53 protein-coding genes, 5 tRNA genes and 1 other annotated feature (1 of these 59 cut by a window edge) are annotated in these 56,332 nt (G+C 57.3%); of the genes, 48 read left to right on the top strand and 10 right to left on the bottom strand.

The window, feature by feature from the left end; all coding sequences use genetic code 11:
- Positions 1 to 290, bottom strand: partial view of a 6-carboxytetrahydropterin synthase QueD gene (queD, locus tag F3I21_RS15860; RefSeq protein ID WP_176428100.1) — the 5' portion only. 73 nt of this gene lie to the left of the window's left edge; only the first 290 of its 363 coding nucleotides appear in the window; it begins with the start codon at positions 288 to 290; the stop codon falls past the left edge of the window.
- A gap of 293 nt (positions 291 to 583) precedes the next feature.
- On the opposite strand from queD, the gene cysJ reads away from it, so the two are divergent.
- The 3 genes from cysJ to F3I21_RS15845 are packed head-to-tail and all read left to right on the top strand — an operon-like array spanning position 584 to position 4,841.
- A complete protein-coding gene (gene cysJ, locus F3I21_RS15855; RefSeq protein WP_150059298.1) occupies positions 584 to 2,386 on the top strand; it encodes an NADPH-dependent assimilatory sulfite reductase flavoprotein subunit in 1,803 nt (600 codons plus the stop codon).
- Positions 2,386 to 4,110 (top strand): assimilatory sulfite reductase (NADPH) hemoprotein subunit, encoded by a 1,725-nt coding sequence (gene cysI / locus F3I21_RS15850; RefSeq protein ID WP_021507358.1) that lies wholly within the window; start codon positions 2,386 to 2,388, stop codon positions 4,108 to 4,110. Before cysJ ends, cysI begins: the two co-directional genes overlap by 1 nt.
- Positions 4,107 to 4,841 carry a phosphoadenylyl-sulfate reductase gene (locus tag F3I21_RS15845; protein WP_058759741.1) on the top strand — a complete coding sequence of 245 codons (735 nt, stop codon included), beginning with the start codon at positions 4,107 to 4,109 and terminating at the stop codon, positions 4,839 to 4,841. The genes cysI and F3I21_RS15845 overlap by 4 nt, the downstream gene beginning before the upstream one ends.
- Positions 4,842 to 4,898: 57 nt before the next feature.
- Here the strand turns inward: F3I21_RS15845 and F3I21_RS15840 are convergent, their stop codons facing one another.
- Positions 4,899 to 5,918: an aminopeptidase gene (locus F3I21_RS15840; protein ID WP_058775990.1), complete on the bottom strand. Its 1,020-nt coding sequence runs from the start codon at positions 5,916 to 5,918 to the stop codon at positions 4,899 to 4,901.
- A gap of 248 nt (positions 5,919 to 6,166) precedes the next feature.
- Here F3I21_RS15840 and cysG point away from each other — a divergent pair, with 248 nt between their 5' ends.
- The 17 genes from cysG to rpoS all read left to right on the top strand — a co-directional run bounded on the left by cysG (position 6,167) and on the right by rpoS (position 24,008).
- A complete protein-coding gene (gene cysG, locus F3I21_RS15835; protein ID WP_150059297.1) occupies positions 6,167 to 7,582 on the top strand; it encodes a siroheme synthase CysG in 1,416 nt (471 codons plus the stop codon).
- Positions 7,583 to 7,591: 9 nt separating this feature from the next.
- Positions 7,592 to 8,500: a sulfate adenylyltransferase subunit CysD gene (gene cysD / locus F3I21_RS15830; protein WP_150059296.1), complete on the top strand. Its 909-nt coding sequence runs from the start codon at positions 7,592 to 7,594 to the stop codon at positions 8,498 to 8,500.
- Positions 8,501 to 8,510: 10 nt separating this feature from the next.
- Positions 8,511 to 9,938 carry a sulfate adenylyltransferase subunit CysN gene (cysN, locus tag F3I21_RS15825; RefSeq protein ID WP_058759743.1) on the top strand — a complete coding sequence of 476 codons (1,428 nt, stop codon included), beginning with the start codon at positions 8,511 to 8,513 and terminating at the stop codon, positions 9,936 to 9,938.
- A complete protein-coding gene (cysC, locus tag F3I21_RS15820; protein ID WP_021507352.1) occupies positions 9,938 to 10,543 on the top strand; it encodes an adenylyl-sulfate kinase in 606 nt (201 codons plus the stop codon). Before cysN ends, cysC begins: the two co-directional genes overlap by 1 nt.
- Positions 10,544 to 10,597: 54 nt before the next feature.
- Positions 10,598 to 10,918 carry a DUF3561 family protein gene (locus tag F3I21_RS15815; RefSeq protein ID WP_021507351.1) on the top strand — a complete coding sequence of 107 codons (321 nt, stop codon included), beginning with the start codon at positions 10,598 to 10,600 and terminating at the stop codon, positions 10,916 to 10,918.
- A gap of 170 nt (positions 10,919 to 11,088) precedes the next feature.
- Complete coding sequence (ftsB, locus tag F3I21_RS15810; RefSeq protein ID WP_021507350.1) at positions 11,089 to 11,406, top strand: cell division protein FtsB; 318 nt, start codon at positions 11,089 to 11,091, stop codon at positions 11,404 to 11,406.
- Positions 11,407 to 11,409: 3 nt separating this feature from the next.
- Positions 11,410 to 12,126, top strand: coding sequence for a 2-C-methyl-D-erythritol 4-phosphate cytidylyltransferase (gene ispD / locus F3I21_RS15805; protein WP_150059295.1), 717 nt, complete (start codon positions 11,410 to 11,412; stop codon positions 12,124 to 12,126).
- The gene (gene ispF, locus F3I21_RS15800) at positions 12,126 to 12,608 is read left to right on the top strand and encodes a 2-C-methyl-D-erythritol 2,4-cyclodiphosphate synthase (RefSeq protein WP_031279680.1); all 483 of its coding nucleotides are present in this window, start codon (positions 12,126 to 12,128) and stop codon (positions 12,606 to 12,608) included. Before ispD ends, ispF begins: the two co-directional genes overlap by 1 nt.
- Complete coding sequence (truD, locus tag F3I21_RS15795; RefSeq protein WP_150059294.1) at positions 12,605 to 13,648, top strand: tRNA pseudouridine(13) synthase TruD; 1,044 nt, start codon at positions 12,605 to 12,607, stop codon at positions 13,646 to 13,648. The genes ispF and truD overlap by 4 nt, the downstream gene beginning before the upstream one ends.
- A 15-nt stretch (positions 13,649 to 13,663) precedes the next feature.
- Positions 13,664 to 14,707 (top strand): LacI family DNA-binding transcriptional regulator, encoded by a 1,044-nt coding sequence (locus F3I21_RS15790; protein ID WP_150059293.1) that lies wholly within the window; start codon positions 13,664 to 13,666, stop codon positions 14,705 to 14,707.
- A 158-nt stretch (positions 14,708 to 14,865) separates the two neighbouring features.
- Positions 14,866 to 15,936 (top strand): SIS domain-containing protein, encoded by a 1,071-nt coding sequence (locus F3I21_RS15785; protein WP_150059292.1) that lies wholly within the window; start codon positions 14,866 to 14,868, stop codon positions 15,934 to 15,936.
- 30 nt (positions 15,937 to 15,966) lie between these two features.
- A complete protein-coding gene (locus F3I21_RS15780; RefSeq protein WP_150059291.1) occupies positions 15,967 to 17,334 on the top strand; it encodes a PTS transporter subunit EIIC in 1,368 nt (455 codons plus the stop codon).
- Between the two features lie 79 nt (positions 17,335 to 17,413).
- Positions 17,414 to 18,805 carry an OprD family outer membrane porin gene (locus F3I21_RS15775; protein ID WP_150059290.1) on the top strand — a complete coding sequence of 464 codons (1,392 nt, stop codon included), beginning with the start codon at positions 17,414 to 17,416 and terminating at the stop codon, positions 18,803 to 18,805.
- Positions 18,806 to 18,816: 11 nt separating this feature from the next.
- Entirely contained in the window at positions 18,817 to 20,661 is a 1,845-nt protein-coding gene (locus F3I21_RS15770) for a glycoside hydrolase family 9 protein (protein WP_150059289.1), read from the top strand.
- A 385-nt stretch (positions 20,662 to 21,046) separates the two neighbouring features.
- Positions 21,047 to 21,673: a protein-L-isoaspartate(D-aspartate) O-methyltransferase gene (locus F3I21_RS15765; protein ID WP_021507341.1), complete on the top strand. Its 627-nt coding sequence runs from the start codon at positions 21,047 to 21,049 to the stop codon at positions 21,671 to 21,673.
- Positions 21,674 to 21,839: 166 nt separating this feature from the next.
- Complete coding sequence (gene nlpD, locus F3I21_RS15760; RefSeq protein ID WP_058776000.1) at positions 21,840 to 22,964, top strand: murein hydrolase activator NlpD; 1,125 nt, start codon at positions 21,840 to 21,842, stop codon at positions 22,962 to 22,964.
- 51 nt (positions 22,965 to 23,015) lie between these two features.
- The gene (gene rpoS, locus F3I21_RS15755; protein WP_021507339.1) at positions 23,016 to 24,008 is read left to right on the top strand and encodes an RNA polymerase sigma factor RpoS; all 993 of its coding nucleotides are present in this window, start codon (positions 23,016 to 23,018) and stop codon (positions 24,006 to 24,008) included.
- Positions 24,009 to 24,101: 93 nt separating this feature from the next.
- On the opposite strand, the gene mutS is transcribed toward rpoS, so the two are convergent.
- Positions 24,102 to 26,645, bottom strand: coding sequence for a DNA mismatch repair protein MutS (gene mutS, locus F3I21_RS15750; RefSeq protein WP_150059288.1), 2,544 nt, complete (start codon positions 26,643 to 26,645; stop codon positions 24,102 to 24,104).
- A gap of 471 nt (positions 26,646 to 27,116) precedes the next feature.
- Here mutS and mltB point away from each other — a divergent pair, with 471 nt between their 5' ends.
- The 17 genes from mltB (at position 27,117) to luxS (ending at position 39,834) form a co-directional block, all read left to right on the top strand.
- Complete coding sequence (gene mltB / locus F3I21_RS15745) at positions 27,117 to 28,199, top strand: lytic murein transglycosylase B (protein ID WP_127834480.1); 1,083 nt, start codon at positions 27,117 to 27,119, stop codon at positions 28,197 to 28,199.
- Between the two features lie 86 nt (positions 28,200 to 28,285).
- Complete coding sequence (locus F3I21_RS15740) at positions 28,286 to 28,621, top strand: zinc ribbon domain-containing protein YjdM (RefSeq protein WP_088516493.1); 336 nt, start codon at positions 28,286 to 28,288, stop codon at positions 28,619 to 28,621.
- Between the two features lie 213 nt (positions 28,622 to 28,834).
- The gene (gene tam, locus F3I21_RS15735; RefSeq protein WP_150059287.1) at positions 28,835 to 29,611 is read left to right on the top strand and encodes a trans-aconitate 2-methyltransferase; all 777 of its coding nucleotides are present in this window, start codon (positions 28,835 to 28,837) and stop codon (positions 29,609 to 29,611) included.
- A gap of 102 nt (positions 29,612 to 29,713) precedes the next feature.
- Positions 29,714 to 30,208: a nicotinamide-nucleotide amidase gene (gene pncC / locus F3I21_RS15730; RefSeq protein WP_150059286.1), complete on the top strand. Its 495-nt coding sequence runs from the start codon at positions 29,714 to 29,716 to the stop codon at positions 30,206 to 30,208.
- Positions 30,209 to 30,301: 93 nt separating this feature from the next.
- On the top strand, positions 30,302 to 31,372 hold the full coding sequence (recA, locus tag F3I21_RS15725) for a recombinase RecA (protein ID WP_021507334.1): 1,071 nt from the start codon (positions 30,302 to 30,304) through the stop codon (positions 31,370 to 31,372).
- A gap of 107 nt (positions 31,373 to 31,479) precedes the next feature.
- Entirely contained in the window at positions 31,480 to 31,995 is a 516-nt protein-coding gene (locus tag F3I21_RS15720) for a regulatory protein RecX (protein WP_223815705.1), read from the top strand.
- A 135-nt stretch (positions 31,996 to 32,130) separates the two neighbouring features.
- Positions 32,131 to 34,758: an alanine--tRNA ligase gene (gene alaS / locus F3I21_RS15715; RefSeq protein WP_021507332.1), complete on the top strand. Its 2,628-nt coding sequence runs from the start codon at positions 32,131 to 32,133 to the stop codon at positions 34,756 to 34,758.
- 249 nt (positions 34,759 to 35,007) lie between these two features.
- Positions 35,008 to 35,193 (top strand): carbon storage regulator CsrA, encoded by a 186-nt coding sequence (gene csrA / locus F3I21_RS15710; protein WP_058759760.1) that lies wholly within the window; start codon positions 35,008 to 35,010, stop codon positions 35,191 to 35,193.
- A gap of 308 nt (positions 35,194 to 35,501) precedes the next feature.
- Positions 35,502 to 35,594 (top strand) — tRNA-Ser (locus F3I21_RS15705).
- 9 nt (positions 35,595 to 35,603) lie between these two features.
- A tRNA-Arg gene (locus F3I21_RS15700) sits at positions 35,604 to 35,680 on the top strand.
- A 99-nt stretch (positions 35,681 to 35,779) separates the two neighbouring features.
- Positions 35,780 to 35,856, top strand: a tRNA-Arg gene (locus F3I21_RS15695).
- A 58-nt stretch (positions 35,857 to 35,914) separates the two neighbouring features.
- Positions 35,915 to 35,991, top strand: a tRNA-Arg gene (locus tag F3I21_RS15690).
- 57 nt (positions 35,992 to 36,048) lie between these two features.
- Positions 36,049 to 36,125, top strand: a tRNA-Arg gene (locus tag F3I21_RS15685).
- A 415-nt stretch (positions 36,126 to 36,540) separates the two neighbouring features.
- Positions 36,541 to 37,107 carry a fructose-1-phosphate/6-phosphogluconate phosphatase gene (gene yqaB, locus F3I21_RS15680; RefSeq protein WP_058759621.1) on the top strand — a complete coding sequence of 189 codons (567 nt, stop codon included), beginning with the start codon at positions 36,541 to 36,543 and terminating at the stop codon, positions 37,105 to 37,107.
- A complete protein-coding gene (locus F3I21_RS15675; protein ID WP_021507330.1) occupies positions 37,104 to 37,532 on the top strand; it encodes a YqaA family protein in 429 nt (142 codons plus the stop codon). The genes yqaB and F3I21_RS15675 overlap by 4 nt, the downstream gene beginning before the upstream one ends.
- A 31-nt stretch (positions 37,533 to 37,563) precedes the next feature.
- A complete protein-coding gene (gene gshA / locus F3I21_RS15670) occupies positions 37,564 to 39,168 on the top strand; it encodes a glutamate--cysteine ligase (RefSeq protein ID WP_150059285.1) in 1,605 nt (534 codons plus the stop codon).
- Between the two features lie 150 nt (positions 39,169 to 39,318).
- Positions 39,319 to 39,834 (top strand): S-ribosylhomocysteine lyase, encoded by a 516-nt coding sequence (gene luxS / locus F3I21_RS15665; RefSeq protein ID WP_010617126.1) that lies wholly within the window; start codon positions 39,319 to 39,321, stop codon positions 39,832 to 39,834.
- Positions 39,835 to 39,891: 57 nt separating this feature from the next.
- Here the strand turns inward: luxS and F3I21_RS15660 are convergent, their stop codons facing one another.
- Both F3I21_RS15660 and F3I21_RS15655 read right to left on the bottom strand, forming a co-directional pair.
- Positions 39,892 to 41,178 carry an HlyC/CorC family transporter gene (locus F3I21_RS15660; protein ID WP_021507328.1) on the bottom strand — a complete coding sequence of 429 codons (1,287 nt, stop codon included), beginning with the start codon at positions 41,176 to 41,178 and terminating at the stop codon, positions 39,892 to 39,894.
- Positions 41,179 to 41,191: 13 nt separating this feature from the next.
- Complete coding sequence (locus tag F3I21_RS15655; RefSeq protein ID WP_010617128.1) at positions 41,192 to 41,986, bottom strand: inner membrane protein YpjD; 795 nt, start codon at positions 41,984 to 41,986, stop codon at positions 41,192 to 41,194.
- Between the two features lie 166 nt (positions 41,987 to 42,152).
- On the opposite strand from F3I21_RS15655, the gene ffh reads away from it, so the two are divergent.
- From ffh to rplS, 5 genes are all read left to right on the top strand, one after another.
- Complete coding sequence (ffh, locus tag F3I21_RS15650) at positions 42,153 to 43,514, top strand: signal recognition particle protein (protein ID WP_021507327.1); 1,362 nt, start codon at positions 42,153 to 42,155, stop codon at positions 43,512 to 43,514.
- Between the two features lie 142 nt (positions 43,515 to 43,656).
- Positions 43,657 to 43,905, top strand: a complete 249-nt coding sequence (gene rpsP / locus F3I21_RS15645; RefSeq protein ID WP_007893313.1) for a 30S ribosomal protein S16 — start codon at positions 43,657 to 43,659, stop codon at positions 43,903 to 43,905.
- An 18-nt stretch (positions 43,906 to 43,923) separates the two neighbouring features.
- The gene (rimM, locus tag F3I21_RS15640) at positions 43,924 to 44,472 is read left to right on the top strand and encodes a ribosome maturation factor RimM (protein ID WP_021507326.1); all 549 of its coding nucleotides are present in this window, start codon (positions 43,924 to 43,926) and stop codon (positions 44,470 to 44,472) included.
- A gap of 35 nt (positions 44,473 to 44,507) precedes the next feature.
- Entirely contained in the window at positions 44,508 to 45,272 is a 765-nt protein-coding gene (gene trmD / locus F3I21_RS15635) for a tRNA (guanosine(37)-N1)-methyltransferase TrmD (protein ID WP_021507325.1), read from the top strand.
- Positions 45,273 to 45,314: 42 nt separating this feature from the next.
- Positions 45,315 to 45,665, top strand: a complete 351-nt coding sequence (gene rplS, locus F3I21_RS15630) for a 50S ribosomal protein L19 (RefSeq protein WP_021507324.1) — start codon at positions 45,315 to 45,317, stop codon at positions 45,663 to 45,665.
- A 57-nt stretch (positions 45,666 to 45,722) separates the two neighbouring features.
- Here rplS and F3I21_RS15625 read toward each other — a convergent pair whose 3' ends face one another.
- Entirely contained in the window at positions 45,723 to 46,244 is a 522-nt protein-coding gene (locus F3I21_RS15625) for a GNAT family N-acetyltransferase (protein WP_127834475.1), read from the bottom strand.
- A gap of 303 nt (positions 46,245 to 46,547) precedes the next feature.
- On the opposite strand from F3I21_RS15625, the gene F3I21_RS15620 reads away from it, so the two are divergent.
- Positions 46,548 to 47,627 carry a 3-deoxy-7-phosphoheptulonate synthase gene (locus tag F3I21_RS15620; RefSeq protein ID WP_021507322.1) on the top strand — a complete coding sequence of 360 codons (1,080 nt, stop codon included), beginning with the start codon at positions 46,548 to 46,550 and terminating at the stop codon, positions 47,625 to 47,627.
- Between the two features lie 6 nt (positions 47,628 to 47,633).
- Complete coding sequence (gene tyrA, locus F3I21_RS15615) at positions 47,634 to 48,755, top strand: bifunctional chorismate mutase/prephenate dehydrogenase (protein WP_021507321.1); 1,122 nt, start codon at positions 47,634 to 47,636, stop codon at positions 48,753 to 48,755.
- A gap of 33 nt (positions 48,756 to 48,788) precedes the next feature.
- Here tyrA and pheA read toward each other — a convergent pair whose 3' ends face one another.
- The 3 genes from pheA to raiA all read right to left on the bottom strand — a co-directional run bounded on the left by pheA (position 48,789) and on the right by raiA (position 50,523).
- Complete coding sequence (pheA, locus tag F3I21_RS15610; RefSeq protein WP_058759617.1) at positions 48,789 to 49,952, bottom strand: bifunctional chorismate mutase/prephenate dehydratase; 1,164 nt, start codon at positions 49,950 to 49,952, stop codon at positions 48,789 to 48,791.
- A gap of 22 nt (positions 49,953 to 49,974) precedes the next feature.
- Positions 49,975 to 50,099, bottom strand: a sequence feature (Phe leader region).
- Entirely contained in the window at positions 50,051 to 50,098 is a 48-nt protein-coding gene (gene pheL / locus F3I21_RS23420) for a pheA operon leader peptide PheL (protein ID WP_121497579.1), read from the bottom strand. Its footprint overlaps the feature before it by 48 nt.
- Before the next feature lie 97 nt (positions 50,100 to 50,196).
- Positions 50,197 to 50,523: a ribosome-associated translation inhibitor RaiA gene (gene raiA, locus F3I21_RS15605; RefSeq protein ID WP_021507319.1), complete on the bottom strand. Its 327-nt coding sequence runs from the start codon at positions 50,521 to 50,523 to the stop codon at positions 50,197 to 50,199.
- 64 nt (positions 50,524 to 50,587) lie between these two features.
- Between raiA and F3I21_RS15600 the strand changes: the two genes are divergently transcribed.
- Positions 50,588 to 50,779, top strand: a complete 192-nt coding sequence (locus F3I21_RS15600; protein ID WP_021507318.1) for a hypothetical protein — start codon at positions 50,588 to 50,590, stop codon at positions 50,777 to 50,779.
- Positions 50,780 to 50,790: 11 nt separating this feature from the next.
- Here F3I21_RS15600 and bamD read toward each other — a convergent pair whose 3' ends face one another.
- Positions 50,791 to 51,531 carry an outer membrane protein assembly factor BamD gene (bamD, locus tag F3I21_RS15595; RefSeq protein ID WP_058759616.1) on the bottom strand — a complete coding sequence of 247 codons (741 nt, stop codon included), beginning with the start codon at positions 51,529 to 51,531 and terminating at the stop codon, positions 50,791 to 50,793.
- Between the two features lie 129 nt (positions 51,532 to 51,660).
- Between bamD and rluD the strand changes: the two genes are divergently transcribed.
- From rluD to clpB, 3 genes are all read left to right on the top strand, one after another.
- Entirely contained in the window at positions 51,661 to 52,641 is a 981-nt protein-coding gene (gene rluD, locus F3I21_RS15590) for a 23S rRNA pseudouridine(1911/1915/1917) synthase RluD (protein ID WP_150059284.1), read from the top strand.
- Positions 52,638 to 53,366, top strand: a complete 729-nt coding sequence (gene yfiH, locus F3I21_RS15585) for a purine nucleoside phosphorylase YfiH (protein WP_150059283.1) — start codon at positions 52,638 to 52,640, stop codon at positions 53,364 to 53,366. The genes rluD and yfiH overlap by 4 nt, the downstream gene beginning before the upstream one ends.
- A 125-nt stretch (positions 53,367 to 53,491) precedes the next feature.
- Positions 53,492 to 56,065 (top strand): ATP-dependent chaperone ClpB, encoded by a 2,574-nt coding sequence (clpB, locus tag F3I21_RS15580; protein WP_150059282.1) that lies wholly within the window; start codon positions 53,492 to 53,494, stop codon positions 56,063 to 56,065.
- Positions 56,066 to 56,332 lie beyond the last annotated feature (267 nt).

The raw sequence follows: 56,332 nt of genomic DNA, 5'->3' as shown, positions 1-56,332 counted from the left end.
TTCATCTCATCCCAGATCCATTTCGCCAGCACTTCGCTGGTCGGGTTCTCCAGACCGGGAATATCGTTGAGATAATGGTGATCGAGGCGATCGTAGATCGGCCTGAACGCCGCCTTCAGTTCGGCAAAATCCATTACCCAACCGGTATGCGCATCCACTTCACCGGTAATTTCCAGTCGCACCAGAAATGAATGGCCGTGCAGACGACCGCATTTATGCCCTTCCGGCACGTGAGGTAAGCGGTGGGCCGCTTCAAACTGGAACTCTTTAAACAGCGTGGTAGACATAATGGCTCTCAGACGTAAAAACCGCTGAAGTCTACCTGAAAAGCAGATTTTTCGCACCCGCCAGCGCTGAAAAGGGCATTTCTGCTGATCTGCCGTTTACGCCGTAAATTAACTGATTGAATTACGACAACTTTATTTACCACTTTTACTGGTTAGTCTGACCCAAAAAACCACTTAGTCATTTTGGTTATTTATTATGTCGAAGCCTTATTTAATCGTTAATATACAGGCCGGTAACCTACCCACTCTTCCGCCGCTTCCCGGTACGGATTTCTGACACTGGAATTTTTAACGCGATGACGACTCAGGCACCCCCAGCGATGCTTCCGCTATCCCCGGAGCAAATTGCGCGCTTACAGGCCGCGACCACCGATTTCAATCCAACGCAGCTGGCATGGCTCTCTGGCTACTTCTGGGGCATGGTTAATCAGGCACCGGGCACCGTTGCCGCGCCTGCGCCAGTCGCCGCTGAGGTGCCGGGCATTACGCTGATCTCCGCCTCCCAAACCGGCAATGCGCGCCGGCTGGCCGAGCAGCTGCGTGACGATTTGCTGGCGGCGAAACTGAGCGTCAACCTGGTGAATGCCGGCGACTATAAATTCAAACAGATCGGTCAGGAAAAACTGCTGGTCATCGTGACCTCAACGCAGGGCGAGGGCGAACCGCCGGAAGAGGCGGTAGCGCTGCATAAATTCCTGCTGTCGAAGAAAGCGCCGAAGCTGAGCGATACCGCCTTTGCCGTGTTTGGTCTTGGCGATACCTCCTATGAATTTTTCAGTCAGGCCGGTAAAGACTTCGACCAGCGTCTGGCCGAACTGGGCGGCGAACGCCTGCTGGATCGCGTGGATGCCGATGTTGAATACAGCGAGCTGGCCAGCGCCTGGCGTCTGCAGCTCACCGATATTCTCAAAGCGCGCGTGCCGGCGGAACCGGCAGCGCAGCTGGCAGCCAGCGCGGCTGGCAGCGTCAATCTGGTGGACAGCAGTCCTTACACCAAAGAAGCGCCGCTCACCGCCAGCTTTGCTCTGAACCAGAAAATTACCGGTCGCAACTCAGATAAAGACGTGCGCCATATCGAAATCGATCTGGGTGATTCCGGTCTGCGTTACCAGCCAGGCGATGCGCTCGGCGTATGGTATGAAAACGATGCGGAACTGGTGCAGGAGCTGCTGCAGCTAGTATGGCTGAAAGGCGATGAGCAGGTCGAGGTGCGCGGAGAAACTCTGCCGCTGGCCGAGGCGCTGCAGAAACATTTTGAGCTGACGGTCAACACGCCGCAGATTGTCGAGCAGTATGCAGCCCTGTCGCGCAACGAGGCGCTGCTGGCGCTGGCGGGCGACAAGCCGAAGCTGCAAAGCTTCGCGCAGAGTTTCCCGATTGTCGACATGGTGCGCCAGGCACCCACCGAACTGAACGCCGGTCAGCTGACTGGCCTGCTGCGTCCGCTGACGCCGCGGCTTTACTCCATCGCCTCGTCGCAGGCGGAGAACGAAACCGAAGTGCATATCACCGTCGGCGCGGTGCGTTATGAAATTGACGGCCGTCAGCGCGGCGGCGGCGCGTCCACCTGGCTGGCCGATCGGCTGGAAGAAGATGGCGAAATCCGCGTGTTCATTGAGCATAACGATAATTTCCGCCTGCCGGCCAATCCGGATGCGCCGGTGATCATGATCGGCCCGGGCACCGGCATTGCCCCGTTCCGCGCCTTCATGCAGCAGCGTGAAAACGACGGTGCCAGCGGTAAAAACTGGCTGTTCTTTGGTAATCCGCACTTCACCGAAGATTTCCTCTATCAGGTAGAGTGGCAGAAATACGTTAAAGACGGTCTGCTGACCCATATCGATCTGGCGTGGTCACGCGATCAGGCCGAAAAGATTTACGTACAGGATAAAATCCGCGCCAGAGGGGCGGAAGTGTGGCGCTGGATTGAAGAGGGCGCGCACCTGTACGTCTGCGGCGACGCCAATCGCATGGCGAAAGACGTTGAACAGGCATTACTGGATGTGGTGGTCGAACACGGCGGCATGGATCGTGAAACCGCTGACGAATTTTTAAGTGAGCTGCGCATTGAGCGCCGTTATCAGCGAGACGTTTACTAATGAGCGAAAAACATCCTGGACCGCTGGTGGTTGAAGGCAAACTTTCCGACGCCGAGCGTCTGAAAAAGCAGAGCAACTACCTGCGCGGCACCATTTTAGAAGATCTCGACAATGGCCTGACCGGCGGCTTTACCGGCGATAACTTCCTGCTGATCCGTTTTCACGGCATGTACCAGCAGGATGACCGCGACATCCGCGCCGAGCGCGCTGCGCAGAAGCTGGAGCCACGTCATGCGATGATGCTGCGCTGCCGTCTGCCGGGCGGCATCATCACGCCAACGCAGTGGCTGGCGATTGATAAATTTGCCACCGACAAAACGCTGTACGGCAGCATCCGCCTGACTAACCGTCAGACGTTCCAGTTTCACGGCATTCTGAAGAAGAACGTCAAGCCAACTCACCAGATGCTGCATGAAGTCGGACTGGACGCGCTGGCTACCGCCAACGACGTCAACCGTAACGTGCTGTGTACCTCGAACCCGGTGGAGTCAGAGCTGCATCAGGAAGCGTACGAGTGGGCGAAAAAGCTTTCCGAGCATCTGCTGCCGCAGACGCGCGCCTACGCCGAGATCTGGTGGGATCAGGAGAAGGTCGCCACCACCGATCAGGAGCCGATCCTCGGTGAGACCTATCTGCCACGTAAGTTTAAAACCACCGTTGTGGTACCGCCGCATAACGATGTCGACCTGCATGCGAACGATCTGAACTTCATCGCCATTGCGGAGAACGGCAAGCTGATTGGCTTTAACCTGCTGGTCGGTGGCGGTTTGTCGATTGAGCACGGCAACAAAGCCACTTACGCGCGCACCGCCAGCGAGTTTGGCTACCTGCCGGTGGAGAAGATCCTTGATGTGGCTGCAGCGGTGGTCACCACGCAGCGCGACTGGGGTAACCGTACCGATCGTAAAAATGCCAAAACCAAATACACGCTGGAGCGCGTCGGCGTCGAGACCTTTAAAGCCGAAGTCGAGAAGCGTGCCGGCCTGACCTTCGAGCCGATTCGCCCATACGAATTTACCACCCGTGGCGATCGCATCGGCTGGGTGAAGGGCATCGACAAGAAATGGCACCTGACGCTGTTTATCGAAAACGGTCGCCTGCTGGATTATCCGGGCCGTCCGCTGAAGCGCGGTATTGCGGAGATTGCCAAAGTGCATCAGGGCGATTTCCGCCTGACCGCCAATCAGAACCTGATTGTGGCCGGCGTACCGGAGGCGCAGAAAGCGCAGATCGAAGCCATTGCGCGTGAGCACGGCCTGATGGAAGCGGTCACGCCGCAGCGTGAAAACTCCATGGCCTGCGTGGCTTTCCCGACCTGTCCGCTGGCGATGGCTGAAGCCGAACGCTTCCTGCCATCCTTCGTCAGCAAAGTGGAGGAGATCATGCACCGCCACGGCGTCGGCGAAGAGCACATAGTGTTACGCGTTACCGGTTGTCCGAACGGCTGCGGGCGTGCCATGCTGGCCGAACTGGGCCTGGTGGGCAAAGCGCCGGGCCGTTACAACCTGCATATTGGTGGTAATCGCATCGGCACGCGCATCCCGCGCATGTACCGCGAAAACATCACGGAAAACGAAATCCTCGCCAGCATCGATGAGCTGGTGGCGCGCTGGGCCAGCGAGCGCACGGCGGATGAAGGGTTTGGTGACTTCGTGATTCGCGCGGGCATTGTGCAGCCGGTGGTCGATCCCGCCCGTGATTTCTGGGACCCGGAGGCAGTATGACACTACCCGATCTCGCCAGCCTGAACAGCGGCAGCAAAGTCGATCGCATCATGGCGCTGGCGGAAAGCAACGTCCAGCTGGAAAAGCTCTCCGCCGAACAGCGCGTCAGCTGGGCGCTGGAGCAGCTGCCAGGCGCCTTTGTGCTGTCGTCGAGTTTTGGTATTCAGGCGGCGGTGCTGTTGCACATGGTCACGCAGCAGCGCCCGGATATTCCGGTAATCCTCACCGATACCGGTTATCTGTTCCCTGAGACCTACCGCTTCATCGATGAGCTGACGCAGCAGCTGAACCTGAATCTGCAGATCTTCCGCGCCGAAACCTCACCGGCGTGGCAGGAAGCGCGCTACGGCAAGCTGTGGGAGCAGGGCGTTGAAGGGATCGAGCAGTACAACCAGCTGAACAAAGTCGAGCCGATGAACCGCGCGCTGCAAACGCTGGGTGCGCAGACCTGGTTTGCCGGCCTGCGCCGCGATCAGTCCGGCAGCCGTGCCAGCCTGCCGGTACTGGCCGTGCAGCGTGGCGTGTTCAAAATCCTGCCGATCATCGACTGGGATAATCGTCAGGTGCACCAGTATCTGAAGCAGCATGGGCTGAAGTACCATCCGCTGTGGGACGAAGGTTACCTCTCCGTGGGCGACACGCACACCACGCGCAAGTGGGAGCCGGGGATGGCTGAGGAAGAGACGCGCTTTTTCGGCCTCAAACGAGAGTGCGGGTTACACGAAGGCTGACGGGCGCAATTGCTGCGAGTGCGCATCGGTGCGCACCCGCAAAAAACCGGCAGGATCTTACAACGTCGGATTAGCCAGCTCCGTCAGCAGCGGCTGCAAAATACGTACGCTGTCGCGCGTGCGCTGATGGATGCGCCCCGGCAGCCAGTGGTCGATGTAAGTCAGATTATCGCGCCCGGTCTGGTGGCGCACCGTACCCTCCGGAAAATGCGGTGACCGCGCGCGCTGCTGCTCACCGGCTTTATTGCCCAGCGCCCAGTTGGCTGCGGTGACGTCCAGCAGTGGAATCCCGGCTTTATCAAACGGATTAACGCCCGGGTAGTCGCGTGCGGTCAGCACGTGGCTGGCGGCCGTGATGCCGTAACGGTGTGCAATCTGCAGGGCGCGCGCGCTGGTCTGCTTGCGTACTGCCGCTGGCGTATTCATGCCGTTATTAAAGTAGAGGCGATCGCCAACGATCAGGCTATTCAGATCGATCACCAGCAGCGTATCTTTCTTCTCCTGCACGCTCATGCGCGCCAGATAATCATCCATACCGTGTAAACCGGCTTCGCCTGCGCTCAGTGCCACAAAGCGCACGCCATAGTGCAGCGGCGTTTGACTCAGCGCCTGCGCCAGCTCCAGCATTACGCCCAGCCCGGAAGCGTTATCGTCCACGCCCTGCAAACGCAGGCCGCCGAGATTATTGTCTGCCTCGTGCTGGCTGAGCGGCGTCCAGGTATCCAGATGGGTGACGATCAGAATCTCCTGCGGCACGCTGCCGGCGCGTGCGGCGATCACCGAGGTCGCCGTCACTTTATGGCGGCGCGTGATGCCCTGTTTCTCCAGCCAGTTGTAGCTGGTATTAAACTGCCGGGTATTGCTCTGATAACCAAGCTGAGTGAACTGCTGCTGCAGATAATCTGCCGTCATCAGCTCGGCGGGGCTGCCGCTCATGCGGCCGGGGAAATAGGTAGCGATGTGACGCAGCTGCTGTTCGGCAAAGTGGCCAGGGGCGATCGCTGCAGCCTGCGCCAAAAGAGGCAAACCGCCGGCAATCAGTGCTGCCAGCACGCTGCGGCGGAGAGTGGCAAACATAGTGGTTGTCCTTTTCTGACATCCCGTCAGGGTAAAAAAATTCTGAGTTAGTATGAAACTGTGACGCCGCCTGCACAATTTGTATCGCTCCGAAACACCAGCAATATCATTTGTTAAGCACAAATTGTTATCAGCAATCCCGTTGCGTTATTCCATTTGGTAACTACTCATGCTAATTCGTAATTTCATCTGCCAGAAGGCGGGGACGTATAGTCACGTTAACTTATTGTAAAACTAACAAGGTTAACGTGGATTACTTGCCTCTCTTTGCCGATCTCAAAAACCGTCCGGTGCTGGTGGTCGGCGGTGGCGAAATCGCTGCGCGTAAAATTGAGCTGCTGCGGCGTGCCGGTGCGCACGTGCGGGTGGCCGCGCGCGAGCTCGGCCATGAACTGCAGGCGCTGCGCGATATTAACGCCATCGAGTGGATTGATCAGCACTTCGACGCGGCGCAGCTGGACGATGTTTTCCTCGTGATTGCCGCCACCGACGATAACGCCCTCAACGCGCAGGTATTTGATGCCGCCAATGCGCGCCACAAGCTGGTGAATGTGGTCGACGACCAGCCGAAATGCAGCTTTATCTTCCCGTCGATTGTCGATCGCTCACCGCTGGTGGTGGCGATCTCCTCCAGCGGCACCGCGCCGGTGCTGGCGCGTCTGCTGCGTGAAAAAATCGAAGCGCTGCTGCCCGCCAATCTCGGGCAGATGGCCGAAGTGGCCGGTCAGTGGCGCGACAAAGTCAAACAGCGCTACCACAAAATGTCTGACCGTCGTCGCTTCTGGGAGCGGGCTTTTAATGGCCTGTTTGCCAGCCAGATGGCGGCGGGTAACGTCAACGAGGCGCGCCGCACGCTCGATCGCGAACTGGAAAACACCTCCGATAATCAGGGTGAAATCACGCTGGTCGGTGCCGGCCCGGGCGACAGTGGTCTGCTGACGCTGCGCGGGCTGCAGGTGATGCAGCTGGCCGATGTGGTGCTGTATGACCATCTGGTCAGCGACGAGGTGCTGGAGCTGGTAAGACGCGATGCCGATCGTATCTGCGTCGGCAAACGCGCCGGCGCCCATTCGGTGCCGCAGGAAGAGACCAATCAGCTGCTGGTGACGCTGGCGCAGCAGGGCAAGCGCGTGGTGCGCCTGAAAGGCGGCGATCCGTTTATTTTTGGCCGCGGCGGCGAAGAGCTGCAGGCGGCGCAGGCAGCGGGCATTTCGTTCCAGGTGGTGCCGGGCATCACCGCGGCCGCGGGTGCTACCGCATATGCCGGTATTCCGTTAACCCACCGCGATTATGCCCAGAGCGTGCTGTTTATTACCGGTCACTGCCGCGCCGACGGCGACGGTATCGACTGGCCGTCGCTGGCGCGCGCGCGGCAGACGCTGGCAATTTACATGGGCACGGTGAAAGCGGCGGAAATTGCCGCCGGGCTGATCGAACACGGCCGCGCGCCGTCAACGCCAGTGGCGGTGATTGGTCGCGGCACGCGCCAGGATCAACAGGTGCTGACCGGCACCTTAGCACAACTCGAGGCGCTGGCAGCTGCCGCGCCGACGCCAGCGCTATTAGTGATTGGCGAAGTGGTGAATCTGCACGGGCAACTTGCCTGGTTCCAACATTCGGCACAGCAGGGGGCTCGCGAGTCCGCCGTTGTCAATTTGGCTTGAGGAAAAATTATGGACCAAAATCGTCTCACTCATCTGCGCCAGCTGGAGGCAGAGAGTATCCATATCATCCGCGAGGTGGCGGCCGAGTTCAGCAATCCGGTGATGATGTACTCCATCGGTAAAGACTCCTCGGTGATGCTGCATCTGGCGCGCAAAGCCTTCTATCCGGGCACGCTGCCGTTTCCGCTGCTGCACGTTGATACCGGCTGGAAATTCCATGAAATGTACGAGTTCCGCGATCGCACCGTGAAAGCGATGGGCGCAGAGCTGCTGGTGCACCGTAACCCGGAAGGCGTGGCGATGGGCATTAACCCGTTCGTGCACGGCAGCGCCAAACATACCGACATCATGAAAACCGAGGGCCTGAAGCAGGCGCTGAACAAATATGGTTTTGATGCAGCGTTCGGTGGTGCACGTCGTGACGAAGAGAAGTCGCGCGCCAAAGAGCGTATCTATTCGTTCCGCGATCGTTTCCACCGCTGGGATCCGAAGAACCAGCGTCCGGAGCTGTGGCACAACTACAATGGCCAGATCAACAAAGGCGAAAGCATTCGCGTGTTCCCGCTCTCCAACTGGACCGAGCTGGATATCTGGCAGTACATCTTCCTGGAAAACATCGAAATCGTGCCGCTGTACCTGGCTGCACCGCGCCCGGTACTGGAGCGCGACGGCATGCTGATGATGATTGATGACGATCGTATCAACCTGCAGCCGGGAGAAGTGATTAAGCAGCGTATGGTGCGCTTCCGTACCCTCGGCTGCTGGCCGCTGACCGGCGCGGTGGAATCCGAGGCGCAGACGCTGCCGGAAATCATTGAAGAGATGCTGGTCTCCACCACCAGTGAACGTCAGGGGCGCGTGATTGACCGCGACCAGGCCGGTTCGATGGAACTGAAAAAACGTCAGGGTTATTTCTAAGGAGACGCCGATGAATACCGTTATTGCCCAACAGATTGCCGAGCAGGGCGGCGTTGAAGCCTGGCTGACCGCGCAACAACACAAAAGCCTGCTGCGTTTCCTCACCTGCGGCAGCGTCGACGACGGCAAAAGTACGCTGATTGGCCGTCTGCTGCACGATACGCGCCAGATTTATGAAGATCAGCTGTCGTCGCTGCACAATGACAGCAAACGCCACGGCACCCAGGGCGAGAAACTCGATCTGGCGCTGCTGGTTGATGGCCTGCAGGCCGAGCGCGAGCAGGGCATCACTATCGATGTGGCCTATCGCTATTTCTCCACCGAGAAGCGCAAATTCATCATCGCCGACACGCCGGGGCACGAGCAGTACACCCGCAACATGGCGACCGGTGCCTCAACCTGCGATCTGGCGATCCTGCTGATCGATGCGCGCAAAGGCGTGCTGGATCAGACCCGTCGCCACAGCTTTATTGCCACGCTGCTGGGCATCAAACATCTGGTGGTGGCGATCAACAAGATGGATCTGGTGGCGTACAGCCAGGAGACCTTCGAGCAGATCAAACAGGATTACCTCGATTTTGCCGCGCAGCTGCCGGACGATCTTGATATCCGCTTTGTGCCGATGTCGGCGCTGGAAGGCGATAACGTCGCCACCCCGAGCGTAACCATGCCGTGGTACAGCGGCCCGACGCTGCTCGACGTGCTGGAGACGGTAGAGCTTAAGCGCGTGGTCGACACGCAGCCGATGCGCTTCCCGGTGCAGTATGTTAACCGGCCGAACCTCGACTTCCGTGGCTATGCCGGTACGCTGGCGTCGGGCGTGGTCAGCGTCGGCCAGCGGGTGAAAGTGCTGCCGTCCGGCGTGGAATCCAGCGTTGCGCGTATCGTCACCTTTGACGGCGACCTGCAGCAGGCGGCCGCCGGTGAGGCGATTACCCTGGTGCTGAACGATGAGATCGACATCAGCCGTGGCGATCTGCTGGTGGATGCCGCAGCCGATTTGCAGGCGGTGCAGTCCGCGACCGTCGACGTGGTGTGGATGGCGGAACAGCCGCTGCAGCCGGGACAAAGCTATGAAGTGAAAATTGCCGGCAAGAAAGCGCGTGGCCGCATCGAAAAGATTCTCCATCAGGTAGAGATCAATACGCTGGAAAAACGCGCGGTCGACAGCCTGCCGCTCAACGGCATCGGTCTGGTAGAAGTGACGTTTGATGAACCGATGGTGCTGGATGCTTACCAGCAGAACCCAGTGACCGGCGGCATGATCTTTATCGATCGCCTGAGCAACGTGACCGTCGGCGCCGGCATGATCCATCAGCCGCTGAGCGCCGCGCGCAGTCAGGCTGGCCAGTACAGTGATTTCGAGCTGGAGCTGAACGCGCTGGTGCGCCGTCACTTCCCGCACTGGAACGCGCGCGACCTGCTGGGCGGTCAGTAATGGCGCAGCACGACGAAAACGTGGTGTGGCATGACCATCCGGTCACGCGCGCTGAACGCGAACAGCAGCACGGCCATCGTGGTGTGGTGCTGTGGTTTACCGGGCTCTCTGGCTCGGGTAAATCCACCGTGGCCGGTGCGCTGGAGCAGGCGCTGCACCGGCTGGGCGTCAGCACCTATCTGCTGGACGGCGACAATGTGCGTCACGGCCTGTGCCGCGATCTCGGTTTCAGCGATGAAGACCGCAAAGAGAATATCCGGCGCGTGGGCGAAGTGGCGAAACTGATGGTGGATGCCGGACTGGTGGTGCTGACGGCGTTCATCTCGCCGCACCGTGCCGAGCGCCAGATGGTACGCGATCTGCTCGGTGACGGGCAGTTTATCGAGGTGTTCGTCGATACGCCGCTGGCGGTGTGCGAAGCACGCGATCCGAAAGGCTTGTATAAAAAAGCCCGTGCCGGCGAGCTGCGTAACTTCACCGGTATCGACAGCGTTTACGAGGCGCCGGACGCGCCGGAAATCCAGCTGGATGGTGAACAATTGGTTACAAAACTGACCGGCCAATTGTTAGACCTGCTGCGCCACCACGATATCATCAGATCCTGAACCGACAGCGGCAAATCTCACGGTTTGCCGCGCTTTAGCGTCAACAGGATCTCTATGCAGAACGTTACCCCCATGCTGGCACGCAAAGATGAACGCACCCCGGATGAGCCACGCTCATCGCTGCCGGGCGGCGTGATCGGCTTTCTCTCGTACTGGTGTGCGCTGGGCATCCCGTTTCTGCTGTACGGCTCTAACACGCTGTTTTTCTTTCTCTACACCTGGCCTTTTTTCCTTGCGCTGCTGCCGGTTTCGGTGCTGATTGGCATCGTGCTCAGCCTGATGCTGCGTGGCCGGCTGTGGTGGAGCGGCCTGATTACCGCCCTGGTGGTGGTGTGCCTGTTCTGGCTGCTATTCTCCTTTCTCTCCGGCTGGTAATCCGGCGCTGATGTGCAAACGCATCGGCAGGTTACAAAACTTTACCTGCCGTCCGGCGCTTTCTCCGTCATTATTTGTCCAGACAAATCTGCTTGCGCGCCATTTTCGCTGCCGCAGTGGAGTCCGGCGTCAAGTTATGGGATGATTGAGCCGTTTTTCAGGGGGCGGGGATGGGAAAACTGACGTTACTGCTGCTCGTGCTGCTGGGATGGTTGCAATACTCTCTGTGGCTGGGCAAGAACGGTATCCATGATTACACGCGCGTCAGCGAAGACGTGGCGTCACAACAGGCGAATAACGCCAAACTCAAAGCGCGTAACGATCAGCTGTTTGCCGAAATTGACGATCTCAATGGCGGTTCAGAGGCGATTGAGGAACGCGCACGCAGCGAGCTGGGCATGATCAGGCCTGGCGAGACTTTCTATCGTCTGGTGCCAGACCAAAACAAACGTAATGCGCAACAAGCGGCGCAGAACCAACAACGATAAACCATGAATCAGCTCTCTTCCTCTGCGGATGTGATTGCCGTGGTGCCGGCTGCCGGTATCGGCAGCCGCATGCAGGCCGCCTGTCCGAAGCAGTATCTCACCATCGGTCCGTTAACCCTGCTCGAGCACAGCGTGGCGCGCCTGCTGGCGCATCCGGCGGTAAAGCAGGTGGTGGTGCCAGTCAGCCCGGATGACGGCTGGTTCGATAGCCTGCCGCTGGCTCAGGATGCCCGCGTACTGCGCGTCACCGGCGGCGAAACCCGCGCCGAGTCGGTGCTGGCCGGATTACAGACCATCCGCCACAGCGCCTGGGTGCTGGTGCACGACGCGGCGCGTCCGTGCCTGCATCCCCATGATTTAGCGCGTTTGCTGGCGGTGCGTGAGCACAGCAAAGTCGGCGCGATTCTGGCGGCACCGGTGCGCGACACCATGAAGCGCGCGGAGCCTGGCAAAGGTGCCATTGCGCATACCGTTGAACGCGATGACTTATGGCATGCGCTGACGCCGCAGTTTTTCCCGCATGCGCTGCTGACAGCCTGCCTGACGCGCGCGCTCAATGAAGGCGCGACCATCACCGATGAAGCCTCGGCGCTGGAGTATTGCGGTTATCATCCTGAGCTGGTCAGCGGACGCAGCGACAATATTAAGGTAACGCGGCCGGAAGATCTGGCGCTGGCGGCCTTCTATCTCACTCAGATTCAGTTAAAGGAGCACGCATGATGCGTATCGGTCACGGTTTTGACGTGCACGCGTTTGGCGGCGAAGGTCCGCTGGTGATTGGCGGGGTGCGTATTCCCTTCGAACAGGGCTTTATTGCGCATTCAGACGGCGATGTGGCGCTGCATGCGCTGACCGACGCGCTGCTGGGCGCGGTGGCAATGGGCGACATCGGCAAACTGTTCCCGGATACCGATCCGGCATTCAAAGGCGCCGACAGCCGCGGTTTGCTGCGCGAAGCCTGGCGCCGCATCCAGCAGAAGGGCTACCGCATCGGCAACGTTGATGTCACCATCATCGCTCAGGCACCGAAAATGCTGCCGCACGTGCCGCAGATGCGCGTCAACATCGCCGAAGATCTCGGTTGCCACATGGATGATGTCAACGTCAAAGCCACCACCACCGAGAAGCTGGGCTTCACCGGTCGCGGTGAAGGCATTGCCTGCGAAGCCGTGGCGCTGCTGGTGAAGGCCGATCGGGCATGAGTGAGCTGCTCTACCTGCACGGCGTGCCCGCTGCCACCGGGGTAATCAAAGCCAGTCCCGAAGATTTCGTGGTAATTGAAGATCTCGGCTATCCCTATGACGGCGAAGGCGAGCAGCTGCTGGTGCGCATCCGCAAAATTGGCTGCAACACGCGTTTTGTCGCTGAGGCGATCGCCAAATTCCTCGGCGTGCATCAGCGCGATCTCAGCTATGCCGGCATGAAAGATCGCCATGCGGTCACCGAGCAGACGCTGTGCTTCCGCGTGCCGGGCACGGCGATGCCCAACCTTGCCGGCTTCCAGCTGGAAGGCGTGGAGATCCTGCAGGTGATTCGCCACAAGCGTAAACTGCGCACCGGCGCGCTGGCGGGCAATGCGTTTCGTCTGGTGGTACGTCAGGTGTCCGATCGCGCGCAGGTGGAATCGCGGCTGCAGCGGATTCAGCAGCAGGGCGTGCCCAACTACTTTGGCGAACAGCGCTTTGGCCGCGGCGGCAATAACCTGACGCAGGCGCGGCTGTGGGCAGACGACAAATTCCGTCCACGCGACCGCAGTATGAAAGGCATTCTGCTGTCGGCGGCGCGCAGCCAGCTGTTCAATCAACTGACCAGCGCGCGCCTGCAGCGTGACGGTGCGCTGGATCGCGTGCAGCCCGGCGATGCGCTGCAGCTCAGCGGGCGCGGCAGCTGGTTTGTTGCCCAGACGGACGAGTTACCTGCGCTGCAGCAGCGTGTGGATAACCACGAGCTGCGCATCACCGCGCCGCTGGCCGGACGCGGCGAGCTGGGCACTCAGGGCGAAACGCTGGCGTTTGAACAGCAGCAACTGGCGGGCGCGGCCGATCTGCTCGGCCTGCTGGAGCGTGAACGCGTCGATGCGGCGCGGCGCGCCATGCTGGTGGTGCCGAAAGATCTGCAATGGAACTGGTGGGATGACGTCACGCTCGAGCTGCAGTTCTGGCTGCCGGCCGGCAGTTTTGCCACCAGCGTAGTGCGTGAGCTGCTGAGCAACGGCGCGGCGGCCCCGCTCGGCGACGAATAAGCGAACCCGGCGACGATGAGCAAAAATCTTACCATCAAGGATATTGCCGTACTCGCCGGTGTATCGATCACTACCGTCTCGCGCGTGCTCAATAAGCATGCGTGGGTGTCGGAAAAAACCCGCACGCGGGTGGAACAGGTGATCGCCGAGCATCAGTTCAGCCCCAACCTGATGGCGCGCGGCATGATATCGCGCCAGAGCTATACGCTCGCGGTGATCGTCTCTGACATCACTAACCCTTACTTCGTCACGCTGGTGGCGCAGATTCAGCAGGCCTGTCTGGCCATCGGTTACAAAATCACCCTGTACGATACCCAGTCGGCCAACCGTAGCCCTCAGCACGACGATGACGAAAGCGCGATTTTTCAGTCGATTATCGATAGCCAGATCGATGGGGTGATCGTGCTCGGCGGCCACAGCGACTATGCGCCGATTCCGGCCGGCTACCTGACGCTGCTGGAATCGCTGATGGACAAAATGGCGGTGGTGGTGGTGGGGCAGCCGCATCCTGCTGGCCGCTGGCCGTGCGTGATGCGCGACCAGCAGCACTGCGTCGGGCTGGCGGTGAATCATTTGCTGGCGCGCGGCCTGCGTGATATCGCGTTTATTGGCGGTTCGCGCAAAGTGTGGGTGACGCGCGAGCGCGTCAGTCATTTCCACGCCACGCTGCAGCAGGCCGGCATTACGCCGCGCGACAGCTGGATCTGCCTGAATAACTTCTATCCTGAACACGGCTATCAGGCGGTTGATACGCTGTGGCAGCAGGCAGAGCAACCGCAGGCGCTGGTGGCAATCAACGATCGCGTGGCGATGGGCGCGATCCGCGCGCTACGCGATCGCGGCATTGACGTGCCTGAGCAGATAGCGGTAATCAGCTGTGAGCGCTTCCCCGGCAGCGAGTATTTTATCCCGCGCCTGACCAGTGTCGATCACCAGAATCCGCAGCTGGGGCAAAACATTATCACCATGATGATGGCGCAGCTGGACGGCAGCTTAAGCCCGCACGCGCGCTGCAGCGCACCGCTAAAGCCGGTATTGATCCCCGGCGAATCCGCCTGATCTTCTCCCCTTAAACGTTCCGCCTGCTTTCGTTGCGCTTTGTTAGCGCGATCGCAATTTCACGATCCTCACGTTGACTTAATATGCGCCATTAAATAAGTTGGCTCGCAACCTGAAAACGTTTTCAGGTTGGCGGGAAAACAGTTTAAGGAGCGGTAATGAAACCCACCATGATGACCTACATCCACCAGCAACCCGAGGTGCTGAGCCATCTGCTGGCGTGCTATCCGCAGGGATTACCGGTGCTGGGCAAGGCAAAAACAGTGCTGATTCTGGCCACCGGCTCCAGCATCAACGCCGCGCTCAGCGCCAAATATTACGTTGAGCAACTGACCGGCGTACGCATCAGCGTGCAGGAGCCGTTCCATTTTCAGCACTACGAGCAGTGGGATCCGGCGACCGATCTGGTGATCGCGATTTCACAGAGCGGCGAGAGCACTTCGACGCTGGCGGCGATCGACGCGCTGAAAAAACAGCACGGCGTGGCAACCTGGGGCATCACCAGCAAAATCACCAGTCCGCTGGCGCAGGCGGTGGATCACGCCGTAGACATCATGAACGGCGAAGAGCGCGTCGGGTATGTCACCAAAGGCTATGTCGCCACGATCCTGACGCTGATGCTGATTGGCGTGCACAGTGCGCGCCACAGCGGTCGCCTCAGCGCAGAGCAGGAGCAGCAGGCGCTGACGCAACTGCAGCACGGCGTCGACGCGATTCCGGACATCATCGCCCGCACCGAGCGTTTCTGGCAGCGCTGGCAGGACGATCTCACTGCGGCGCCACGCTTTATCTCGATTGGCTTTGGTCCGGCGATTGGCGTGATCAAAGAGATGGAGACCAAATTCAGCGAAACGGTGCGCGTGCCGTCGCAGGGCATTGAACTGGAAGCATTCATGCACGGCCCCTATTTCGAAATCAATCCGCAGCACCGGCTGTTCTTTATCGATGTCGAGGCGCCGGTGCGCGAACGCCTGCAGCTGCTGCGCCAGTATGAGCAGCGCGTGACGCCGCACGTCTGGAGCCTGTGTCTCGGGGAGAGCGATGATGCGCGCACGCTGGCACTCGGCGTGGAGGTCAGCGAATGGATGGCGCCGCTGCTGATGGTGATTCCGTTCCAGATCCTCGCGCATCACATCGCTGAAGCCAAAGGCAACAATCTGCCGCAGCGCATATTCACTGATTTTGGCGTGGCGATGAAGAGCAAAACCAAACCGGGTGATTACGACTAACGCCGGGCGCGAGCCATAAGGATAACAACAATGAAACTCGATTACGTGAAGCTGGCGCAGGCCATCAGGGAACAGGTCGGCGGCGACGATAATATCAGCCACATTTCACACTGCGCCACGCGACTGCGGCTGACGATAAACGATCTGGCCAGTGTCGATATGCCGGCCATCAGTAGCCTGCCGGGCGTCATCCGCGTGGTGAACGCGTCCGGGCAGCTGCAGATTGTGGTCGGGCCGCAGGTCGAACAGCTGTATCAGGCGATGCAGCAGGGCGCAGCGCCGGTGGCCGAACCGGTGAAGCCCGGCAAAGACGAGCGCGGCGTCGCGGGTAAAATGCTGGCCACGCTCGGCGCTATCTTTACGCCCTACATTGGCGTACTGGCTGGCATCGGGGTGATCAAAGGCATCATGGTGCTGCTGCAGACGCAGGGCTGGGTGGCGGACGATGACCTGCTGTTCGCCATGTTCAACGCGCTGGCCAGCGGGGTGTTTGTCTTTCTGCCGCTGTTTATTGCGGTTACCGCGGCAGACCGTTTCGGTACCAGCCGTTTCACCGCGCTGGCGCTGACGGCGGCGATGGTGTTTCCGCTGACCCAGCCGGATCTGCCGGCGCACTTTGCGCTGTTCGGCCTGAGCATCAGCCTGAAGATTTACGGCGGCGCGGTGATTCCGGCGATTCTGGCGGTGCTGCTGCTGAGCAAGGTTGAGCGCCGGCTGAAACAGTGGATCCCAGAGGTGGCAGCGCTGGTGTTTGTGCCGTGCCTGTCGCTGCTGATTTGCGGCTTTGTGGTGTTCACGGTGATTGGCCCGCTGGCAGATTACGTTGGTGTCGGCATCGCCAGCGGCTACAGCTGGCTCTATCAGCTCAGCCCGATGATCTCCGGCGCACTGCTGGCGGGCATTGGTCAGCTATTTGTGGTGTTTGGTGTCCACTGGGGCATCATCCCGCTGGCGCTGATCAATATTCAGGTGCAGGGCTACGACACCATCATGGCGATGTTTATGTCGGCGGTGATGGGCCAGTTTGGCGCGGTTACCGGCGCGATCTTCATCGCCCGCAGCCTGCGCGACCGGCAGATTGCAATCTCGGCGTCGCTGTCAGCGTTCTTTGGCATTACCGAACCGGCGCTGTACGGCGTCAATCTCAAGTACCGCATGCTGTTTATCTTCGGCTGCATCGGCGCGGCGCTCGGCGGTGGCATCACCGGGCTGCTGCAGGTGAAAACCTACAGTTTCCTGCCGGTGCTGAACGTGTTTGAACTTGGCCTGTTCGAAGGTCCTGAGTCGAAGATGATCTATGAAGTGGCGGCAATTGCCGTGGCTTTCCTCACCCCATTCATTCTGACGCTGATTTACGGCCGCTGGACGCTGCGCAGCGTGAATAAAACCGGCGCCTGATGCGCTGATTTGTTAACACCAAAACAGGGAAATCGCATGCGGCTGCTTCGCAGGGCCGCGTGCACCTTAAGGAAAGGTCATGAACACATTCACCAGGAGAAAAAAGGCAGCGCTGCTGCCGCTGGCCACCCTGATGCTGGGCGCGGCACCGCCGGCGCTGGCGGAAGGATTTGTTGAAGACAGCACGCTGGAGGGCACCGTCTATTACTGGCAGCGCCACCGTGAGCGTAAAGATCTCGATCCGCACAGCACGCACTATCAGCACTATCAGACCAACCTGCATCACAGCACGCTGACCGGCGCGCTCGATTATCAGTCCGGCTATCTGGCCGATACCGTGGGCATTGATGTGGCAGCCTTCGCCACCTGGGATCTGTTTGAAGGCAGCCCGGCGCATCCCAACGAGATCAGCTTCAGTCACGGGCCTTCGATGTGGGAAGACCGTGGAGTTGGCGAACGTAACGGGCTGGATCTCTACCGTGCAGCGCTGAAACTCAAAGCCGGCGACTACTGGCTGCGGGCCGGTTATATCCAGCCGAGCGGTCAGACGCTGCTTGGCACCCAATGGGGATTTCTGCCCGGCACCTACCAGGGCGTGGAAGTCGGAGCGGTCTATGACTATGGCGCTGCCGGCGCGCTGTCGCTGTCGTGGATGGGCGCCAACAAGTACAAAGCACCGTGGTATCGCAAAATGTACGAGTTTCGCGAAATCGACCGGCAAACACGCATTCCTTATCTGCACTCGCTGGGCGCGAAGTATGACTTCAAAAATGGCAACACGCTGGAGCTGGCGTGGGGTGAATCTCCGCATTATCTCGACAAATATTTCGCCAAAGCGGCGCGTCAGACCACGCTGTGGGATAACCCGTTCAGCGTCAGCTGGCAGTTCTACGGCTCGCAGGATCGTACCGGTCGGCATGATGTTTACGATGAGTTTGCCTGGCAGCAGGGCCTGACGCTGGCGTACCAGTGGGATCGCTACCAGTTCCGGCTGGAGGGCAGCGCAGTACACGCACCGGGGAAACAGGGTTACTACACCGTGGCGATGACGCCGATCTATCCCAACTCCGCGGGCCGCATCGATATGTGGTGGGATTCGCGCTCTGACTTCAACGCCGACGGCGAAAAAGCGCTGTTTGCAGGCCTGATGATCGATCTCAGCGACATCGTCTGGCCGGGCGTCAGCATCGGTGGCTCGTTTGCCTGGGGCTGGGACGGTAAACCGGCGCGCGGTGGCGACTGGTCGCAGCAGCAGCGTCTGACGGAAACCGCCATCAATGGCGATCTGGTGTGGCAGGTGCAGTCCGGCTGGGCCAAAGACACGGTATTTAAGCTGCATCTCACCGCCTACAACAACCATAGCGATAACCCCAGCTGGGGCGGCGGCTATGGCAACGTTTTCCAGGATGAAAAGGACGTCAAATTCATGATGATTGCCCCTTTTAGCCTGTTCAATCACTCACGACACTAAGGATGATGACCATGAGGATTCGCTTCTCCGCGCTGACCGTAGCGCTGTTACTGGCCGGGCTGGCGCACGCCGAAACCCACGTTTTAATCAATCAGGTCGGCTACGATGTTGCCGCGCCGAAAAACGCCATCGTGCAGCTGACCGGCGACTCGCGCGCTAAACCGCCGGTGAAATTTACCCTGCTGGATAATGAGACCAATAAAGCGGTGCTGAGCGGCACGCTGCAGCCGCAGGGTGATGTGCCGGGCTGGGGCGATCGCACCTTCTATCGTGCCGATTTCTCCGGCTGGCAAACGCCGGGCCGCTACGTGCTGCAAACCACCAGCAGCGACGGCGATGTGCGCTCCGGGCCGTTCATTATTGGTGCCGATCTGCTCGAGCGCTATACGCTGTCCGATGTAATTGCCTATTTCAAAAGCCAGCGCGTCACCGGCCTGTTCGATAAGGCGGACCGCAAACTGCCGCTGCCACCGGGCACCGGCAGCGGCACGGTTGACGTCCACGGCGGCTGGTATGACGCCACCGGCGATTACGGCGTGCACCTGTCGCACCAGAATCTGACCTCTTATTTCAATCCGCAGCAGGCGCCGCTGGTGGCGTGGAGTTTATTGCGCGGTTATCAAAATCTCGGGGCGCGTGACAACCCGAACTTTGATGAGTATCGCCGGCGCATGCTCGACGAAGGGCTGTACGGTGCCGATTTCCTGGTGCGCATGAAGCGGCCGGGGGAATCCTTCTTCCAGGCGATCTCCTCGCCGGGCAAAGAGAAGCTGGCTCAGGACCGGGTGATCGCCAATCCCAACTGGCGCACGCAGATCAAAGAGAAGGAGTCAGATTCCACCATTGTTGAAGAAGAGGCGGTCGGCCCGCTGGCGTGGCAGGCCAGCTTCCGCTCGGGTGCCGGCATGTCAATTGCCGCGCTGGCGCTGGCCAGCACCATGGAGAATGACGGTAACTTCACGCGGCAGCAGTATCTGCAAACCGCAGAAGATGCCTTTGCCTTCCTGCAGAAAAATAATCTGCGCATGGTGAACGACGGCAAAGAGAACATCGTGGATGATTACACTGCGCTGCTGGCGGCTACCGAGCTGTACCGCGCCTCGCAAAAAGCGGTGTATCTGGCTGCGGCGCAGCAGCGCGCGGAGAGCCTGATGGCGCGACTGACGTCGCTGGATAACTGGCATGACTACTGGCGTGCCGACGGCGAAAAACGCCCGTTCTTCCATCCGTCCGATGCCGGTCTGCCGGTGATCGCGCTGCTGGAGTACGCGCGCATCGCGCCGCAGGCGCAGCAGGCGAACATCCGCCAGACGGTGAAACGCTCGCTGAGCTTTGAACTGGCAGTCACCAAAGAGAGCAGTAACCCGTTTGGCTATGCGCGCCAGCTGATTCAGCTGAAAGACGGCGTGAAGCGCACCAGCTTCTTTTTCCCGCACGACAGCGAAGCTGCGCCGTGGTGGCAGGGCGAAAACGCGCGTATCGCCTCGCTGGCCGCCGCCGCCCGTCAGGCGATGCCACTGTTCGCGGACGATAAAGCCTTTACGCAGCAACTGCAGAGCTATGCCTGGGATCAGCTCAACTGGATCCTCGGTCATAATCCGTACGACGTCAGCATGCTGACCGGCAGCGGCTATCGTCACATCAGCTATCTGTTCTTCAATTCGTGGAAATACACCACGCTGCCGGGCGGTATCGTCAACGGCATCACCGGCGCGTCGAATCAGGTGGCGGACGGCATCGCCTTTGATGAAGGTTATGCGGTCACACGGAAGGATGACGACTGGCGCTGGGCGGAAGGCTGGCTGCCGCACTCGGCCTGGTATCTGTATGCGGTGAGCTTACCGGATCGTCACTGAGGTGATAAATCAGCCCGGCTTTTCGCCGGGCTTTTTACCGGTTGCCATTGCGTTTGACTGCTTATTGTTGCGACAACTGCCGACGGTTGCGTGATTTACGCCTACCACTTCCCGCGCCTCACCGCTAGAATGCAAACATCCTTGTGCCGCCAGCGCAGGACCGCTTGCGCCGCTGAAGGCGCAAAACGGGCGCGGCGGTCGGTGGACCGGTTAATGAAAAAGGTCAGAATCAGATGCGGATACGGCTCAGCAACGATGATGGAATTCAGACTCCCGGCATTGGCGTGTTCCCTGGCGTGAAGACATTACGACAGGTTGATCCTGGCGCCGGCGCGGCGCGGAAGAGGGCAGGCGACGGGCTGTACCAGGCTGAGGTGAACCCGGCATGGTAAACCGGCGCATCGAAACGCTTCTGGCCCAACTGCGCACGCAGGGTATTCACGATGAGCATCTGCTGAAAGCCATCGCTGATGTCCCGCGTGAACGCTTTATTGACGAGGCTTTTGAACATAAAGCCTGGGAGAATGTGGCGCTGCCAATTGGCAACGGCCAGACCATTTCTCAGCCTTATATGGTGGCGCGCATGACGGCGCTGCTGGAACTGAACCCGACTTCGCGCGTGCTGGAAATTGGCACCGGTTCGGGTTATCAGACCGCCATTCTCGCGCATCTGGTTAACCACGTTTACTCGGTTGAACGCATCAAAGGGCTGCAGTGGCAGGCGAAACGCCGCCTGAAGCAGCTCGATCTGCATAACATTTCCACACGCCACGGCGACGGCTGGCAGGGCTGGGCCGCGCGGGGGCCGTTTGATGCCATTATTGTGACTGCCGCACCGCCAGAAATTCCGACTGCGCTGATAGCGCAACTGGGAGAAGGCGGCAAAATGGTGCTGCCGGTGGGTGAGGACCAGCAGGTACTTAAGCGCCTGCGTCGTCAGGGTGGTGAAATCATTGAAGAAACGATTGAGCCGGTGCGCTTTGTGCCGCTGGTTCAGGGCGATCTGGCATAAAGCCATCTTACGTATTTCTTCACAATCGTTACATGGCATGGCGCAGTTGATATTGTTACTATCCTTGTTAATCAATGCGAAAGCGCGTTTTTGACGGCACAGACAGTGAATCATGCGGTCAACGTCGACACACAGTTTTATCCAGGATTGCCATCACGGGGGATCAATGAGCACGGGAAGCACAGTATTTCAATTACGCCGTCTGGCGGCACTTTCACTGGTCGGTTTTTGGCTGGCAGGCTGTAGCTCTGGCGACAACACACAAGCCCCCATCAGCCAGATTGGCAGCAACAGCGGCGACAGCGGTATGGCTGCTGCTCCCACCACTGGCGGCGGCATGATCGCCGCGCAGAACAGCACCGTGCCGGCGATGCCGCGTGGTGGAATGTTAAGCGGTGGTACACCATCGGCCGCGCCTGCGGGTGGAATGGTTAGTGGTAATAATAATGTGACCACCGAAAATGGTCGTATTGTGTACAATCGCAATTATGGGAATATTCCTAAAGGCAGCTACGGCGGTGAAACCTACACCGTTAAGCGAGGCGATACGCTGTTCTATATTGCCTGGATTACCGGCAATGATTTCCGCGATCTGGCACAGCGCAATAATATCGCGGCGCCCTATAGCCTGAGCGCCGGGCAGACGTTGCAGGTGGGTAACGGTAACGGTCAGACCATCACCGGTGGTAACGCGATAACCGCAGCGGATGCCACGCAGGGCGGCGTTCCGGTGGCATCGAATCAGACGCAAATTAAATCCACCCCTGTTGCACAGCAACCTGTTATTACGTATTCTGATGATTCGGGTTCGACAGGCGGGAAAATGCTGCCGTCGAAAGGGGCAAATAATGTGGCAACGACCACAGCTCCGGTTACCGCACCGCCCACAGTTAGCAGCACAACTAATAGCACAACACCAGTGGGAAGCTGGCGTTGGCCGACTGATGGGAAGATCATCGATAACTTCTCCGCTGCGGAAGGCGGAAACAAAGGGATCGATATCGCCGGGTCGCGTGGACAACCTGTCGTCGCCACTGCATCAGGAAGAGTGGTATACGCAGGCAACGCGCTCCGCGGGTACGGTAATTTAATCATCATCAAACACAACGATGATTACCTGAGTGCCTACGCCCACAACGATACCATGCTGGTCCGGGAACAACAGGAAGTTAAGGCGGGGCAAAAAATCGCTACCATGGGTAGCACCGGAACCAGTTCAGTAAGATTGCACTTTGAAATTCGTTACAAGGGGAAATCCGTAAACCCGTTGCGTTATTTACCGCAGCGATAATCCGGCAGAACCTTAGGTGTTCTGCCCTTGGATCACGGGTAGGAGCCGCTTATGAGCCAGAATACGCTGAAAGTTAATGAGTTACACGATGATGCGGAATTCGAGGAGAACGGAGCTGAGGTTTTTGATGAGAAGGCTCTCGTTGAGAACGAACCTGGTGATAATGAAGTAGCTGAAGAAGAGTTGCTGTCACAGGGTGCGACGCAACGCGTTCTGGATGCGACGCAGCTTTACCTCGGCGAGATTGGTTATTCACCACTGTTAACGGCGGAAGAAGAGGTGTTCTTCGCCCGTCGCGCATTACGCGGTGACATTCCTTCTCGTCGTCGCATGATCGAAAGTAACTTACGCCTGGTGGTAAAGATTGCCCGTCGTTATAGCAATCGTGGTCTGGCGCTGCTGGATCTGATTGAAGAGGGTAATCTCGGCCTGATTCGCGCCGTAGAGAAGTTTGACCCGGAACGCGGGTTCCGCTTCTCAACCTATGCCACCTGGTGGATTCGTCAGACCATTGAACGGGCTATCATGAACCAAACCCGTACTATTCGTCTGCCGATTCACATTGTTAAAGAACTGAACGTTTACCTGCGTACCGCGCGTGAACTGTCGCACAAGCTGGACCATGAGCCGAGTGCGGAAGAGATCGCCGAGCAGCTGGACAAGCCTGTTGATGACGTAAGCCGTATGTTGCGTCTCAACGAGCGCATTACGTCGGTTGATACGCCGTTAGGCGGTGATTCCGAGAAAGCGCTGCTGGATATCCTGGCCGATGAGAAAGACAACGGTCCGGAAGACACCACGCAGGACGATGATATGAAACAGAGCATCGTTAAGTGGTTGTTTGAACTCAATGCCAAGCAGCGTGAAGTGCTGGCACGTCGTTTCGGCCTGTTAGGCTATGAAGCGGCAACGCTGGAAGATGTGGGCCGCGAAATCGGTTTAACCCGTGAGCGTGTCCGTCAGATTCAGGTAGAAGGTCTGCGTCGTCTGCGCGAAATTCTGCAGACACAGGGTCTGAATATCGAAGCACTGTTCCGCGAATAAGCCGTAGCTGGCAATAAAAAACGGTGACCACAAGGTCACCGTTTTTTATGCCTGTCATTCAGGCCGGCGCGCCGCGCACGCGCCGGTGGCAGGTTACATCAGGGTTTTCAGACGGTAAATCCACTCCAGCGCCTGTTTGGGCGTCAGGCTGTCCGGATCGAGCGCTTCCAGCGCCTCCACTGCCGGCGAGGTTTCCGCCACCAGCAGCGGCAGCTGTGAGCCCTCCACCGTTGAGCCGGCAGAACTGCCCGACAGCGCTTCCAGCTCTTTTAGCTTGTGGCGCGCACGCTTAATCACCTCTTTCGGCACACCGGCCAGCGCCGCTACGGCCAGGCCGTAGCTCTTGCTCGCGGCGCCATCCTGCACGCTGTGCATAAAGGCAATGGTGTCACCGTGTTCCACCGCATCAAGATGCACATTCACCACGCCTTCCATTTTCTCCGGCAGGGTCGTGAGCTCGAAGTAGTGGGTAGCAAACAGCGTCATGGCTTTGATGCGATTCGCCAGGCTTTCGGCACAGGCCCAGGCGAGCGACAGGCCATCATAAGTGGACGTACCGCGGCCGATTTCGTCCATCAGCACCAGGCTGTTTTCGGTGGCGTTATGCAGAATGTTGGCGGTCTCGGTCATCTCGACCATAAAGGTAGAGCGACCGGAGGCGAGATCGTCGGCGGCACCGACACGGGTAAAGATACGATCGATGGGGCCGATCACCGTATCTTCCGCCGGCACATAGCTGCCGATCCAGGCCATCAGTGCAATCAGGGCCGTCTGCCGCATGTAAGTACTCTTACCGCCCATGTTGGGGCCGGTAATGATCAGCATGCGACGCTGCATCGAAAGCGACAGCGGGTTGGCAATGAACGGCTCTTTCAGCACCTGTTCCACCACCGGATGGCGGCCGGCAGTGATGCGAATCCCGGCTTTCTCCTGCAGCACCGGGCGGCAATAGTTTAGCGTCCAGGCGCGCTCTGCCAGGTTGGCCAGTACGTCCAGCTCTGCCAGCGCCGCGGCGCTCTGCTGCAGCGCTTCGAGGTGCGGCAGCAGGCGATCGAACAGCTCGTCATACAGGCTCTTTTCCAGCGCCAGCGCTTTGCCTTTCGACGTAAGGACCTTATCTTCGTACTCTTTCAGTTCGGGAATGATATAGCGCTCGGCATTTTTCAGCGTCTGGCGGCGGACGTAATGGATAGGCACCAGATGGCTCTGTCCGCGGCTGACCTGAATGTAATAGCCGTGCACAGCGTTGAAGCCAACCTTCAGCGTATCCAGCCCCAGTTTTTCGCGCTCGCGAATCTCCAGGCGGTCAAGGTAGTCGCTGGCGCCGTCGGCCAGCGCGCGCCACTCGTCCAGCTCGGCGTTATAGCCGGGCGCGATAACACCACCGTCGCGCACCAGCACCGGCGGCGATTCAATAATGGCGCTTTCCAGCAGTTCGCGCAGTTCGCTGAAATCCCCCATCCGGTCGCGCAGCACATTCAGATGAGGCGCGGCCACGCCCGCTAACTGGGTATTGAGTTCTGGTAATTGCTGGAAGGCATGACGCATACGCGCCAGATCGCGCGGACGCGCGGTGCGCAGCGCCAGACGTGCCAGAATACGCTCCAGATCGCCCACCTGGCGCAGCACCGGTTGCAGTTCTTCGCTCAGCGACTGCAGTTCGGCAATTGATTCCTGGCGACGCGTGATGGTGGCCACGTCGCGCAGCGGCATATGCAGCCAGCGCTTCAGCATGCGGCTGCCCATCGGCGTGACGGTTTTATCCAGCACCGCCGCGAGCGTATTTTCGCTGCCGCCCGCCAGATTCTGGGTGATTTCCAGATTGCGCCGGGTAGCCGCATCCATAATGACGCTGTCCTGCTGGCGCTCCATACTCAGCGAACGAATATGCGGCAGCGAAGTGCGCTGCGTATCTTTGACATATTGCAGCAGACAGCCCGCCGCGCGCAGCGCCAGATGCGCCTGCTCGACGCCAAAGCCGCTGAGATCGCGCGTGCCAAACTGCAGGTTCAACTGCTGACGCGCGGTGTCGATTTCAAATTCCCACAGCGGACGCCGCCGCAGCCCGCGGCGCTGATCGATCAGCGTCATGGCCTGCAAATCCTCCGGATAGAGCAACTCTGCCGGATTGGTACGCTGCAGTTCGGCCGCCATGGTCTCGATATCGCCCGGCTCGCTGAGGCGGAAACGCCCGGAGCTGATATCCAGCGTGGCATAGCCAAAACCGCGCTGGCTCTGGAAGATGGCTGCCAGCAGGTTATCCTGGCGCTCCTGCAGCAACGCTTCATCGCTGATGGTGCCGGGCGTCACAATGCGCACCACTTTACGCTCAACCGGCCCTTTGCTGAGTGCCGGATCGCCAATCTGCTCGCAGATCGCCACCGATTCGCCCAGCTGCACCAGCTTCGCCAGATAGCCTTCAACGGCATGATAGGGCACGCCGGCCATCGGGATCGGTTCACCGGCGGACGCACCGCGTTTGGTCAGCGAGATCTCCAGCAGCTGCGATGCGCGTCTGGCATCGTCGTAGAACAGCTCATAGAAATCGCCCATGCGATAAAACAGCAGGATGTCAGGATGATCGGCCTTCAGGCGCAGGTATTGCTGCATCATGGGGGTGTGGCCACTGAAGTCCATTTGCTCTGCTCCTTTCATCTCATTCTCACTCAGGATTCACTCTTTTGATTTCCGCTGGCTGGACAGGGCAGCCGGGGATGGATGGTTATCACACTGGCGGATAACGAAAGGGCAGATGTTAGCATTTTTGCGCAGCCCGCTTCATCCGCCAGCCGATGTTTCTGGCTGGCGACCATATCAAATTGCGACAGGCGGTAAAAAGCAAATTTTACGCGGCGGGGAAAACTGTGGAGCCAGCGCGCAAATTCGGCGCTTAGCCGCGGCCGGGCGAGGCCGCTGCCGTGCTACAGTTAAGCGTCAGTTCGGTCAGTGCACCCCTTACCTCAGCGGCGTTTTCATTACCTGACCAGAGATATGGCTGGTCATAACTGCAGAATCACCACGGGCGTAAATTTACGACATTGCTCTGTAAGTCGCTTCGTTGAACGATTACCATGAGCATTCGTGTTTCATCTGGCTTATGGATATCCGATGCGTTTTAAGGTTGCTCTTCTTCCGCTTATTTGTTTGCTTGCTGCCTGCAGCAGTAAGCCTGCCCCCCAGCAGCAATCCGCCGTTGTGCCTGCACCGAAAGGGGGGTTTTTACTGGAACCTTCTCACGCCATTCAGCCGATGTTTGGCGACTTTGCCGGTAACCCGGCGGCGGAACAATTTATCGATCAGATGGTGGCGAAGCACGGTTTCAACCGCGACCAGCTGCATGCAGTCATTGGTCAGGCGAAGCGACTGGATTACGTGCTGCGCCTGATGGATCAGCAGGCGCCGAGCTATACGCCGCCGACCGGGCCGAACGGCGCGTGGATTCGCTATCGCAATAAATTCATCACCCCGGATAACGTGCAGAACGGCGTCGCCTTCTGGAATCAGTATCAGGATGCGCTGCAGCGCGCCCAGCAGGTGTATGGCGTACCGCCGGAGATCATTGTCGGGATTATCGGGGTGGAAACACGCTGGGGTCGGGTGATGGGCAAAACCCGTCTGCTGGATGCGCTGGCGACGCTCTCGTTTAGCTATCCGCGCCGTGCCGCTTACTTCAGCAGTGAGCTGGAAACCTTCCTGCTGATGGCGCGCACCGAGCAGGACGATCCGCTGGATCTGCGCGGCTCTTTCGCCGGTGCCATGGGCTACGGCCAGTTTATGCCGTCCTCCTATAAGCAGTATGCGGTCGATTTTAACGGCGACGGCCATATCAATCTGTGGGATCCGGTGGATGCCATTGGCAGCGTTGCCAACTACTTTAAAGCGCACGGCTGGCGTTCCGGTGAAAACGTCGCCGTGCCCGCCAGCGGTCAGGCACCGGCGCTGGAGAACGGTTTCAAAACCTCTTATTCAGTGAATACGCTGGCGGCCAGCGGTCTGGCACCGCAGGGTTCGCTGGATGGCAACAGCCAGGTCAGCCTGCTGCGGCTGGATCTCGGCACCAGCTATCAATACTGGTACGGTCTGCCTAATTTCTACGTGATCACGCGCTACAACCACAGCACGCACTATGCCATGGCGGTGTGGCAGCTGGGGCAGGCGGTCGCCCAGGCGCGTCAGGGCAACATGCTTTAATACTGTCCTTATAAAGTATGAGGGTATAAGATGGCGCCCGTTTTGCGGTGCCTTCTTCATCGCATACCGACTACTGAGGAATATGTATGACGACTTTACCTGCCTGCCCGGCCTGCCAGGCAGACTACACCTGGCAGGAGGGTGATAACCTGAACTGCCCCTCCTGCGGCCATATCTGGTCCGCCAGCGCGGATGACAGCAGCGAAGGGCTGGTAGTGCGCGATGCCAACGGTAACCTGCTGGCAGATGGCGATAGCGTAACCGTAGTGAAAGATCTCAAGGTGAAAGGCAGCTCTTCCACCCTGAAAATCGGCACTAAAGTGAAAAGCATCCGTCTGGTTGAAGGTGACCACAATATCGATTGCAAAATCGACGGCTTCGGTCCGATGAAACTCAAATCTGAGTTTGTGAAAAAGAACTAATTGCAGGGCGGCCATGCGCCGTCCTGTTGTTTTTCCCCGCAGGATGCGGGAGCAACGACATCCGCACTCCTGCGCGCTATCACCACGCCTGAGCCTGCAGCACCTGACTCCGCTGCGCCATCCACACTTTTTCGGCAACCGCACTTTTCTCTTCGCGCCTCGCGCAGCAAAACAGGTAGTGTGTGACTCTTCCACACAGACAGGAGCGTTGCTATGCAAGACTGGAATCCCCAGCTGTATCGTCAGTTTGAATCTGAGCGTACGCGTCCGGCACAGGAGTTGCTGGCGCGTATTCCCGTCAACGAGGTGCGCTTTGCTACGGACCTGGGATGTGGCCCGGGCAACAGCACGGAACTGCTGGCGCACGCCTGGCCGCAGGCGCACATCACTGGCATCGACAGCTCTGAGGCGATGCTGGAACAGGCGCGGCAACGCCTGCCGGACTGTGACTTTCGTCAGGCCGATATCCGCAGCTGGCAGCCTGAGCAGCCGCAACAGGTCATTTATGCCAATGCGTCGCTGCAATGGCTGACCGACCACGAAACCTTGTTGCCGCATCTGGTAAACCAGCTGGCACCGGGCGGTGCACTGGCGGTGCAAATGCCGGATAACCTGCAGGAGCCGTCGCATCGTCTGATGCGTGAGGTGGCCGCCAGCTCACGCTGGCAGGCGCATATTTCGCCTCAGGCGGCAGAGCGTAAACGCCTGCTGAGCAGCGATTGCTACTATGATTTATTAGGCGATGCAGGCTGTCAGGTCGATATCTGGCGCACCACTTACTATCATCCGATGGCGGATGCGCAGGCGATTATCAGCTGGTTGCGTGCCACCGGGCTGCGTCCGTTCCTTGCCGCGCTGGATGAGGCGCAGCAGGCTGACTTTTTACACGACTATCATCAGGCGCTGCTGCCCGCTTACCCGACGCGCAGTAATGGACAGGTTTTGCTGGCCTTCCCGCGTTTATTTATGGTGGCAGTGAAAACGCGCTGACCCTGCCGGAACGCAGCGCGCAAAATGCGACGGCGGCGGTTGAAAAGTGCTTGTCGCCGCACCATTTACTGCTAACGTGAAGCGCCACAACAGGAGAAGGCGATGAACGACGAACAACTTCAGCAGCTCAGCCGCCGTATTGGCGAACAGCTCAGGCGCCGTCAGGCGACGGTGACGGCGGCGGAGTCCTGTACCGGTGGCTGGATTGCTAAGGTATTTACCGACATCAGCGGCAGTTCGGCGTGGTTTGAGCGCGGCTTTGTTACCTATAGCAATGAGGCCAAGCAGCAGATGGTTGGCGTGCAGGCGGCGACGCTGGCGCTGCACGGTGCCGTCAGTGAGCAAACGGTACGCGAAATGGTGACCGGCGCCTGTGCCGCGGCTGGCGCCGGCTATGGTATTGCGGTGAGCGGCATCGCCGGACCGGATGGCGGCACGGCTGAAAAGCCGGTCGGTACCGTCTGGTTTGCGCTGGCGGGTCCGGAGGGCCGCGTGCTGGCGCAGCGCCAGCAGTTTACCGGCGATCGCGATGCTGTCCGGCGTCAGTCGGTCAGCTGGGCGCTGCAGGCGCTGCTGGATGAATTTCTGACAAATTAAACTTGATACTGTATGACTATACAGTATAATTAGCGGCAACAGAACGAGCAGGCATACACGGTGCCCGCTCACCCGGCATGATTAGGAGTGGAAATGGCGATTGACGAGAACAAACAGAAGGCTTTAGCTGCCGCGCTGGGCCAGATTGAGAAACAATTTGGTAAAGGCTCCATCATGCGCCTGGGTGAAGACCGCTCGATGGATGTTGAAACCATCTCTACCGGCTCCCTGTCGCTGGACATCGCGCTGGGCGCAGGTGGCCTGCCAATGGGCCGTATCGTTGAGATCTACGGACCTGAGTCCTCCGGTAAAACCACGCTGACCCTGCAGGTCATTGCTGCTGCGCAGCGTAAAGGCAAAACCTGTGCCTTTATCGATGCCGAGCACGCGCTGGATCCGGTATACGCCAAGAAACTGGGCGTCGACATTGATAACCTGCTGTGTTCGCAGCCGGATACCGGTGAGCAGGCGCTGGAGATCTGTGATGCGCTGGCCCGTTCGGGTGCGGTAGACGTGATCATCGTTGACTCCGTGGCGGCGCTGACGCCGAAAGCGGAAATCGAAGGTGAAATCGGTGATTCGCACATGGGTCTGGCTGCGCGTATGATGAGCCAGGCGATGCGTAAGCTGGCGGGTAACCTCAAGCAGTCCAACACGCTGCTGATCTTCATCAACCAGATTCGTATGAAGATTGGTGTGATGTTCGGTAACCCGGAAACCACCACCGGTGGTAACGCCCTGAAGTTCTATGCCTCCGTGCGTCTGGATATCCGCCGTATCGGCGCCATTAAAGAGGGCGACGAAGTGGTGGGGAGCGAAACCCGCGTTAAAGTGGTGAAGAACAAAGTGGCAGCACCGTTTAAGCAGGCTGAGTTCCAGATCATGTACGGTGAAGGCATCAACACCTTCGGCGAGCTGGTTGACCTCGGCGTGAAGCACAAACTGGTGGAAAAAGCCGGTGCGTGGTACAGCTACAACGGCGATAAAATCGGCCAGGGTAAAGCGAACGCCACCAACTTCCTCAAAGAGAACCCGGCGATTGCCAATGAGCTCGACGTTAAGCTGCGTGACATGCTGCTGACCGGTGCAACGGCAGAAGCGGCAACAGCGGATAGCGCGGCTGATAAATACGAAGAAGCCAGCGAAACCAACGAAGATTTCTAACCATACCCACGGGAGCAGCAATGCTCCCGTTTTGCTTTTTCCCGCCCGTGCTTTTCCTCTCTGCCTTCTTGCTTTACCCTGCGCAACAGTCACAACAAGGTAATCCTATGTCATCGACCTCATCACAGGCTCCGGAGCCAACCTTTTCCCGGGTACTCGATCGTGCCATGCGTATTTTGTCGCAGCGCGACCATAGCCGCGACGAGCTGAAACGCAAACTGCAGCTGAACAATCAGCGTGCGGCCTGGCTGCAGCAGCAGGAGAGCCAGCCGATACCGGAAGCGCTGCTGGAGAAAGTGCTCGACTGGTGTCAGGAGAATGGCTGGCTCAACGACCAGCGTTTTACTGAACGCTTTATTCAGAGTCGCGCGCGCAAAGGCTATGGTCCACAGCGGGTGCGCATGGAGCTGCAGCAAAAAGGCATCGACCGTGATGAAATCAACCAGGCGCTGTTCGACAGCGAGGTTGACTGGAGTCAGTGCGCGGCCGAGGTCGCTAAACGTAAATTCGGCGAACCGCTGCCGCAAAGCTGGGCGGAAAAAAGCAAAGTCCAGCGCTTTCTGATGTCGAAAGGCTTTATGATGGAAGACATTCAGGCGATTTTCAGAAATATTGACGACTGAAAGGCGATGGGATTTTACTTCCCATTGAAGAAAATTTATCTTATTCCCACTTTTTGTTCCTCAGTCAGTGGCGGGCCGGGCGCATGCGGTTTGCCAGCGAAAGGGAACGTTCGTTAGCGTGATTCCAGGAATTTTATGAGCAAGAGCACTGCTGAGATCCGTCAAGCGTTTCTCGACTTTTTTCATAGCAAGGGACATCAGGTTGTAGCCAGCAGCTCCCTCGTACCAAACAACGATCCGACGTTGCTGTTTACTAACGCCGGCATGGTGCAATTTAAAGACGTTTTCCTTGGTCAGGACAAGCGCGATTATTCGCGCGCCACCACGTCGCAGCGCTGCGTGCGTGCCGGCGGTAAGCACAATGACCTGGAAAACGTCGGCTACACCGCGCGTCACCACACCTTCTTTGAAATGCTGGGCAACTTCAGCTTTGGCGACTACTTCAAGAAAGAAGCCATTGCCTACGCCTGGGAACTGCTGACGGGCGAGCAGTGGTTTAAGCTGCCGAAAGAGCGTCTGTGGGTAACCGTATACGAAACCGATGACGAAGCCTTTGAAATCTGGGCCAATGACATCGGCGTACCGCGCGAACGTATTATCCGCATTGGCGATAATAAAGGCGGTGCTTACGCCTCTGACAACTTCTGGCAGATGGGTGACACCGGCCCTTGCGGTCCGTGCACCGAAATCTTCTACGATCACGGCGACCATATCTGGGGCGGCCCTCCGGGCAGTCCGGAAGAAGATGGCGATCGCTATATCGAAATCTGGAACATCGTGTTCATGCAGTTCAACCGTCAGGCCGACGGCACCATGCAGCCACTGCCGAAACCGTCGGTGGATACCGGTATGGGCCTTGAGCGTATCGCCGCGGTACTGCAGCATGTGAACTCCAACTATGAAATCGATCTGTTCGCGAAGCTGATTAACGCGGTGGCGCAGGTAACCGGCGCCACCGATCTGAACAACAAATCACTGCGCGTGATCGCCGACCACATCCGTTCATGTGCCTTCCTGATTGCCGATGGTGTCATCCCGTCGAATGAAAACCGAGGCTATGTGCTGCGCCGCATCATTCGTCGCGCGGTGCGTCATGGCAACATGCTGGGCGCGAAAGAAGCGTTCTTCTACAAACTGGTGGCTCCGCTGATCGAGGTGATGGGCGCAGCAGGTGAGGATCTCAAGCGTCAGCAGAAGCACGTTGAGAACGCCCTGAAAAATGAAGAAGAGCAGTTTGCTAAAACGCTGGAGCGTGGCCTGGCACTGCTGGACGACGAGCTGGCGAAGCTGAAAGGCGACACCCTCGACGGCGAAACGGTGTTCCGTCTGTATGACACCTTCGGCTTCCCGGCGGACCTGACTGCTGACGTATGCCGTGAGCGCAATCTGAAGATTGACGAAGCGGGCTTTGAAGCGGCGATGGAGCAGCAGCGTCAGCGTGCGCGTGAAGCCAGCGGCTTCGGTACCGATTACAACACGGTTATCCGCTTTGATACGCCGACTCAATTCAAAGGTTACGACCACCTCTCGCTCGAGGCGACGGTGCAGGCGCTGTTTGTGGACGGCCAGCAGGTTGAGCAGGTGGCTGCAGGGCAGGATGCGGTGGTGATTCTGGATCAGACCCCGTTCTACGGTGAGTCTGGCGGCCAGGTGGGCGATACCGGCACCCTGACCGGGCAAAATGCTGAATTTAGCGTGCAGGATACGCAAAAATATGGCAAAGCCTTTGGTCATATCGGTAAGCTACGCCAGGGTCAGCTGCGGGTGGGCGATCGCCTGCAGGCGCAGGTCGATGAAGTGCGTCGTTCGCGCATCATCCTTAACCACTCCGCGACGCATCTGATGCACGAAGCGTTGCGCGAAGTGCTGGGCGATCACGTTGGCCAGAAAGGCTCGCTTAACAACGACAAGTACCTGCGTTTTGACTTCTCACACGGCGAAGCCATGAAGCCGCAGCAGATTCGTGCGGTTGAGGATATCGTTAACGCCCAGATTCGCCGCAACCTGCCTATCACCACTAACGTGATGGACCTGGAAGAGGCGAAAGCGCTGGGCGCCACCGCGCTGTTCGGTGAAAAGTACGATCAGCGTGTGCGCGTGGTCAGCATGGGCGAGTACTCCATTGAGCTGTGTGGCGGTACGCACGCGGCCCGTACCGGTGACATCGGCCTGTTCCGCATTCAGGGCGAAGCCGGCACGGCGGCGGGTATTCGCCGTATCGAAGCGGTGACCGGTGAAGCCGCGATTGCACAACTGCATGCGCAGAGCGATCAGCTAACCGACATTGCTCAGGTGGTGAAAGCCAACCACAGTAATCTGAACGAGAAAGTGCGCGGACTGGTAGAAAACGTGCGTGCGCTGGAGAAAGAGCTGCAACAGCTACGCGATCAGCAAGCGGCGCAGGAAAGCGCTTCACTGAGTAGCAAAGCGGTTGAGGTGAAGGGCGCGAAACTGCTGGTAAGCGAACTCAGCAATGTCGAGCCAAAAATGCTGCGCACGATGGTGGACGATCTGAAAAATCAGCTTGGTTCTGCTGTCATCGTACTGGCAACCGTTGCAGAAGGTAAGGTGTCGCTGATTGCTGGCGTCACCAAAGATCTGACCGATCGGGTGAAGGCCGGTGAGCTGATTGGCGAACTGGCTGCGCAGGTCGGCGGTAAAGGCGGCGGGCGTCCGGACCTGGCGCAGGCTGGCGGAACCGACGCCCAGGCACTTTCTGGCGCGCTGGCTGGCGTGCCGGAGTGGGTGAGTAACCGGCTGTAACGAAATAAAATTAAGCATCGTGAAGAGCGCCAGGAACATCTGTTTCGGCGCTTTTTAACGCGGTGTGCACCAGGTAATGACAAAGTCCGGTTGATGTAGTGTATTTCGGCTAAACTAACTATCAGCAGAATGTATTGGCATGGCAGAACACAATGGTGTATTTGTCATAGGCATTGTTCAGCGTTATATGATGGATATGGCCGGGAGACCGAACAGGCCCGACTCTTTTAATCTTTCAAGGAGCAAAGAATGCTTATTCTAACTCGTCGAGTTGGTGAAACCCTCATGATTGGTGATGAGGTAACTGTAACGGTGCTGGGTGTTAAGGGTAACCAGGTCCGCATAGGCGTAAACGCGCCAAAAGAAGTGTCGGTTCACCGTGAAGAGATCTATCAGCGCATCCAGGCTGAAAAAACACAGATTACACCTCAATAACGTATTCAGTGCCTCGCTATGTGGCGAGGCGCTACCGCTTCTCTTTCCTCCCGTCGTTGTTTTTATCCGTTCACGCTCTCCTGATTTTTCCGCGAATTATGTCGGCTGCCGCACGCTTTTACTGTTGATAAATCACTCTTTTTGTCGGCAAAACATGCGGATTGCACGTCATTTGCGCAATCAAACCTGAATCGGTAAAAAGTCGGGAAAAATTGTTTGACTTATAAGTCCGGGAAAGTAATATGTGCGCCACGCAGTGCCGATGAGCGGAAACAAAGTTCAAAAGCACGGTTCGCAAGAACGCGTAAGGTGAGGTGGCCGAGAGGCTGAAGGCGCTCCCCTGCTAAGGGAGTATGCGGTCAAAAGCTGCATCCGGGGTTCGAATCCCCGCCTCACCGCCATTTTCCGATGCATCCATAGCTCAGCTGGATAGAGTACTCGGCTACGAACCGAGCGGTCGGAGGTTCGAATCCTCCTGGATGCACCATCTTCGGATATGGTATTTACTTCAGAGTAGTAAGAGTGAACGAGCAGTTCCTTTCATGGTGAGTTGTTAGCACCCTGCGTTGTACAAGAATCATTTAATGCATCCATAGCTCAGCTGGATAGAGTACTCGGCTACGAACCGAGCGGTCGGAGGTTCGAATCCTCCTGGATGCACCATTCTTTGTATCATTCCCAGGTTGATTTCAGTTAGTCCATCGTAAGAAAATCTCTCAATGCATCCATAGCTCAGCTGGATAGAGTACTCGGCTACGAACCGAGCGGTCGGAGGTTCGAATCCTCCTGGATGCACCATTCTTGTATCATTCCCAGATTGGTTTCAGTTAGTCCATCGTAAGAAAATCTCTCAATGCATCCATAGCTCAGCTGGATAGAGTACTCGGCTACGAACCGAGCGGTCGGAGGTTCGAATCCTCCTGGATGCACCATCTTCTCCGATTTGGAAAGTGCCTCAGTGTGTCATGATGCGATAATCGTTCAGGACGTACTAAGGAGGATAACGTTGCTTCAGCAACGGCCCGCAGGGTGAGGCGCCAGCCGAATCATCCTCCTGGATGCACCATCTTCTAAAGATTAGATTTGTCATCAGCTCAGTTCTGACATCGCAACTCTTCATTCCTGACCCGATTCAACATCCGCATTCCGAAAGATTTTCTCACGCGCCGTCTCCATCAAAAAATCACTGCATTTACCGCCATTTATCGCCGGTCGCGCGCTCTGACCTTATTCTGAAAACGAAAATTGCTAATGCTTTCAAAGCATTTGCGGTTAAGCCTGCCTGGCGACAACCTGAGCGCATTACGCTAAAGTAATGGCTCATTTTGTGGTGTTAATGGAGTCACAATGTACGACCACTATGACGCCCTGATTTTCGATATGGACGGCACCATTCTTGATACCGAGCCGACACATCGAAAAGCCTGGCAGCAGGTGCTGAGCCGCTATGGTTTCACCATGGACGAAGCAAAGATGGTGGCATTCAACGGGGCACCCACCTGGCAACTGGCCCGCTACATTCTGGAACAGAATCAGGCGCAGCACGATCCGCATCAGCTGGCGGCAGAGAAAACTGCGGCATTGAAAGCGATGCTGCTGGAAGACGTGCGTCCGCTGCCACTGATGGAGGTGGTCAAAGCCTATCACGGTCGCCGTCCGATGGCGGTTGGCACTGGCAGCGAACACAGCTTAGCCAAAGCGCTGCTGGAAGCGCTCAACGTTTATCATCTGTTTGATGCGGTAGTCGGCGCGGACGATGTCCAGCGTCATAAGCCGCAGCCTGATACCTTCTTACGCTGTGCAGAGCTGATGGGCGTTGCGCCTGCGCGCTGCGTGGTATTCGAGGATGCTGACTTTGGCGTGCAGGCGGCTAAAGCGGCGGGCATGGATGTGGTTGATGTCCGTTTACTGTGAATGAATTTCTGACGTATGGATCGTTATTCGGCAGTAGCTTTCTGAGTGCAACGCTGCTTCCGGGCAGCTCAGAAGCGGTGCTGATTGCGTTATTGATCGCCCAGAAAGGGTCGGTCTATGGATTGTTACTGGCTGCATCAGTGGGAAACACGCTGGGTGGCCTGACCAACATTCTTCTTGGTCGCCTGATGCCAGCAACAGGGCAGGGGCGATGGCACGACACAGCAATGACGTGGCTACAACGATGGGGACCCGCAGCGCTGCTGTTTAGCTGGCTGCCAGTGGTGGGCGATTTACTCTGCGTGCTCGCAGGGTGGTTGCGCTTCTCCTGGCTGCCCTGCGTGCTGTTTCTCGCCCTGGGTAAAACGCTGCGTTATATCGTTATCGCGACCGCCACTTTACAAGGTATGCAATGGTGGCATTGATTCGCACAGATTCGAGGCTACGGTTAACATTATGCTGAACAAAAATAAAATATTCACACAGCGGGAGGTTAATGTGATCCCGGACGTATCAAAAGCGCTCTCCTGGCTGGAAGCGCATCCCGACGCGTTAAAGGGTATCGGCCGTGGCATTGAACGTGAAACACTTCGCGTCCAGCCGAATGGTCATCTGGCTACCACTGGCCACCCTGAATCGCTGGGTTCAGCGCTGAAGCACGACTGGATTACCACCGATTTTGCTGAAACGCTGCTGGAGTTCATCACCCCGGTGGATCAGAACATCGATCGCTCCCTGGCATTTCTGCGTGACATCCACCGTCACGTGGCGCGCGAGCTGGGCGACGAGCGCATGTGGCCGTTCAGTATGCCGGGCTATGTTGAAGATGTGGACAACATTGAGCTGGCGCAGTACGGCAGCTCCAATATCGGCAAAATGAAAACCCTGTATCGTCAGGGGCTGAAAAACCGCTACAGCGCGCTGATGCAGATTATTTCTGGCGTGCACTATAACTTCTCGCTGCCGCTGTCGTTCTGGCAGGAGTGGGCGGATGTCAAAGACGCGGAGAGCGGCAAAGAGACCATCTCGGCGGGTTATCTGCGCCTGATTCGCAACTACTATCGCTACGGCTGGGTGATTCCTTACCTGTTTGGCGCTTCGCCAGCCATCTGCTCTTCCTTCCTGCAGGGACGGGAAAGTAAGCTGCCGTTCGAAACCAACGGCGAAGGAACATTGTGGCTGCCGTATGCCACGTCGCTGCGCCTGAGTGATTTGGGCTACACCAATAAATCACAAAGCGGGCTGGGCATTACCTTCAATTCGCTGGAAGGGTATGTCGCTGCGCTGAAAGCGGCGATCAAAACACCGTCTGCCGAATATGCGGCGATGGGCACCAAGGACGCGGAGGGCAACTGGCTGCAGCTCAATACCAACGTGCTGCAAATCGAGAACGAACTGTACGCACCGATTCGTCCAAAACGCGTGACCCGCTCGGGTGAGGCGCCGTCCGATGCGCTGCTGCGCGGCGGCATTGAGTACATTGAAGTGCGTTCGCTGGACATCAACCCGTTCTCTGCCATCGGTGTGGACGCCGATCAGGCGCGCTTCCTCGATCTGTTCCTGATTTGGTGTACGCTGGCCGATGCGCCGGAGATGAGCGCAGATGAGCTGCTGTGCAGCCGGAAAAACTGGAACCGCGTGGTGCTGGAAGGGCGCAAGCCGGGTCAGGTGATCGGCGTGGGCTGCAGTGATACGGAACATCTGCTGGTTGATGTCGGTAAAGCGCTGTTTGCCGATCTGCGCCGGGTGGCTGAAGTGCTGGATAGCAACGACGGCAGCACGCAATATCAACAGGTTTGCGATCAACTGGTAGCGTCGTTTGACGATCCTGAGCTAACCTATTCGGCGCGCATTCTGCAAGCCATTAAAGAGCAGGGGCTGACCGGAGCCGGCGTGGCGCTGGCCGAGCAGTATCGTCATCTGCTGTGCGAAGAGCCGCTGGAAATTCTCACCGAAGCCGATTTTAGCCGTCAGGCGCAGGAGTCGGTGCTGAAACAGCAGCAGCTGGAGCAGAGTGATACACTGGATTTTGCCAGCTATCTGGCAGGTCGCGAAGGCTAGAAAAGAAAATGGCCACATCACTGTGGCCTAAATTAACATCTCTGTTGTCAGGGATGATGATAACAAATGCGCGTCTTTCATATATTCAGACGTTGGGCGAACAGAAAAGTTTCATCGTTTTAAAAAAAATCTCAAAACAGGAGGTGACGTATGCCACTACTGGATAGTTTTACTGTTGATCACACCATCATGGGCGCGCCAGCGGTACGCGTGGCGAAGACCATGAACACTCCGCATGGCGATACCATCACCGTTTTCGATCTGCGTTTCTGCCGTCCGAACATCGACATCCTGACCGAACGCGGCATCCACACGCTGGAGCACCTGTTCGCGGGCTTCATGCGTAACCACCTCAACGGTGACGGCGTGGAAATCGTCGATATCTCACCGATGGGCTGCCGCACCGGCTTCTACATGAGCCTGATTGGTACGCCAGACGAGCAGCGCGTGGCAAAAGCGTGGAAAGGTGCGATGGAAGATGTGCTGAAGGTAAAAGATCAGAACCAGATTCCGGAACTGAACGAATACCAGTGCGGCAGCTACAAGCTGCACTCGCTGGACGAAGCGCAGCAGATTGCGCGCAACGTACTGGCGCACGACATTGGCGTTAACCGCAATGAAGATCTGAAGCTGCCGGCTGAAAAGCTGAAAGAGCTGCAACTCTAGTTCCCGCTTCAGCCATAAAAAACGCCGCGATTATCGCGGCGTTTTGTTTTTATCGTCTCAGGAACCGATGGACGCTTTCAGCGGCTGATGCGGCGTAATGCGCACCTGCTTCACCATGTTGTCCTGCACATCAAGAATATCAATGTCGTAATGGCCAACCTGTACTTGCGTGTCCATCTGCGGGATCTCTTCCAGCGCTTCCAGCAGCATACCGTTGATGGTGCGCGCTTCCTCTTCCGGCAACGTCCAGTTGAAGGCCTTATTGATTTCCCGCACGTTGGCGCTGCCTTCAATTAATACCGAACCGTCGTTTTGCGGCATCACTTCTTCGGCCAGTGACGGTGACATGGAGGTGGTAAAGTCGCCGACGATCTCTTCCAGAATATCTTCAATGGTAACCAGTCCTTTGATGTCGCCGTACTCATCGATCACCAGCCCCACTTTCTTCTTATTGCGCTGGAATTTTACCAGCTGCACGTTAAGAGGCGTACCTTCCGGCACGTAGTAGATTTCATCGGCAGCGCGCAGCAGTCGCTCTTTATTGAACTCTTTTTTCTCAGCCATCATGCGCCACGCTTCGCGCACGCGCAGCATGCCGACGCTATCGTCCAGTGAGTCGCGGAACAGCACAATACGGCCATGCGGTGAGTTGCTGAGCTGACGCTCGATGGACTTCCACTCATCGTTAATGTTGATGCCGACGATCTCATTGCGCGGCACCATGATGTCGTCAACGTTGACCTTCTCAAGGTCCAGCACCGACAGCAGCATATCCTGGTTGCGGCGCGACATCAGCGAGCGGGATTCATATACGATAGTGCGCAGCTCTTCTTTGCTGAGGGCGGAATTAATCGACCCTTCGGTCTTAATGCCCACCATGCGCATCAGAATGCGGGTAATGGTATTGAGCAGCCACACCAGCGGCAGCATTACGTACTGCAGCGGCGCCAGCAGAAAACTGCTGGGGTACGCGACTTTTTCCGGATAGAGCGCCGCAACGGTTTTGGGCAGCACTTCGGCAAACACCAGCACCACGAAGGTCAGCACGCCGGTGGCGATGGCCACGCCGGCATCGCCGTACAGGCGCATACCGACAATGGTGCCGAGCGCCGAGGCGAGAATATTCACGAGGTTGTTACCGATCAGCACCAGGCTAATCAGACGGTCGGGGCGACGCAGCAGTTTCTCAACGCGACGCGCGCTGCGGTTGCCGCTTTTGGCTTTGTGGCGCAGTTTGTAGCGGTTGAGCGTCATCATGCCGGTCTCTGAACCCGAGAAGTAGGCCGAGACCAGCACCATAATGATCAGCGTGATAATGAGCGTGGTGGTTGAAACATGTTCCAACGCAAAAATTCCTTTAGTGAGAGGTGAGCAGGTGCTGCAGAACGCGGCTGCCGAAATAGGCCATGGTCAGCAGCAGCGCACCGCCGCAGTTGAACCACACCACACGGCGACCGCGCCAGCCTTCATGATAGTGGCCCCACAGCAGCACGATGTAGACAAACCAGGCGATAATCGACAGCACCGCTTTATCAATGTTTTCCGGGCTGAACAGATTATTCATAAAGAACAGGCCGGTACACAGCACCAGCGTCAGCAATACCACGCCAATCTGCGTGATGTGGAACATCTTACGCTCGATGCTGAGCAGCGGCGGCATATCCTGGGTAAACGTCAGCTTTTTGTTCTTTAACTGATAGTCGATCCACGCCAGCTGCAGCGCATACAGCGCCGCGATGATCAGCGTGGCATAGGCAAACAGCGACAGACCGATATGCACCATCATGCCAGGGGTGGTCTCAAGATGGGTGATAAAGGCGTTTGGCACAAAGGTGGCGAAGGCCAGATTGATCAGCGCAAAACTGTAAACAATTGGCAGCAGCAGCCAGCCGCGATTGCGCGACGCGACGATAGTCATGATGGCGCAGATGAGCAAACTGACCAGCGAACCAATATTCAGCAGGCTAAGATTTTGTCCATTATCGACGGCAAATATGCGTTGCTGCAGCGCTACCGCATGGGCAATCAGCGCCACGCAGGCGGATAACACGGCAAAACGCCGCCAGCCGCTATTGCGTTTCAGCAGGCTCGGAATGATCAATGCAAGACTGAGAGAGTAGGCGAACAGCGCCACGATCGCGAAAACGAACATAGATCCTTTCAGGTGTCGGTCAGATAAGGAAAAAAGCAGTATAGCGCCAGCGGCAGCAGGCTCCAAACGATCTCACGGTCAATTGCAGAGATCGGCCTGGCTTCGTGTTATAATCCGCCGCATTGTGTCGCCCTGGCGGCCTCGCTACGCTATTAAGTGAGAGAGCATGTTTGATAATTTAACCGATCGTTTGTCGCAAACCCTGCGCAATATCAGTGGCCGCGGAAGGCTGACCGAAGACAACATCAAAGATACGCTGCGCGAAGTGCGTATGGCGCTGCTGGAGGCCGACGTTGCGCTGCCGGTAGTGCGCGATTTCATCAACCGCGTGAAAGAAGCCGCGGTAGGTCAGGATGTAAACAAAAGCCTGACGCCGGGTCAGGAGTTTATCAAAATCGTGCGCAACGAACTGGTTGCGGCGATGGGGGCCGAAAATAACGCGCTGAACCTCAATGCTCAGCCGCCGGCCGTGGTGCTGATGGCGGGCCTGCAGGGTGCAGGTAAAACCACCAGCGTCGGTAAGCTCGGTAAATTCCTGCGCGAAAAGCACAAGAAAAAGGTGCTGGTGGTGTCTGCGGACGTCTACCGCCCGGCGGCGATCAAACAGCTGGAAACCCTGGCGCAGCAGGTCGGTGTGGATTTCTGTCCGTCCGACCTCAGCCAGAAGCCGGTGGATATCGTTAACAACGCGCTGAAAGAAGCGCGTCTGCAGTTCTATGACGTGCTGCTGGTGGATACCGCCGGTCGTCTGCACGTTGACGAAGCGATGATGGATGAGATCAAACAGGTGCACGCCGCGATCAATCCGGTTGAAACGCTGTTTGTTGTCGATGCCATGACCGGTCAGGATGCCGCCAATACCGCGAAAGCGTTCAACGAAGCGCTGCCGCTTACCGGTGTGATCCTGACCAAAGTTGACGGCGATGCGCGCGGCGGTGCGGCGCTGTCGATTCGTCACATCACCGGCAAGCCGATCAAATTTATGGGGATGGGCGAGAAGACCGATGCGCTGGAGGCTTTCTATCCGGACCGTATCGCATCGCGCATTCTCGGCATGGGCGACGTGCTGTCGCTGATTGAAGATATAGAGAGCAAAGTTGACCGCGAGCAGGCGGAAAAGCTGGCGAAGAAGCTGAAAACCGGCGACGGTTTCGATCTTAACGACTTCCTGGAGCAGCTTAAGCAGATGCGCAACATGGGCGGCATGGCTAGCCTGATGGGCAAACTGCCGGGCATGGGCCAGCTGCCGGATAACGTTAAATCGCAGATGGATGACAAAGTGCTGGTGCGCATGGAAGCCATCATCAATTCGATGACGCGCAAAGAGCGTGAGAAGCCAGAGATCATCAAAGGTTCGCGCAAGCGCCGTATCGCTACCGGTTCCGGTATGCAGGTGCAGGACGTCAACCGGCTGCTGAAGCAGTTTGATGATATGCAGCGCATGATGAAGAAAATGAAGAAGGGCGGCATGGCCAAAATGATGCGTGGCATGAAAGGCATGATGCCGCCAGGATTCCCCGGCCGCTAAGGCGACACAGCCCGAACCAGAAAAGTGAGACACTCAGGTTGCTTTTTGCGCCAAAATGAGTAAAATTTTCGGGCTTTTTATATTGCACCCGGGCCCCGTTCCTCGATGGGGCCCGGTTGTTTTATTAACTAAAGAGGATGTTATGGTAACCATTCGTTTGGCACGTCACGGCGCTAAAAAGCGTCCGTTCTATCAGGTCGTCGTCACTGACAGCCGCAATGCTCGCAACGGTCGTTTCATCGAGCGCGTAGGTTTCTTCAACCCGATCGCTTCTGGTCAGGCTGAAGGTCTGCGTCTGGATCTGGACCGTATTGAGCACTGGGTTGGCCAGGGCGCAACGCTTTCTGATCGCGTTAACGCGCTGATCAAAGAAGCAAAAAAAGCAGCTTAATCTGTCACGGTGGTGAGCATGAGCAGTAAACCTGCCGCACAGCCTCCCGTTAACCCAATCATTCTGGGCAAAATGGGTGCCGCTTACGGAATTCGGGGTTGGCTCAAAGTGTTTTCCTCCACTGAAGACGCTGAAAGCATCTTCGACTATCAACCCTGGTTTATCCAGCGCGCCGGTCAATGGCAGCAGGTCGAGCTTGAGGGTTGGAAGCACCACAATCAGGACCTGATCATCAAAGTCAAAGGCATTGACGATCGGGACGCTGCAGCACAGTTGACCAATTGCGAAATTACGGTTGACTCCACGCAACTGCCGGCGCTGGAAGAGGGCGATTACTACTGGAAAGACCTGATGGGTTGCAAAGTGGTAAACCTCGACGGCTACGAGATGGGCAAAGTCATTGATTTGATGGAGACCGGCTCGAACGACGTTCTCGTCGTAAAGGCAAACCTGAAAGATGCATTCGGTGTACAGGAGCGGTTAATACCGTTTCTTGATGAACAGGTTATCAAGAAAGTCGATCTCGCTACTGGCACCATTGAAGTAGACTGGGATCCTGGTTTTTGATCTCCGGACAATCCGGTAACGTAACGGCGAACGCGATGTGGATTGGTGTTATTAGCCTGTTTCCAGAGATGTTTCGCGCTATTACCGAGTACGGGGTAACTGGCCGGGCAGTAAAAAATGGCCTGCTCAACATAGAGAGCTGGAGTCCACGTGACTTCACGCACGACCGGCACCGTACCGTGGACGATCGTCCTTACGGCGGCGGACCGGGTATGTTGATGATGGTGCAACCCTTACGGGATGCTATCCACGCAGCGAAAGCGGCGGCGGGAGAAGGCGCTAAGGTGATTTATCTTTCACCTCAGGGTCGCAAACTTGACCAGCAAGGCGTTTGCGAACTGGCGACCAGCCAGAAGTTAATTCTGGTTTGCGGTCGTTATGAAGGGATAGATGAGCGTGTGATTCACACTGAGATTGATGAAGAATGGTCAATCGGTGATTACGTGCTCAGTGGCGGTGAGCTGCCAGCAATGACGTTAATTGACTCGGTCGCCCGGTTTATTCCTGGCGTGCTGGGGAAACAGGCGTCAGCCGATGAGGATTCGTTCTCGGAAGGTTTGCTGGATTGCCCGCACTATACCCGACCTGAAGTGTTAGAAGGGATGGAGGTTCCGCCAGTTCTGCTGTCGGGCAACCATGCCGATATTCGCCGCTGGCGCCTGAAACAGTCGCTGGGCCGTACCTGGCTAAGAAGACCTGAACTTCTGGAAAACCTGGCTCTGACTGAAGAGCAAGCAAGGTTGCTAAGTGAGTTCCAGCGGGAACATCAGCAGCAACAAAACGATGAGGTGGAAGAGTAATCTTCCCTGACTATCAGTTTACCCAGGATAAGAGATTTAATTATGAGCAACATTATCAAGCAACTTGAACAAGAGCAGATGAAACAGGACGTACCTTCCTTCCGTCCGGGTGATTCCGTGGAAGTGAAAGTATGGGTCGTTGAAGGTTCTAAGAAACGTCTGCAGGCATTCGAGGGCGTGGTTATCGCTATTCGTAACCGCGGTCTGCACTCTGCATTCACTGTTCGCAAGATTTCTAACGGCGAAGGCGTTGAGCGTGTCTTCCAGACTCACTCTCCGGTAATTGACAGCATTACTGTCAAACGTCGTGGTGCTGTGCGTAAAGCCAAACTGTACTACCTGCGTGAGCGTACCGGTAAGTCAGCTCGTATCAAAGAGCGTCTTGGCGCGTAAGCGACATCCCAAAGTTAATAGCAAACAAGGGGTTGGCCATAAGGCCAGCCCCTTTTTTTATGGGCGTCTGAGGTGATAGATCGCCGTGTTGACCGGACCGCTCTCCAGCACAATCAACCCGTAGCGGTAATCCACAAACGAGAAGCCGCTGCGCAGGGCCACGGCGCGGCTGGCGTGATTCTCTTCTGCAGCAAGAATCTCCAGCACAGTAATGTGTGGCTGGGCGAACGCCAGATTCACCAGCTGTGCCACTGCCCGGCGGGCAACGCCCTGTTGCTGCGCCTCGCTGCGAACCCAGTAGCCCAGCGCACTGAACTCACCGGGCTGGCGCGCATAACGTAAGCCAGCACCGCCCAGCAATCGATCGTTGCCATCGACAATCGCGAACTCTTCAGCTTCACCCTTTTGACGCTGCAGATGGGTGAAATTGATCCAGCTCACGGCTTCATCGACGCTGTAATCTGTGTGTGCCCATACCATCCACGGCAGCAGGCTGTTCAGAGACTGATTAACGGCATGCGTAAACGCTTCAGCATCCTGCAGAATAAAAGGACGCAGGGCGACTTCAGGGATGGACATAGAGCGATCCTGAACTAATTAAATGGATAACAGCATGTTAGCGATATCGTAAGGAAAAAACATCTGGCCTGGCTAGATGGGTGTAATTATAACTTTACAGTGGTGTTTGGTGGATCTTACAGGCTCTAATGTTGTTAAGTTAATGATTTATATATTTTAATTAACTTGAATTTTGTGGTCTAAAAGGTAGTGGTAATAAAAGTGTACATGCATGGATTGCATGATTTACATGCTGTGGTAAAGTAAGCGTCATCCTCAGTGAGGATCGTAAAACCGCATAACGAGTGAAAAAGGATCGCCATCATGCAAAAAGACGCGCTGAACAATGTGCATATCGCCGACGAACAGATTTTAATCACGCCACAGGAACTGAAAGCGAAGTTCCCGCTGACTGCGGCGCAGGAAGCGCAAATTGCCGCTTCCCGCCAGACCATCGCGGATATCATCGCGGGTCGCGATCCGCGTCTGCTGGTGGTGTGCGGTCCCTGCTCGATCCACGATACCGAAGCCGCACTGGATTACGCTCGTCAGTTACAAACACTTTCTGCACAGTTGAAGGATCAGCTGTATATCGTTATGCGCGTCTATTTTGAAAAACCCCGTACCACCGTCGGCTGGAAAGGGTTAATCAACGATCCTTATATGAACAACTCATTTGATATGGAAGCCGGCCTGCACATTGCGCGTCAGCTGCTGGTCAATCTTGTGGAAATGGGCCTGCCGCTGGCCACCGAAGCGCTCGACCCCAATAGCCCGCAATACCTCGGCGATCTGTTTAGCTGGTCGGCGATTGGGGCGCGTACCACAGAATCGCAGACGCACCGTGAAATGGCGTCTGGCCTGTCGATGCCGGTGGGTTTCAAAAACGGCACCGATGGCAGCCTCGGCACCGCAATCAACGCCATGCGCGCCGCCGCGATGCCGCACCGCTTTGTCGGTATTAACCAGGCCGGTCAGGTATGCCTGCTGCAAACCCAGGGCAACCCGGATGGTCACGTGATTCTGCGCGGCGGTAAAGCGCCAAACTACGGCCCGGAAGATGTCGCGCAGTGCGAAAAAGAGATGCTGAAAGCGGGACTGCGTCCGGCCTTAATGATAGATTGCAGCCATGGCAATTCTAACAAAGACTATCGCCGTCAGCCTGGCGTAGCCGAATCGGCTATCGCGCAGATTAAAGATGGAAACCGCTCCATCATTGGCCTGATGCTGGAAAGTAATATTCACGAAGGCAACCAGTCTTCTGAGCAACCGCGTAGCGAGATGAAGTACGGGGTTTCCGTCACTGATGCCTGCATCAACTGGGAAACCACTGAAACTTTGCTGCGTGAAATCCATCGGGATCTGCAGGGAGTGCTGTCGGCGCGTCTGTCACACGAGGTGTAATGAGTCATGGTGGCTGAACTGACCGCGCTGCGCGATCAAATTGATGAAGTAGATAAAGCCCTGCTGGGGCTACTGGCGAAACGACTGGCGCTGGTGGCCGAAGTCGGCGAAGTCAAAAGCCGCTACGGTTTACCGATTTATGTGCCTGAGCGCGAGGCCAGTATGCTGGCGTCGCGTCGTCAGGAAGCGGAAGCGCTCGGCGTGTCGCCGGACCTGATCGAAGATGTACTGCGTCGTCTGATGCGTGAATCCTATGCGCATGAAAATGACAAAGGCTTCAAAACGCTGTGTCCTGAACTGCGTCCGGTGGTGATTGTCGGCGGCGGCGGTCAGATGGGACGTCTGTTCGAGAAGATGCTGACGCTCTCCGGCTATCAGGTGCGTATTCTTGATAAAGATGACTGGCCGCGCGCGGATGAACTGCTGCACGATGCGGGCATGGTGATCATCAGCGTGCCGATCCATCTGACCGAACAGATCATTGCCGATCTGCCAGCGCTGCCTGATGACTGCATTCTGGTGGATCTGGCGTCGGTGAAGAACCGTCCGCTGCAGGCGATGCTGGCGGCGCACAGCGGCCCGGTACTGGGACTGCATCCGATGTTCGGTCCGGACAGCGGCAGCCTGGCGAAGCAGGTGGTGGTATGGTGCGATGGCCGTCAGCCGGAAGCCTATCAGTGGTTCCTGGAGCAGATTCAGGTGTGGGGCGCGCGCTTACACCGCATCAGTGCGGTTGAGCACGATCAAAACATGGCGTTCATTCAGGCGCTGCGCCACTTCGCCACGTTTGCTTATGGTTTGCATCTGGCGGAAGAGAACGTCAATCTGGATCAACTGCTGGCGCTGTCCTCGCCTATCTATCGTCTCGAACTGGCGATGGTGGGACGGCTGTTTGCGCAGGACCCGCAGCTGTACGCCGACATTATTATGTCGTCGGAAAGTAATCTGGCGCTGATTAAACGCTACTATCAGCGTTTTGGTGAAGCCATCACGCTGCTGGAGCAGGGCGATAAACAGGCGTTCATCAACAGCTTTGAGCGCGTGGAACACTGGTTTGGCGACTATGCGAAACGCTTCCTCGTCGAGAGCCGCAGTATGCTGCGCTCCGCCAACGACAGTCGCCAGTAATGATTAAGGCATCCGCGAGGATGCCTTTTTGTTTTACAGACGCGGCTCTACCGGTACCACGTTCTCACCCGGGTAACAGCCCAGCACCTTCAGTGAACGTGTGAGCGCGCGCAGTTCGTCCAGCGCCTGCTGCATGTTCTCTGACTGCAAATTGCCCTGCACATCAATGTAAAACATCTCTTCCCACGGGTTACCGTTGATTGGCCGGTTTTCCAGCTTGCTCATGATCAGGTTGTGATTACGCAACACCAGCAGTGCTTCAACCAGCGCGCCGGCCTGCTGGCCCGTCGCCATAATCAGCGTGGTTTTGGCCGGCACCTGGCTGGAGACTTCAATCGGTTTACGCGCGAGCACAATGAAGCGGGTATGGTTCTGCTGCTGATTCGCCAGGTTGCGCTCCAGCACTTGCAGACCATACAGCTCACCGCCGGCTTCACTGCCCAGCGCGGCCACGTGCGGCGAGTTCATCGCGGCTACTTTCTCCATCGCCGCCGCCGTGCTCTCGGTATATTCGATTTTCCACTGCGGGAAGCGGTTGATGAACTGGCTGCACTGCTGGAACGGCTGCGGATGGCTATACACGGTTTCAATCTGCTGCAAATCGGTATTACCGCTGACCAGCACGCAGTGTTCGATAGGAATGGTCAGCTCGCCGACGATCGACAGCGACGTTTGCTGCAGCAGATCGTACACGTCATTGATCGAGCCGGAACTGGTGTTCTCAATCGGCATCACCGCGTAATCCGCCTGACCGCTTTCAACCTGCTGAATGATGTCGTGGAATTTCAGACACCCCATTTCCACCATCGAATCGAAGTGGCGCGTGGCGTATTTACGGGCGGCAAGGTGCGAGTAGGAGCCTTTTGGGCCGAGGAAAGCGATGCGCGGCGCGTGCGCATGTGGATGATTCAGGTTTTTCTGCAGCAGCGCCTGCTGGGTCAGCACCGAATCCTCAATCACTAACTGAAACAGGCGCGTGATGTAGTGCGCATCCAGCTGATGTTTTTTACCCAGCGCGATGAGGTTTTCCAGCAGGGCACGTTCGCGCTCGACGTCACGAATCGGGCGATGGGTGGCCAGCTTGGCCTGCGCTACCTCAACGGCCAGCGCGCGCCGTTCAGCCAGCAGCGTTAACAGCCTGGCATCGACGGCGCTGATCTTATCGCGTAACGCCAGCAGCGGATTCTCGGGATTCATAGGGCTCACCTGTAAAATGTCCAATAAAAAAGCCTCCCGGTTGGGAGGCTTTGTTGTTCGTCTTCGCATTCATTTTCACACGACGAATCGCCTCCCAATCAGGGGAAGGTAAAAAAGAATGCGAAGAAGAACGGCAGCAATTTCATGATCAATTCCGGCAATAAAGTGGACTGAGAGTAACCGCACAGCTTAAAAGCTGTCAATAAAAAACGCGCCCGCAGGCGCGTTGCTGAAAAGCGATAAATTACCCGGCAGGGGTGAAATCTTTAACACTGCTGGTGGCGCGCCGTGCTTCAGGCTTGTGCTGTGCTTTATTTAGCTGGCGCTCCAGCTTGGCGATCAGGTCATTGATGGCCGTATACATATCATCGTGTTTCGCGCTGGCGACCAGCGTGCCGTTTGGCGTGTTTATGGTGGCATCGGCCACAAATTCTTTCGGCTCTTTCGATAACACAATGTGCGGATTTATCAGGTGGGTTTGCCATTTTTCCAGCTTGGCGAGACGGTCTTCGACATGGTTGCGGATTGCCGCAGTGATTTCCATTTGTTTGCTGGTAATGTTCAGAATCATAGTTAAACCTCTCTGTCATTTCCGTCTGGGTAGGACCAGCATACCGCGCAAATCAGGAAAATATGTGATTTGGATCACATTGGAATGTCACTTTTTGTCAATGCCAGCGAATTGTGAGAAAGGCCGGGAAAAGGGCGAAAAAAGCTTGATGCACAGCGGGGATAGGGGCAAGATTGATGAGTTAACCGTAGCGGAAAAACCCGTTGCAGACGGTTTTCTGACCAAAAAAAAGCAGCCACAGCGGCTGCTTTTTTAATGGCACGAAAATCAGGACGCGCTATTCGCCGCAATGATTTTCGCGACTTTGTCGGCTTCCGTCGTCAGCTGCAGCTGGCGATAGGCATTTTCCATCAGCGGCAGCGCGTCACGCGTGGCCTGGGTGTCCGGATAATCGCGCATCATACCTTCAACCCGATTAACAACGGCGACATAGGCACCGCGCTTGGTATAGAATTGCGCCACGGAGAGCTCATACTTCGCCAGGCGATCTTTCAGGAACGTCAGACGTTTCTGCGCATCTGCAGCGTACTGGCTGTTCGGATAGCCGCGCAGTAGCTGAGAGAAGTCACGGAATGCATCACGCGCATGGGTAGGATCGCGGTCGGAACGATCGATCCCGAAGAAGCCCTGCAGCGCGGAATCATCCAGTGCCATGTCCGTCAGGCCCTTCATATAGATCACGTAATCAATGTTAGGGTGCGTCGGGTTCAGGCGCATAAAGCGGGAAATGGCGGCTTGCGCCAGTGGCAGATCGGCATTTTTGTAGTACGCGTAGATCAAATCCAGCTGCACTTGCTGCGAGTAAGGACCAAACGGATAACGGTTATCCAGCGCTTCCAGTTGCTTAATCGCCGCTTTAAAGTTACCGTCCTGCAGCTTTTGCTGCGCTGTGGCGTAAATTTCAGACGGCGGGCTGTCCGGGACCGGGTCCGATGAGCCGGAACAGCCCACCAGTGCCAGGCTCAGGCTCAGTGTGGCAGCAGCCACCAGATGTTTCATACGCGTCATGACGAAATGATTATCCTCAAAGTGTTATGGCGGAAGCTGTCCGTATAGCTCCCGGTAATGACCAGTACGATAGCACATTATATTAAACGGCATCGCCGTGAAAACCCAACGTTAACGAAGAAGCTGTATATGGCACAACAAGTTCAACTCACCGCAACGGTGTCCGAAGCACAGCTTGGACAACGCTTAGATCAGACTTTGGCGGAATTGTTCCCTGATTATTCACGTTCCCGCATAAAAGAGTGGATCCTTGAGCGTCGGGTCAGCGTCAACGGCACCATCATCGATAAACCGAAAGAGAAAGTACTCGGCGGTGAGCGGGTGGCGATTGATGCCGAGATCGAAGAGGAGCAGCGCTGGGAAGCGCAAAATATTCCGCTGGATATCGTTTATGAAGATGACCACATCCTGGTGATCAACAAACCGCGCGACTTAGTGGTCCACCCTGGCGCCGGTAATCCGGACGGCACGGTACTGAATGCGCTGCTTTATCACTATCCGGCGATTGCCGACGTGCCGCGCGCCGGCATCGTGCACCGTCTGGATAAAGACACCACCGGACTGATGGTGGTAGCCAAAACGGTACCGGCGCAGACGCATCTGGTTGAAACGCTGCAGCTGCGTGAAATCACCCGCGAATATGAAGCGGTGGCGATTGGCACCATGACCGCTGGCGGTACGGTGAACGAGCCGATGGCGCGTCACTCTACCAGGCGTACCCACATGGCGGTGCATCCGATGGGTAAACCGGCCACCACGCACTATCGCATCATGGAGCATTTCCGCGCCCATACGCGTTTACGCTTGCGCCTGGAAACCGGCCGTACTCACCAGATTCGCGTGCACATGGCGCACATTAACCATCCGCTGGTGGGCGATCCGCTGTACGGTGGTCGTCCGCGTCCGCCAAAGGGCGCTTCTGAGGCTTTCATCAGTACGCTGCGCGGTTTTGACCGCCAGGCGCTGCACGCCACTATGCTGCGTCTTTATCATCCGATCACCGGGATTGAGATGGAGTGGCACGCGCCATTGCCGCAGGACATGGTTGATCTGATTGAGGCACTGAAAGCCGATACCGACGAGTTCCGCGATCAGCTGGACTGGCTATGAGTGACTGGATCGTGCCGCAGTGGCCGGCGCCGGCGCGGGCGCAGGCTTATTCGACCACGCGGCACGGCGGCGTTAGCGCGGCGCCATGGTATTCCCTCAACCTCGGCGCGCACGTCGGGGACGAGGCGGATCGCGTGATGCACAATCGTCAGCGCGTGGTAGAGCAACTTGCGCTACCGGCAATGCCGCAGTGGCTGGAGCAGGTGCACGGCCAGACGGTGGCGCGTCTGCCGGCGGCTGCGGCCGTGCCGCGTGCCGATGCGGCGATAACGCGGGAAAGCGGCGTGGTGTGTGCAGTGATGACCGCCGACTGCCTGCCGGTGCTGTTTTGCAGCCATGATGGCAGCGAAGTTGCCGCGGCACATGCCGGCTGGCGCGGGTTGTGTCATGGGGTGCTGGAGCAGACGCTGGCACAGTTTCACTGCCCGGCGAGCGAGATTCATGCCTGGCTCGGTCCGGCAATTGGTCCGCAGGCATTTGAAGTGGGGGCCGAGGTGCGCAGTGCGTTCCTGGCGCAGGATGCCGCTGCCGATGCGGCTTTTCGCCCGGTCGGTGAGAAATATTTTGCCGATATCTGGCTGCTGGCAACCCAGCGTCTGCAAGCGGCTGGCGTGCGATCTGTCACGGCTGAGACGCGTTGTACCTATCAGGAAAGCGCCGATTTTTTCTCCTTCCGACGCGACGGAATCACCGGGCGTATGGCAACTTTGATTTGGCTGAGATAACCTTACGCCGCAAGACGATCCAGTAAGCGTATTTTTTGCTCACAACTCAGGTCATTAACCTTGAAAATTTGAGGGATGACCTCATTTAATCTCCAGTAGCATTTTGACCTGTAATGGGAGGAATCATGCGTCTGGATCGTCTTACCAACAAATTCCAGTTGGCCCTTGCCGATGCACAGTCCCTTGCTCTGGGACACGATAATCAATTCATCGATCCCCTGCACCTGATGAGCGCGCTGCTCAACCAGGAGGGCGGATCGGTACGTCCGCTGCTCAGCGCGGCGGGGGCGGATGTCGCTAGCCTGCGTACCAGCATCGAACAAGCCATCAATCGTTTGCCACAGGTCGAAGGGACCGACGGCGACGTTCAGCCATCAGCGGATTTGGTCCGGGTACTGAATCTGTGTGACAAGCTGGCGCAAAAGCGCGGCGACAACTTTATTTCATCTGAATTATTTGTTCTGGCGGCCCTCGAATCGCGCGGCTCGCTGGCGGACTTACTGAAGTCTGCCGGTGCCACGGCGGACAAACTCGCTAAGGCCATCGAGCAACTGCGGGGAGGGGAAAACGTGAACGATCAGGGGGCTGAAGATCAGCGCCAGGCTTTGAAAAAATACACCATCGATCTGACGGAGCGCGCTGAGCTCGGCAAGTTAGATCCGGTTATCGGGCGTGACGAAGAGATTCGCCGCACCATTCAGGTATTGCAGCGCCGTACCAAAAACAACCCGGTGCTTATCGGTGAACCGGGCGTCGGTAAAACCGCCATCGTTGAAGGGCTGGCACAGCGCATCATTAACGGCGAAGTGCCGGAAGGGCTGAAAGGCCGGCGCGTTCTGGCGCTGGATATGGGCGCGCTGGTGGCCGGTGCGAAATATCGCGGCGAGTTTGAAGAGCGCCTGAAAGGCGTACTGAACGACCTCGCCAAACAGGAAGGCAACGTCATTCTGTTTATCGATGAGCTGCATACCATGGTCGGCGCAGGCAAAGCCGACGGCGCGATGGATGCCGGCAACATGCTGAAGCCGGCGCTGGCACGCGGTGAACTGCACTGCGTGGGTGCCACCACGCTGGATGAATATCGCCAGTACATTGAGAAGGATGCCGCGCTGGAGCGCCGTTTCCAGAAAGTGTTCGTCGCCGAACCGAGCGTGGAAGACACCATCGCCATTCTGCGTGGCCTGAAAGAGCGTTATGAGCTGCATCACCATGTGCAAATTACCGATCCGGCGATTGTCGCTGCGGCAACGTTGTCGCACCGCTATATTGCCGATCGCCAGTTGCCGGACAAAGCCATCGACCTGATTGATGAGGCGGCGTCGAGTATTCGTTTGCAGATTGACTCCAAGCCGGAACCGCTCGATCGTCTCGAACGGCGTATCATCCAGCTCAAACTGGAGCAGCAGGCGCTGAAGAAAGAATCGGATGATGCCAGCGTTAAGCGTCTGGAGATGCTGGAAAGCGAGCTGGATCAGAAAGAGCGCGAATATGCTGAGCTCGAAGAAGAGTGGAAAGCGGAAAAAGCCTCGCTGACCGGCACGCAAAACATCAAAGCCGAGCTGGAGCAGGCGCGTCTGGCTATGGAGCAGGCACGGCGTGTGGGTGACCTTGGTCAGATGTCGGAACTGCAATACGGCAAAATTCCGGAGCTGGAAAAACAGCTGGCAAGCGCCACGCAGGCTGAAGGTAAAACCATGAAGCTGTTACGCAACCGCGTAACGGATGTCGAGATCGCCGATGTGCTGGCGCGCTGGACCGGTATTCCGGTGGCCCGCATGATGGAAGGCGAGCGCGATAAACTGTTGCGGATGGAGCAGGAGCTGCATGCCCGGGTTATCGGCCAGGACGAAGCGGTTGAAGCGGTATCGAACGCCATTCGCCGTAGCCGCGCGGGCTTGTCTGACCCGAACCGGCCAATCGGATCGTTCCTGTTTCTTGGACCGACCGGTGTCGGTAAAACCGAGTTGTGTAAGGCGCTGGCTAATTTTCTGTTCGATAGCGACGACGCGATGGTGCGTATCGATATGTCGGAATTCATGGAGAAACATTCGGTGTCGCGTCTGGTCGGGGCACCTCCGGGCTACGTTGGTTATGAAGAGGGCGGTTACCTGACAGAGGCGGTGCGTCGTCGCCCTTATTCGGTGATTTTGCTGGATGAGGTGGAAAAAGCGCATCCGGATGTATTCAACATTCTGCTGCAGGTGCTGGACGACGGGCGTCTGACCGATGGTCAGGGGCGCACCGTGGACTTCCGCAATACCGTGGTGATCATGACATCTAACCTCGGTTCGGATCTGATTCAGGAACGTTTCGGCGCGCTTGATTACGCGGAAATGAAAGATGTGGTGATGACGGTCGTCGGACACCATTTCCGTCCGGAGTTTATCAACCGTATTGATGAGGTGGTGGTATTCCATCCGCTGGGTGAAAAACATATTGCCTCGATTGCGCAGATTCAGCTGCAGCGGCTGTATCAGCGTCTGGAAGAGCGCGGTTATCAGCTGCACATTTCCGACGCGGCGCTGAAACTGCTGGGCGAAAATGGTTACGATCCGGTTTACGGCGCGCGGCCATTGAAACGGGCTATTCAGCAGCAGATTGAAAACCCGCTGGCGCAGAAGATTTTGTCTGGCGCGCTGGTTCCGGGAAAAACCATCGAAATGGATGTGCAGGACGATACCATTGTCGCGCATCAATAACGCAATGTGACAAAAACGGGCCTCAGGGCCCGTTTTTTTATGCTGTTTCGCAAGAATCAGCTGGTTTTTGCAACGTGTTGCCTGGAAAGTGAGCGGTCGCGCAAAAACTGCAAATTAGCGCTTGTCAGGCGAAACGAAGTCCCTATAATGCGCCACCACTGAGACGGCAAAGCGGCAACGCAGGCGGCTCAGCAGGGCGTGAAGCGATTCACCCCGCCGGAGAAAAACGCTGAAAAAAGTGTTTGACTCTGAAGGAGGAAAGCGTAA

The sequence above is a fragment of the Pantoea sp. B_9 genome (assembly GCF_008632015.1).
Taxonomy (GTDB): domain Bacteria; phylum Pseudomonadota; class Gammaproteobacteria; order Enterobacterales; family Enterobacteriaceae; genus Pantoea; species Pantoea dispersa.
This window is presented reverse-complemented; position numbering and strand designations above follow the sequence as displayed.

What these genes read in the sequence shown, in the direction of transcription:
- cysJ (WP_150059298.1), top strand. Translation starts at nt 584, where the DNA reads ATGACGACTCAGGCACCCCCAGCGATGCTTCCGCTATCCCCGGAGCAA.
- cysI (WP_021507358.1), top strand. Translation starts at nt 2,386, where the DNA reads ATGAGCGAAAAACATCCTGGACCGCTGGTGGTTGAAGGCAAACTTTCC.
- F3I21_RS15845 (WP_058759741.1), top strand. Translation starts at nt 4,107, where the DNA reads ATGACACTACCCGATCTCGCCAGCCTGAACAGCGGCAGCAAAGTCGAT.
- F3I21_RS15840 (WP_058775990.1), bottom strand. Translation starts at nt 5,918, where the DNA reads ATGTTTGCCACTCTCCGCCGCAGCGTGCTGGCAGCACTGATTGCCGGC.
- cysD (WP_150059296.1), top strand. Translation starts at nt 7,592, where the DNA reads ATGGACCAAAATCGTCTCACTCATCTGCGCCAGCTGGAGGCAGAGAGT.
- cysN (WP_058759743.1), top strand. Translation starts at nt 8,511, where the DNA reads ATGAATACCGTTATTGCCCAACAGATTGCCGAGCAGGGCGGCGTTGAA.
- cysC (WP_021507352.1), top strand. Translation starts at nt 9,938, where the DNA reads ATGGCGCAGCACGACGAAAACGTGGTGTGGCATGACCATCCGGTCACG.
- F3I21_RS15815 (WP_021507351.1), top strand. Translation starts at nt 10,598, where the DNA reads ATGCAGAACGTTACCCCCATGCTGGCACGCAAAGATGAACGCACCCCG.
- ftsB (WP_021507350.1), top strand. Translation starts at nt 11,089, where the DNA reads ATGGGAAAACTGACGTTACTGCTGCTCGTGCTGCTGGGATGGTTGCAA.
- ispD (WP_150059295.1), top strand. Translation starts at nt 11,410, where the DNA reads ATGAATCAGCTCTCTTCCTCTGCGGATGTGATTGCCGTGGTGCCGGCT.
- ispF (WP_031279680.1), top strand. Translation starts at nt 12,126, where the DNA reads ATGCGTATCGGTCACGGTTTTGACGTGCACGCGTTTGGCGGCGAAGGT.
- truD (WP_150059294.1), top strand. Translation starts at nt 12,605, where the DNA reads ATGAGTGAGCTGCTCTACCTGCACGGCGTGCCCGCTGCCACCGGGGTA.
- F3I21_RS15790 (WP_150059293.1), top strand. Translation starts at nt 13,664, where the DNA reads ATGAGCAAAAATCTTACCATCAAGGATATTGCCGTACTCGCCGGTGTA.
- F3I21_RS15785 (WP_150059292.1), top strand. Translation starts at nt 14,866, where the DNA reads ATGAAACCCACCATGATGACCTACATCCACCAGCAACCCGAGGTGCTG.
- F3I21_RS15780 (WP_150059291.1), top strand. Translation starts at nt 15,967, where the DNA reads ATGAAACTCGATTACGTGAAGCTGGCGCAGGCCATCAGGGAACAGGTC.
- F3I21_RS15775 (WP_150059290.1), top strand. Translation starts at nt 17,414, where the DNA reads ATGAACACATTCACCAGGAGAAAAAAGGCAGCGCTGCTGCCGCTGGCC.
- F3I21_RS15770 (WP_150059289.1), top strand. Translation starts at nt 18,817, where the DNA reads ATGAGGATTCGCTTCTCCGCGCTGACCGTAGCGCTGTTACTGGCCGGG.
- F3I21_RS15765 (WP_021507341.1), top strand. Translation starts at nt 21,047, where the DNA reads ATGGTAAACCGGCGCATCGAAACGCTTCTGGCCCAACTGCGCACGCAG.
- nlpD (WP_058776000.1), top strand. Translation starts at nt 21,840, where the DNA reads ATGAGCACGGGAAGCACAGTATTTCAATTACGCCGTCTGGCGGCACTT.
- rpoS (WP_021507339.1), top strand. Translation starts at nt 23,016, where the DNA reads ATGAGCCAGAATACGCTGAAAGTTAATGAGTTACACGATGATGCGGAA.
- mutS (WP_150059288.1), bottom strand. Translation starts at nt 26,645, where the DNA reads ATGGACTTCAGTGGCCACACCCCCATGATGCAGCAATACCTGCGCCTG.
- mltB (WP_127834480.1), top strand. Translation starts at nt 27,117, where the DNA reads ATGCGTTTTAAGGTTGCTCTTCTTCCGCTTATTTGTTTGCTTGCTGCC.
- F3I21_RS15740 (WP_088516493.1), top strand. Translation starts at nt 28,286, where the DNA reads ATGACGACTTTACCTGCCTGCCCGGCCTGCCAGGCAGACTACACCTGG.
- tam (WP_150059287.1), top strand. Translation starts at nt 28,835, where the DNA reads ATGCAAGACTGGAATCCCCAGCTGTATCGTCAGTTTGAATCTGAGCGT.
- pncC (WP_150059286.1), top strand. Translation starts at nt 29,714, where the DNA reads ATGAACGACGAACAACTTCAGCAGCTCAGCCGCCGTATTGGCGAACAG.
- recA (WP_021507334.1), top strand. Translation starts at nt 30,302, where the DNA reads ATGGCGATTGACGAGAACAAACAGAAGGCTTTAGCTGCCGCGCTGGGC.
- F3I21_RS15720 (WP_223815705.1), top strand. Translation starts at nt 31,480, where the DNA reads ATGTCATCGACCTCATCACAGGCTCCGGAGCCAACCTTTTCCCGGGTA.
- alaS (WP_021507332.1), top strand. Translation starts at nt 32,131, where the DNA reads ATGAGCAAGAGCACTGCTGAGATCCGTCAAGCGTTTCTCGACTTTTTT.
- csrA (WP_058759760.1), top strand. Translation starts at nt 35,008, where the DNA reads ATGCTTATTCTAACTCGTCGAGTTGGTGAAACCCTCATGATTGGTGAT.
- yqaB (WP_058759621.1), top strand. Translation starts at nt 36,541, where the DNA reads ATGTACGACCACTATGACGCCCTGATTTTCGATATGGACGGCACCATT.
- gshA (WP_150059285.1), top strand. Translation starts at nt 37,564, where the DNA reads ATGCTGAACAAAAATAAAATATTCACACAGCGGGAGGTTAATGTGATC.
- luxS (WP_010617126.1), top strand. Translation starts at nt 39,319, where the DNA reads ATGCCACTACTGGATAGTTTTACTGTTGATCACACCATCATGGGCGCG.
- F3I21_RS15655 (WP_010617128.1), bottom strand. Translation starts at nt 41,986, where the DNA reads ATGTTCGTTTTCGCGATCGTGGCGCTGTTCGCCTACTCTCTCAGTCTT.
- ffh (WP_021507327.1), top strand. Translation starts at nt 42,153, where the DNA reads ATGTTTGATAATTTAACCGATCGTTTGTCGCAAACCCTGCGCAATATC.
- rpsP (WP_007893313.1), top strand. Translation starts at nt 43,657, where the DNA reads ATGGTAACCATTCGTTTGGCACGTCACGGCGCTAAAAAGCGTCCGTTC.
- rimM (WP_021507326.1), top strand. Translation starts at nt 43,924, where the DNA reads ATGAGCAGTAAACCTGCCGCACAGCCTCCCGTTAACCCAATCATTCTG.
- trmD (WP_021507325.1), top strand. Translation starts at nt 44,508, where the DNA reads ATGTGGATTGGTGTTATTAGCCTGTTTCCAGAGATGTTTCGCGCTATT.
- rplS (WP_021507324.1), top strand. Translation starts at nt 45,315, where the DNA reads ATGAGCAACATTATCAAGCAACTTGAACAAGAGCAGATGAAACAGGAC.
- F3I21_RS15625 (WP_127834475.1), bottom strand. Translation starts at nt 46,244, where the DNA reads ATGTCCATCCCTGAAGTCGCCCTGCGTCCTTTTATTCTGCAGGATGCT.
- F3I21_RS15620 (WP_021507322.1), top strand. Translation starts at nt 46,548, where the DNA reads ATGCAAAAAGACGCGCTGAACAATGTGCATATCGCCGACGAACAGATT.
- tyrA (WP_021507321.1), top strand. Translation starts at nt 47,634, where the DNA reads ATGGTGGCTGAACTGACCGCGCTGCGCGATCAAATTGATGAAGTAGAT.
- pheA (WP_058759617.1), bottom strand. Translation starts at nt 49,952, where the DNA reads ATGAATCCCGAGAATCCGCTGCTGGCGTTACGCGATAAGATCAGCGCC.
- raiA (WP_021507319.1), bottom strand. Translation starts at nt 50,523, where the DNA reads ATGATTCTGAACATTACCAGCAAACAAATGGAAATCACTGCGGCAATC.
- bamD (WP_058759616.1), bottom strand. Translation starts at nt 51,531, where the DNA reads ATGACGCGTATGAAACATCTGGTGGCTGCTGCCACACTGAGCCTGAGC.
- rluD (WP_150059284.1), top strand. Translation starts at nt 51,661, where the DNA reads ATGGCACAACAAGTTCAACTCACCGCAACGGTGTCCGAAGCACAGCTT.
- yfiH (WP_150059283.1), top strand. Translation starts at nt 52,638, where the DNA reads ATGAGTGACTGGATCGTGCCGCAGTGGCCGGCGCCGGCGCGGGCGCAG.
- clpB (WP_150059282.1), top strand. Translation starts at nt 53,492, where the DNA reads ATGCGTCTGGATCGTCTTACCAACAAATTCCAGTTGGCCCTTGCCGAT.